Consider the following 57,340-nt stretch of genomic DNA (forward strand, 5'->3'; position numbering starts at 1 on the left):
GGTTCAGGGTTCAGGGTTCAGGGTTCAGGGTTCAGGGTTCAGGGTTCAGGGTTCAGGGTTCAGGGTTCAGGGTTCAGGGTTCAGGGTTCAGGGTTCAGGGTTCAGGGCCGGCGCGGCGCCTGACGCCTGGCGCCTGACGCCTATCGCCCCTCTTTTTCCGCCAACCAACGTGCCCGGAGCAGATTCCCGTGCCGCTGGGGCGACTCGATCTGGCGATAGACTTCGCGAGCATCCTCGGTCAGACCGAGCGCTTCCTCGGCCCGGGCCAGATTGTAGAGCGCTCCGGCACGCCAGGGGCTTTGCGCGTCGACGTCGAGCGTGCGCTTGGCAAGGTGGTCGGCCGCCGTCTTGTAGTTCTCTCGTTCGTAGGCGATCAAGCCCAGCCAGTAGCTGGCATCGTGCTTCGCCACGTGGGCCAACTGGATATAGCGGTTCGCCGTCTGTTGCCATTCTTCCGGCGCAACCTTGCCGCGCAAGCGTTCGCCCTCTTGCTGCGGAATCGCCGGCCCGTTGGCAATCTCGGACTCCGACGGGCGAGCGATCTGGTAATAATGCATCGCGCCCTCGTCGCCCGAAAAATGGCCCATCAAGTGGAGCACGCGCCCCTTCCATAAAGCCGGCACGATCTCGGCCTTCTTTTTGAGCGTTCGCGGGAATGGCACAACGAACGGCTCGAAATCAGCAGCCAAACGCTGAAGCCCTGTTTTGCCCAGCTTGGCCTGGCCGGCCAGCCGCTCGTAGGGCAAACTCCAAAGCTCCACGTCCTTCACGTGCTTGCACTTTTTCACACGTTCGGCGACTGCACTGGCGTCGACCGAAAGCACCATCTTTTGGTCGCCGGTCAACTCCGATTCCAACAGGGCCGCCCGCTGCGTCAGATAAATCGGCGAAGCCTCGATGAGGGCCAGCATGTTTTGCACGCCCGCCGCGTCCATCTCGTAGCGGTGGTCGTCGTCGAGATCGAGATGCCGCAGCAGCGCCTCGTCGGCCGCGACCTGGGCCAGCGTGGCGATGCCTTCGCCGTTCGGTCCCGGCACCGGCAGCCCCAAGCTTGGCTCAAACAGATACAGCTCGCCCTTGTCGAGCAGGGCGGGCACCCAGGGGCGAGGCGAGGCCTCTTCGGCGTCTGCCGCCGCGGGGCGCGACAACATCACCACGTCGAGCCCTTGCTGCCGGGCCATCAAGATGAACACCCACGCGCGGTCGATCGCCGGGCCGCGCCCTAATAGCAGCGTTTGCCAGGCCAGCCGGGTCGGCGTGGCCGACTGGCCTTCGTCGGACGATTCGAGTTGGATGTTGCGGACGATCCAATCGAACAGCCGCCGGGCACGTTCCAGGTCGTTCTGCGTCGTGCCGGCTGCCCAGTTGGAGGCGTCCCGCATCCACACCGCCTCGCGCAGATCGATGCCGTCAGCGCGTGCGAAGCCCATCGCGTCCAACTCTTGCAACTGCGGCAATTTCTTGAGCCGTTCAGGAAGACGCTCCAGCAGCGGCCCGCGGCGCCAATCGGCGAGCGGCGTTTGCAACGTCATCCACTGGTTCAACTGGCTCACCAAGGCCGGCGGCACGCCCGACTCCAACGCATGCCGCGCTGTTTCGTTCAGGTCGAAAAAGTCTTGAACGTCCGAATTGACGGCGTCGTATTGAGCGAGGCCGTTCAAGAGTCCGGAGATATAGGCCAGAATGTCGTTGGCCTGCTCGATCTTGGCTGTTTCTTCGCTGCCCGACGTCGGTGTGGGCAAGGGAGCTGCCGAATCGCAGCCCACAAAAACGGCCCAGGGTGCAAACCACAAGAGAAGTCTACGCACGCAAGTTCTCCACCGTCTCGCGCAATCGCACCAGACGGGCTAAAAGGTTTCCGAATTCATCCAAGGGAACCATGTTGGGGCCGTCGCTGGGCGACTTGTCGGGATCGGGGTGCGTCTCGAAAAACAGGCCGTCGACGCCGATCGCCGTGGCTGCCCGTGCCAGAGGCTCGACCATGGCGCGGTTCCCGCCCGTCGAGCTGCCCAGTCCGCCTGGCTCCTGTACGCTGTGAGTGGCGTCAAAGATCACCGGCACACCTAAACTTTGCATTTGGGGTATGGCCCGCATGTCGTTCACCAGCCGGCCGTAGCCGAAAAATGTCCCCCGTTCGCAGAGCAGAATATCGCGACAGCCGGCCGACTCCAGCTTGCTGACGACGTGCCGCATGTTCCAAGGGGCCATAAACTGGCCTTTTTTTACGTGTACCGGCTTGCCGGTGGCGGCTGCCGCCGCAAGCAAGTCGGTCTGCCTGGCGAGAAAGGCGGGAATTTGAAGCAGGTCGCAGACGTCGGCCACCGCGGCGGCCTGGTGCGATTCATGCACGTCGCTGGTCACCGGCAGGCCCGTGCGCTCTTTGGCGCGGGCGAGCACGGCCAGCCCGGCATCGAGGCCGAGGCCGCGAAAGGCCTCGCCGCTGGTCCGGTTGGCCTTGTCGAACGACGCCTTAAACACAAGCTGGATAGGCAGTTCCGACGCGATGGCCGCCAGTCGCTGGGCGATGGAACAGGTCAGTTCTTCCGTCTCGATGACGCACGGGCCGGCGATCACCAGCAGTCTCTGGCCGCGGCCGCAACGGTAGTCCCCGATTCGGGCAGGATTGTTTGGCACGGTTCGTTGTTCTCCTTGGGTCTGCCTTCCGTCATCGTATCCTCCGCGAGCATCTTGTTGGAGGATGGCCTTCCCAGGCCGTCCCGAAAAAACGTGGGCGCACCGCGAGGACGTCCCAAAGCGAGACAATCTCGCTTTGGGACGCCGATTGCCGTCATGGTCGATTGAAGCGAAACGCCACACCAGCTTGCGGCGGAATGGCACCAAAAAAATGCGCGAATCTCGGCCTCCTTTGAATCGTCTCTAAATGAAACATCGCTACTTAAAGCTTATCGCAGCAACCGGTTGCGAATTGAGATCATCAGCGAAACGCCAGCGATGCCCGCAGTGGCACAGGGCGTGCTAATTAGGAATCGTGCTTGCTGAGGCAAGCACTTAAATTCTGACTGGCCCGCGGGGCCTCTGACGACTACCGGCTGGACGGTTGACTTGCCCCTGACCGTCCCGCACAAGCCAATGCGTATGTGGCGCGTCAGAGGCCCCCGTTTTTTTGCGGACCTGTGTGCGCGGCGAGGTGTTTTTCCTCGGCTCGCCGCTTCTTATCACCGCTTACTCTAATGCGGCTCTACAATCGCGGCAAGTTTTTTGCGCGTCGTTTTCGCCCGACCCGCCATTTTCGGTGGCTGGGGCAGAAGCTGGCCGAGCGCGGTGCGGCAATCACCAAAACGCATTGTCGGCCAGCGATGCCTCGGTGGTGGCACCGCCGGGGCATCGCCGCGACCAGGTGTTACGGTCAAAAATGGCTCCTGCGGCGCGGCTCTGCCCCAGCCATCGCTTTGGGTCTCAACGGCCGGCGCGTGCAGTATAATCTCGTCAAATCGCGACAACTGTCACATACCCATAAGAGCCTGACATCGATGCCGACAACAAGCCGACGATCCATCGCCTTCTTCTCTGCCGCATTCACCTTACTGGCCCCTGCGCTCTCTGGGGCCGCCGACGACCGAGCGCCGCAAATCTTTCGGGCCGGCTTTGCCGAGCGCGACATCACGCCCGACATCGGCATGGAGCAGCCGGGCGGTTACGGCAAAGCGTTCCATCGCACGCTTCACGACCCGTGCAAGGCCCGCGCGGCCGTGTTTGACGACGGGCGGAAGCGGGTCGCCCTCGTCGGCATCGACGCCCTGCTCATCCGCCGTCCCTCCGTCGAGCGCTGCCGCCGGGCCATCCAGGAGCAATGCGGCATCGCGCGCCAGGCGGTGCTGATCAGTGCCTCGCATTCACCGACGTGACGCAGGTCGACAACCGCAGCCCGTACGCTCATCCGGCGGCGGAAGCCTGGGCGCAGCGCGTGGGCGGACGTGTGGGCGCCGAGGCGGCCAAGGTGCTGTTCTCGATGCCGCGCGGCAACCTGGTTCCGCTCGACTATCGCACCCGTACGTTGCACATCAAGCGGCGCCTGCCGGGTGCCGCCCGTGTGGCCCGCTCGCTGGAAACCGCCCAAAAGGATCGCAAGAGCGTCGATGCCACCGAGTGGACCTTCGCCAAGGAGATCGTGTTGCTCGACGCGCGGCTTAAGAAGGAGCCGGCGGCTGACGTCGAGGTGCAGGCGATTCAGGTCGGCCCGGCGGTGTTTGTCGCCAACCCGGCGGAGTACTTCTGCCAATACGGCCTCGACATCAAGTCGGGCAGTCCCTTCCCGTTCACCTTTCCCGTGGAGTTGGCCAACGATTGCGTGGGCTACGTGCCGACCGAAGAAGCGTTGGGGCCGCGCGGCGGCGGCTACGAGACGCGGCTCACCTACTACAGCAACCTCGAACTGACGGCCGGCCGCCAGATCGCCGACGCCGGCATCGCCCTGGCCCGCGAGCTGACTCCCGGTCCCGTGCCCGAACCGCCTCCCGCGCCGCCCTTCAAAGCTGGTCCGTGGAGCTATGGCAACGTCCCGCCGGAGCTGGAATGATAATCTGGCTCAGCAATCGGGCGGCTCCAGGGCGACGTCAAAGAACCAGTCGCCGACGCTGGCCGGCGGGATGCCCGTCATCGGGGCGCCACCGTTGTCTTTTCCGTCAGGGCCGACGCTGTAGAGCCGATAGCCTTCGTCATGCCGACGATAGATCAGCTCTTGACCGTTGAAGGGGTCGACCGGCGCCGCATCGAGATATTGCGGAGCCAACTCGTGCAGGGTCGCCGGATACCTGCCGTTGTGCAAACGATAGCGGCGCAGTGCCACGTGCGCCAGCAGCAGACGGGCGCTGCAAATTGTGCGGTTGCTTTGCCACTCGAATTTTTTTCGCTCCGCCGCCCAAGTATAGCCGAGCTGCGACAGCGCAAGGCGTTCGTTCCAGGAACGCGTCATCGCGTTGTAGCGTTCATGCCGCTGGACGACGTCATCGAAGGGCTCTCGCTTCGTGGGATGCACTGCCGCTAAGCCAACGGAAAGCTGCTGACAACCGCGTTCATCAAGCCGGCCCACGAGCAAGCGCAACCCCTCGAGCCCCGTCCCCTCGCAGGCGCGTCCGACCTCGTGATCGAGGTAGAATCCGTCGACCGCCATCGCTTGGCCCAGCCGGACCGCGTCGAGATCGCTCTCGATGGCTTGACCGAGCTGACCATCGGCGGCACACAACCGCCCTTGGGCGACAAACAGCCTCGTCAATTGCCGCAGAGTGCCGACCCGCTCGATTTGCTCGTCGGCATTGGGCCAGGGCGCGCTGCACGGGCGGCAAAGGCCAGTAAGGGCGAGTTCCAGCGCTGCCTTGTTGCTCGTCACGTAGTCGCGGAGCGGCTCACCCGCGAGCGTGTGGATATTCGATGGCTCGCGACCAAGAAGCGCCGCCGCGCGCATCAGATCGTCGTAGCCGTTGTCGGCCGGCGATTCCGGGCGCGAGAGGAACCGCGGCCAGAGGATCCAGGCATAAAGCACCGCGGTCGGCAGCATCATTGCCACAAGACTGATCGCGACGATTGCCCGAGGCCAGCGCGTTGTCGCCCTGCGCGCCAGCCAAAGCCAACCGGCCATCATCCAGGTGGGAGGCATTACAGCAACCGCCAACATCCGGACCCAGGGCCGCGCGCGTCCGGAGACCGCCCAATCGGCTAAAACCGTTAAGAATGCCAGTAGCAAGCCCGGCAGAGGGATCAGGTACCAGTCTGGGCGCACGTCGGCGGGCATCCGTATCGCAAGAGCAAAAACGACGCCGAGCATCAGTACCACGAGAAACAAATCGCCTAATGAAAAACGCGCGCGTCCGCGCGGAGAGCTCGCGCCGGCCGACGTCGGCGAGTCTGTGGACCTGAGCGCCGTCGGCCCCAGGCACCACAGCACGAAAAGCACCGCGAAGGTCTGCGTTAGGAACAGGAGCCAGAGCTGGTAATCGGGCACGAGCAACCAGACGCCGCACAGCAAGAACACGGCCACGGCCCGCGGGAACCAGTGTCCCGTCGTCGCGCGGCCGGCCCACACCGCGGCCAGGCCATACGCGCTGTAGGTGGATACAACGACGAGCCAGAAAATCAGCCCGAAACAATCACGGAACCAAGTCATGATGCGGTGCTCGACGAAACTGCTGAACCGGAAACGGCACTAAAAGTCGCCCTTGATCGCTTCGCCGCCCTGGCGCGTGTTCAGGCTGGCCCATACGGAGAAGGCGATGCCGTGGTAAATCTGGCTGGTATGTCCGTCGCCGAAAACGGCCATCACGACGCCCGGATGAAAGCTGTCGGGGCCGGGCCAGTTCGAGTTCGGGCTGTAGAGTGCGTTGTAGAGCGGTGCGATTCCGGCAATCGGCGAGGGACCGATCACTCCGCCGAATTCGAAGCCGGCGGGACCTTTGCCCGTCGCAACGCCGCACGGGCCGCCCTGCGCCGCCGTGTACATGCCGGCCGAGCAAGCCCCCGTACCTGTGACCGTTTCGGTAAATGCAATCATCGATGCCCTGAACACCATCGGCACAGGGGTGGTGCTGCCCGGCGCGGAGAGCAGGTTCGAGCGGTGCTTGCCGGTGCCGCCGACCGCCAATGCGGGCGGCGACCAGGCGGTTGTGCCCGGCCCCGGCAGCTTCCAGTCGGGCGGAAGCGGTTGGGGCGCATCGGCCTCAAACACCAGGTCCGCATTCAAGCTGGTGTTGTAGATGTTGCCGCCCGAAGCGGTCGGCGCCGCGACGCTGCAAGCGGTCACTTCCGCCACGCAAATCGTGTTCGACGTGCCGTCTTTGATCATCGCAAAGCTGGCCGGCTCGTTGAAGGTGAAGAACCCCTTCGTGCCACGCGGGGCCGTTGTTTCACCTTCGCAGGGTTTGTCGGCCTTCGGCACGGCGCTGTAAAAACCGATGCCGGTGCTGCCGGCGTAATTCGTCCACATGCACGAGCCCGGCAATTCGCTTGGCCCGGTGAACGCGCTGTCCGACGGGCAGCGGTAGGGCGGAGCCTGATGGGATTGGGTATAGCCGAAATACGACGGTGGATTCATTGGCGGGACCCCGCCGGTGCCATACTGCTGGCTCTGGTTCCAGATCGGCAGCCGCTTGTTGATGGCATTGTAAAACGGCGCTCACATGAACTGAGGCAAGATGGCCACCGTCCAGGGGTAGTGATAGGTAAGCTGCTCCGTATTGCCCGCAACGCCAAACGTCGGCTTGTCAGGGTGCTGCCCCCACAATGCGTCGTAAGGAAAGCTCTTGTGGATGTCGGCGTAGGTCTGCAGGCCGAGCCCGATTTGCTTGAGGTTGTTGTTGCACTGACTGCGCCGAGCTTCCTCGCGGGCGGCCTGAACCGCTGGGATCAGCAGCGCGATCAAGAACCCGATGATGCCGATCACGACCAGCAACTCGATGAGAGTGACGCCGCGGCACCGACCGTGCGGCGACAGCCGCCGGCCACAAACCGATTGTCTCGACAACCACCACATATCACAGTCTCCCGCGATCGGCCGCCAGTCTCAATCAGAGGGTGCTCCGATCTTGGCAGCAGTCGGTCGTTTTGCCGTTGTCGGCGTCGGCCTGGTCGGCGAAGGCCTCGCCCGATTTGTCTACCGCAACGCCAACCTTAAGCCTAAAACACTGGCCGCGATTCCGTCAAGCCGCGAACAGAACCTGCTGTGTCTTAAAGTGGTGTTGCTGCGGTGCGACGAGACGGAAACCCGAAGCGCCAGCCATACCGGCTACAACGTGTCGAAGGAGTTTGAGATTCTAGATGTTTTGCCAGGCGAGTGACCGCCAAAGAAGTCGAGACGAACGATGACTTTCGTAAGCGGTTCTGTTACTCTAGGATATCCGCCCAGGCAACCATCGCAGGCGGTTTCTCAGGAGAGCAGGAATGCCCGAACTCTTATGCCAGCGATCGCTGCATCAGCGACACGCCTTTTGCAATTATTTCGGCGCCGAGCGCGAAGGGCTGGTGGTCGCCAGCCGCCGCAACATGCTCAAGGCCGGCCTGGCCGGTGTGGCGGGCATGAGTCTCGGCGAAGTGCTGCGGACCGAGGCCGCCGCCGTGCAGGCCGGGCAAACCAGTCCGCGGGCCAAAAGCGTCATCCTGTTGTGGATGGCGGGCGGACCCAGCCACATCGACACCTGGGATCCCAAGCCGGACCGCCCCTATCAAAATCGCGGCCCGTTCTCGACCATTCAAACCAGGCTGCCCGGCGTGGCCATCTGCGAGCATCTGCCCAAGCAGGCCTCGATGCTCGACCAATTCACGGTCATCCGCTCGGTCGATGCCCGGCACAGCAATCACGAGCCGAATGCCGTGTTTCAGACCGGCAACAGCGCGGCCGCGCCGCGGATCAATCCCGAGGGAAAAGATTACCCGGCCATCGGCTCGATCGTCTCCAAGTTTTGCGGGGGGCCGGATCCGGTCGTGCCGCCCTACGTCGTGTTCATGAAGTCGAGGACGCACATTCCGTTCGCCGGATACTTGGGCAAGCGCTACGATCCCTTCGTGGCCGAGCAGGCGGCGCGGCTGCCGGTTTACGACAACGTCGGCGGCGACACCGGGCAGCAAACGGGCGCCGACCTGTTCGCGCTGCCCAGCGGTCTCAGCCAGGAGCGGCTGCACGACCGCCGGGCATTGCTGGCCGATTTCGATCGCCTGCGCCGCGATCTCGACTGCGACGGCTCGATGGAAGCGCTCGAAAGCTACCGCCGGCAGGCGCTGGAAATGGTCATCGGCCGCCGCGCACAGCAGGCGTTCGATATTTCGCAAGAGCCCGCCGCATTCCGCGACCGCTATGGCAAGCACCTCTGGTGCCAGCAGGCCTTGTTGGCCCGGCGGTTGGTCGAGGCGGGCGTGCGGTTCGTGACGATCGACCTGAGCTATCATCCCGCGTCGGGCACCTGGGACACGCACGGCGACAACATTCCTCCCTACGGCGGCATCAAGAAAGGGCTGGGGCCGCTGTTGCCCCTGTTCGACCACCTGCTGACGACGCTGGTGGGCGATCTCGGCGCGCGCGGCCTGCTCGACGACGTGCTGGTGATCGCCATGGGAGAGTTCGGCCGCACGCCGCAGATGGGCACGCAAGGCAGCACCGACGGCCGCAACCACTGGCCGGCCGTGATGTCGATGTGTCTGGCCGGCGGCGGCCTGCGGCACGGCCAGGTGATCGGCGGCACCGAGAGCGACGGCGGTTACATCCGCGAGCGGCCCGTGACGCCCGCCGACCTGGCCGCCACGATTTATCGCTATCTCGGTGTGTCGCTGGATGCCACCTATCTCGACAACCGCGGCCGGCCGCGCTACATCGTCGAGAACGACGGCCAGCCGATCGGTGAGCTGTTTTAGCCATGAAGAATCAACTCGCAAATTCGGAACTGGGAAAGGTATTACGTGCCGAGCCTGATTTTTCAGCAGCGTTCACCCGAAAGATCGAGGCGCTGAAAGGCAAGTTGTCGATCGACCTGCGGATGCCCGTTCAGCATGACGCGGACATGAATTACAGTTCTTCGCAGAAGCTCATCGTGAACTTCGATGCGAATGGGGAGGCGGTCCCGCCATCTTCGCCGGAATCGAAGTTTCGACTGTTTGTCTACGTGAGCTCGAAGGGCCCTTATTTCGGGACAAAGCTTTTCGCGCTTCGCGCGATTGGCGGCGACCATTTGGAATATGGCCTGCCGAGCCCAGGCGATTACTTGATTGAAGCAAAAGGCCAGGAGGGGCTTCCCGCAAAAATGTTGGACTCAATCTCGCAGATTAATCGTTGGATGCAGTTGCAGTCCTATCAGTTGATTGACGGCGAGGCAGCTTATGAACTCGCCGATGGGCATGACACTGAGCTGGACGGCCGTCCGGCGACGGTTTTCGATGTGCTGTTCAGTGAAATCGACTGAATCATCGTCGAGAAGCAGCTTCAGCCCATCGCAAGGTGTTTTTAGCGGTCGTCCATCTTGGACGTGACGAACCCGGTTGAGCGCGTATACCACGATCGCCCCTCGCGGACCCAGCGTTCCGAGAAGACCCGTCGCTGCCCGCGAGCGTCATCAAACACTGACTTGCCCAGAGCGAAATCACGATTCTCGTAAAGTATGTTCCGCTCGTGCAGATGAACGTCTAGGTCCAGATCAACCAGTGACAAGGAACCAACACGGTCGAGAAACTCAGCGACGGAGTTGGAGTACTGCAAAAGTGTCACTGACTCCGGCTTATGACGAACGCGCGGGTCAATCATTTCGTGACAGCGCGCGAATTGTCGTTCGTTCAGCAGCTTATAGAATTGCCGAATCCTTCGACGGAGCGAAGATTGCGTAGTTTGCTGTTTCGTTTTCATGGCCAAACTTGCGAAGACGATACGTGCGGATTGAACCACTCGCCGGTTTGCGGGTCGCGATCGGCGCTTACTTTGACTTTCGCGCCGTCCGGTGCTTCATACAAAAAATACCATCGTCCCCAGCCTGGGCGATTATTGGGTGGCGCCTTCGTCGGTCCATCGTAGTACGAATCTAATTCCGACCAGTTCCACGGCGCGTCGTCGAGTTCAAGGCCCGACGCGGGATCCGCGGGGTCGAGTCCGTCACGTGGATCGGGCCAAAGCTGCATGCGCGTGGATCAATGCCTCCCAATCCTCCCTAAACATTTTAACGTCCAACGTTATTGCCAGCGAGGTTGAAACGCGATGCTCATTTTCCTCGAACTTTGAGCACGGGGTCCGCTTTCAGCGGCAGCTTCACCGGTTTGCCGCTCTCGGCCGATTTGTAGATGCCCAGAATGATCTCCACGGCCCGGCGGCCTTCGCGGCCATCGATCGAGGGCGGGCGGTCCTTCTGCATCGCCTCGACGAAGTCGCGGAACTGCTTGGCGTGCGCCTGGTGCCCGATGGCGGCCGGATCGGCGGCGCCGCCGCCCGTGCTCTTGCGCTCGCTCATCGCGCGCAGGATGGCCGCGTCGCGGCGGTCGCCCTTGGCGAAGTCCCATTTTACGATGTCTTCTTCTTCGATCATGGCCGAGCCTTGCGAGCCGTGCAGCTCGGTCCGCTTGAGATAACCGGGCCAGGCGGCGGTGGTGGCCTCGATCGATCCCAAGGCGCCGTTTTCGAACCGCAAGCTGGCCACCGCCGTGTCTTCCACGGCGATCCGCTCGTGGGCCAAGGTCGCGGTGTGGGCGCAGATTTCGGCCACCGGACCCATCAGCCATTGCAGCAGGTCGACGCTATGGATGGCCTGATTCATCAAGGCGCCGCCGCCGTCGAGCTGCCAGGTGCCGCGCCAGGCGCCGCTGTCGTAGTAGGCCTGGCTGCGGAACCACTTCACATAGGCGTCGCCCAACGTCAAGCGTCCGAAACGCCCGGCCTCGACGGCCCGCTTCAGCTCCCGGCTGGAGTCGTGAAACCGCGAGGGAAAAATCGTGGCCAGCCGCACGCCGGCCTTGTCGCAGGCGGCGATAATCTGGTCGCAGCGTTTGAGCGTGATCTCCAGCGGCTTTTCGACGATCACGTGCTTGCCCGATCGGGCGGCGGCCACGGCCGGTTCCAAATGGGCCCCGCTGGCGGTAGCGATCGTTACGACATCGACCGCCGGATCCCGCAGCAGATCGCCAAGATCGTGATACGCACGGCAGCCTTGTTCGGCGGCGAACTTCACGGCTTTTTCCGGGGTGCGATTGTAGCAGGCGACGAGTTTGGCGCCGCGTACCTCGCCGATGGCCCTCGCGTGAAACCGGGCGATCATGCCACAACCGACCATGCCAAAACCGACTGCCATCTCGTACTCCGCGGGTTAATAAGGAACCGCGGATTATATCGCCACCGATGGCGGCCATACAGAGACGCGGCTGAGCCGACCCCCGCGCCCTCGGTTCTCACGGGCACTGTCAAAATGGCAGCGTGAGCGGGGCGATTGATCGTAGCCTGGCGTCGGCCGAATCAGACTGCGATTATCCTAAACCGTTACTCGATAGCGACTTGCGTATTAAATGCCATTCGTGGCGCGCCGCTTGCTTATCCACTCGCCACGAGCGCCTCGAATGCGCATAATTGGCAGCCAGGCCCGTCAACGTCGGTTGGGCCGAACGCCAGCCACAAAACCGTCCACTATTGAAAGATCTGGAGGCATCTTAGGCCATGGCAGTCGCGATGAAAGAAAAGAAGAGGGTCACGAGCAGCAAGGAATTCAAGCTTCAGCCGCTGGGCGATCGCGTGGTGCTGGAGCGCGAGGAATCGGAAACAACCACGGCGGGCGGCATTGTGTTGCCCGACACCGCCAAGAACAAGCCGGCCCGCGGTACTGTCGTTTCGGTGGGCGACGGCAAGCTTCGCGACGACGGCAAGCGCACGCCCCTGCAAGTGAAAGTGGGCGACCGCGTGCTGTTCAGCTCCTACGCCGGCGACGAGTTCAAGGTCGGCGATCGCGAGCTGCTGCTGATGCGCGAGGACGACATTCTGGCCGTGATCGAGTAAACGTCTGTAGGGAACGGACTCCGTGCCGTTCCGCGAATCGCAATCGGGGCGTCAAGCGGCAGGTCACGGAACGGCACGGAGTCCGTTCCCTACAGAAGCCGAAAACAACATTCAACCTTTTTGGAGAACCATCCCCCATGGCAAAGACCATTGCTTTTGACCAGGAAGCGCGCGAGGCGATTCGCCGCGGCGTTTCCAAGCTGGCCCGCGCGGTCAAGGTGACCCTCGGTCCCAAGGGCCGCAACGTCATCTTGCAGAAGAGCTTCGGCTCGCCCACCGTCACCAAGGACGGCGTCACCGTCGCCAAGGAAATCGACCTGGAAGACGTCTACGAGAACATGGGTGCCCGCATGGTCCGCGAGGTCGCCTCGAAGACCAGCGACGTGGCCGGCGACGGCACCACCACCGCCACCGTCTTGGCCGAAGCCATCTTCAACGAGGGCCTCAAGGCCGTCGTGGCCGGCGTCAATCCCTTGCAGATGAAGCAGGGCATCGAGAAAGCCGTCGAAGACATGACCGACAAGCTCAAGAAGACGTCGATCCAAATCAAGAGCAAGAAGGAGATGGCTCAGGTCGGCGCGGTGGCCAGCAACAACGACACCGAGATCGGCGACTTGTTGGCCGAGGCGATGGAAAAGGTCGGCAAAGACGGCGTGATCACGGTCGACGAAGGCAAGAGCCTCAAGACCGAGGTCGAGTGGGTCGAGGGCATGCAGTTCGACCGCGGCTACCTCTCGCCCTACTTCGTCACCGATCCGCAGAAGATGGAGTGCGTGCTCGAAGACGCCTACATCCTGGTGATGGAGAAGAAGATCGCCAACGTCAAAGAGATGTTGCCGGTGCTCGAAGCCGTGGTCAACGCGGGCAAGCCGCTGTTGATCGTGGCCGAAGACGTGGAGGGCGAGGCCCTGGCCACGCTCGTCATCAACAAGCTGCGCGGCACGTTCAAGTGCTGTGCGGTGAAGGCCCCCGGCTATGGCGACCGCCGCAAGGCGATGCTGGAAGACATCGCCATTCTCACCGGCGGCCAGGCGATCTTCGAGAGCCTGGGCCTCAAGCTCGAAAACCTGCCGATCACCGATCTGGGCCGCGCCAAGAAGGTGATGGTCGACAAGGACAACACGACGATCATCGAAGGCGCCGGCCGCTCCAGCGACATCAAGGCCCGTATCGACCAGATTCGCCGCGAGATTGAGACCTCGACCAGCGACTACGACAAGGAGAAGCTGAACGAGCGGTTGGCGAAGCTGGCGGGCGGCGTGGCCAAGGTGAACGTGGGCGCGGCCACCGAGAGCGAAATGAAGGAAAAGAAGGCCCGCGTCGAAGACGCCCTGCACGCCACGCGTGCGGCGGTGGAAGAGGGCATTTTGCCCGGCGGCGGCGTGGCCTTGCTGCGTGCGTCGGCCCAGTGCAAGCCCGAGGGTCTGAGCCACGATCAGGAAGTGGGCTACAACATCGTGAAGCGTGCCTGCCGGTCGCCGCTCACCTGGATCGCCAGCAATGCCGGGCAAGACGGCGGCATCGTGTGCGAAAAGGTGCTCGAAGGCAAAGGCAACTTCGGCTACAACGCGGCCAGCGATGTCTATGAAGACATGGTGAAGGCGGGCATCATCGACCCGACGAAGGTCACTCGGACGGCGCTGCAAAACGCGTCGAGCGTGGCGATCTTGCTGTTGACGAGCGATGCCTTGATCGCCGAGAAGCCGAAGGAAGGCAAGAAGGCCGGTCACGGCGGAGCGGAAGACATGTACTAAGCGGCGCTCATGTGTAGGGTGGGGCAAGCGAGCTTGCGAGCGCGGGCCCACCGTATTGGGCGTCGCATCAGTCAGATTACTATATTCGGCCCGCCGGTCTCCCGCTGAGACCGGCGGGTTTGTTTTTGCGCCTTGGCGAGCTCTTCTCACGGATCTGCGATTGCAAGTCCGCGACAGATCTTGCGAGCCAAGACGTTCGGAATTTCGATATGAAGAGGCACAGCTTCTTGATCGCTCGTGCAGTCTGGCCGTAAGCTTTTCGACGGCTCAATAAAGTGCGCATATCTTCTCCATTACATTGGAGAAGCAAAACGCGTTTTGCTTCCCAAAAGCCAACTTCCCGCGTACGTGTTTGAAACTCGATGAACTCGCCAGATTTGGAAAAACTGAGAGAGTTTTACGGCCGGTTCCTGGCGGCGGGACTTGTCGTGTTGCGGCAGGCGGTGGACGCGAACGACCTTGAGTGGGCGGCGAGGTGCCGTGCGCTTCATGCGAGTAGCAGCGTCTCGCGAATCGCCTCCGTGGGCACCCCGCGCAGGCCGTTCTCGCGGCGATCTTCTAAAATCAAGGCGCTCGCATCTCGCAGGCTTTCACGGCACTCTTCAAGTGTGCGACCTTGGCCATTGGCGCCGGGAACCTCCGGACAATAGCCAATATACCAGTCGTCGGTATACCAGTCGTCGGTTTGTTCGTAGACGGCGGTAAACTCGTTGCACATGGAAAAAAGCGTCTCGCGACGGGTGAAGGTCAGAGCGCCGCTCGCGTATCGGATGGGCAAAGATAAAAAGACGATGCGACCTCTCGCCCACGTTATTGTAGCAAGAACACGAACCATCGTGGCCATCTGCCATTCTGCTCTTGTGTGTCGCGGTCGAACCGCCTATTTTGCCGCGCCGTTCGTGCGCGGAAGCCCGCGCATCTTCACCGGTCGTTTGCCCTTGGCAGGATTTGGCCATGTACCGACTCGTGCGTCCATGCGTTTTCTTGCTGTTCATGTTTGCTCCCCAAGCCGCGGGCGATGCCGCCGAGCGGCCCGCGAAGTTGCCCGTTGGCAGCCAGGTGTTGGCGAAGCATCCCGGCGTGAAGTTCCGCATCAAGAACAACGATCAGGGCGAGATGCACGCCGGAGTGATCGAACGCGTGCAGAAAGTGCAGGGCGAATGGCTGTGGCTCGGGCGAGGCTGGGTTCCACGGCGCGACGTTGTCTCCCTCTGGGACGCCGTCGAGTACTTCACGGCGGAAATCGCGCGAAAACCGACGGCGTTCGCCTGCGTCGCCAGGGCCGCCGCAAAGGGCCGCGAAGGCGGTTTTGCATCGGAAATCGACAACGATATCGATCAGGCGCTCAAGTTCGATCCGGATTTTGCCGCGGCACATTACCTCCGCGGAGTGACGTTTCGCGAGCGGCAAGAATACGACTCTGCGATTGACGCCTTCGACGATGCCATCAGCTTTAATCCAACTCTAGCGGATGCGTACAACGACCGCGGTCGCGCCCGATACGACAAGGCGGCCGCATACAAAATACCTGGCCGCGCCTGGGATGACAGAAAGGATCTGGAGAAGGCGCTGTGGGACCTCAATCGAGCGATCCAACTCTGCCCGAGATTGGCGAAGGCGTACGCAAACCGCGCCACCATTTTCCTTGCCAAAGGCGAGAATGAACGCGCGCTCGCGGAAGCCCAGGAATCGCTCAAGCACGGTCCGGCCGCGTCGGCGGCGTACAGGCATATTGGCGCCTATTGGGTAGCCAAGGGCGATGACGAGCGCGCGATGGCGGCCTACAGCGAGGCCGTCCGCCTCAATCCCAAATGTGGGAAGGCGCGGTTCGAGCGTGGCAAGATCCATTCGCGACAGGGCGACCACGAAAAAGCCATTGCCGACCTGAGCCAAGCCGTCGAACTCCTGCCAAAAAATGCCGAGGCACTCGAAGCGCGTGGCTTTGCCTATTACCGCCTTGGCGCGACGGAAAAGTCGAACGCCGACCGCATCGCCGCGGCCCGTTTGCAGCGGGCCGCATCCGCGGCAACGCTTCCAAGCACCAACTGCGAGAAGAACAAGAAACCCGCGGAGAACGAGGCCGACGTCGATCCCTGGCGGCTCTACAACGCCCTACATCAGACGGCGCCAGGTGCAAACGACGCGACAACCGCCAAATCGAACCCCGCACAGGCCGAGGCTCCTCGAAGCCGCGCCAGCACGCTCGACGCTTCCGCTCGGCGTTGCGCCACATCGACCGATGAGCGATATTTGAACGGTGAGCGGGCTGTCGAGGCAGCCACCGAGGCCTGCGAGCTATCGAAATGGAAGCGTGCCGATTACATCGACACGCTGGCCGCGGCCTACGCCGAAACGGGCGACTTCGACGCGGCCGTCAAGTGGCAGACCAAGGCCATCGAACTGGCCATCGGCGCCGCGTTCAAGGCCGAAGCCGAACAACGGTTGCAATTGTATCGCGACCACCAGCCGTGCCGTGAGGATTCACAGGGCCGAGTGGCCCGCGGCAAGTCGGACGACGGCGAGCAACGTTAGCAGCTCCTTTTCGCGTTTTGAGCTTTGCGCCGCCTACCCCAAACCACTAAGATGGTTTGGTTATGCCCGACTTGCGCAAAGACCCGATTGTCGGCCGCTGGGTGATCGTGGCCAAAAGCCGCGCCAAGCGCCCGCACGATTTTGTGAGCACGCCGCAACTCGTACCGGGGTCGTTTTGCCCATTTTGCGCAGGCCACGAAGCTTATACGCCCAGAGAAATCCTGGCCTATCGCCCGGCCGGTTCGCAGGCCAATGGCGAAGGCTGGCGGGTGCGCGTGGTGCCCAACAAGTTCCCGGCCCTGGAGATCGAAGGCGATCTCAACAAACGGGGAGATGGAATCTACGACATGATGCGCGGCGTCGGCGCGCATGAGGTGATTATCGAATCGCCGCGGCACCTGCTGAGCAGCTCGGACCTGACCGAAGAGGAACTGCGTGAAGTCTTGTGGGTCTATCGCGACCGGCTGGTCGACCTGAAGAAAGATCCGCGGCTCGTCTACGGCATGATCTTCAAGAACGTGGGGGCCGCGGCCGGCGCCTCGCTGGAACACACGCACAGCCAGTTGATCGTGACGCCCATCGTGCCGATCGTCGTCATGGAAGAGATGAAGGGGTCGCAGGAGTTTTATCGCTACCGCGGCCGCTGCGTGTTTTGCGACATGGTGCAGCAAGAGCTGGCCGGCGAAAAGCGGACCGTGCTCGACACGCCCGGCTTTGTGGCCTTTTGCCCGTTCGCCAGCCGGTTTCCCTTCGAGACCTGGATTCTGCCCAAGGGCCACGCCAGCCACTACGAGAACATCCAAAAGCACGGCGTCGAAGAACTGGCCCGCGTGTTACGGCAGGTGATCGGCAACATCGAGCTGGCGTTGGACCGGCCGAGCTACAACTATATCTTGCACACCGCGCCGTTCGACAGCCCGGAACTAGGCCATTACCACTGGCACATCGAGATCATTCCACGGCTGACGAGGACGGCGGGCTTCGAATGGGGCAGCGGCTTTTACATCAACTCCGTGCCGCCCGAAGAGGCCGCGGCGTTTTTGCGCGACGTGGAAGTCGAGTCGCACGAGTTACGGAGCTTGCCGGTCAAGTAGACTGGCCGATTAAGTAAAGCAGTCAAGTTTTTGCGGACGATGATGAACTGACCACGGACCACTGACCACGAACAATTCCACATGTCGAACACGATCCGCTTTGTCCTGGCCCTGCACAATCACCAGCCGATCGGCAATTTTTCCGGCGTGATGGAGCAAGCCTATCAGGAGGCCTACTCGCCCTTCCTGGATGTCTTCGAGCGCTATCCCACGCTCAAGATCGGCCTGCATACCAGCGGCTCGTTGATGGAATGGATCGCCGCGAATCATCCCGAGTATCTGGAAAGGCTGGGCGAACTGGTGGCCTCGGGACGAGTGGAGATCATCGGCGGGGCGTTTTACGAGCCGATCCTGGCGATGATCCCCAGCCGCGACCGCATCGGGCAAATCCGCAGCTACACGCAGTGGCTCGAGCAGCGGCTGGAGACCAAGATCCGCGGAATATGGATTCCCGAACGGGTCTGGGAGCAGTCGTTTACCAGCGATCTGGCCGCCGCCGGCATTCAATATACGGTGCTCGACGACTTCCACTTCAAGAACGCCGGCCTCACGCAGGGCCACCTCGACGGCTACTACGTGACCGAGGACGACGGGCAGCTCATCGCCGTCTTTCCCGGCAGCGAGCGGCTGCGGTATCTGATTCCCTTCGCCTCGCCGCAAGAGACGATCGACCATCTGCAATGGATCGCCTCGCAGCGGCCCGGCGCCGTGGCCGTGTTTGGCGACGACGGCGAGAAGTTCGGCACCTGGCCCGAAACGCACACGCACGTCTACACCAACGGCTGGCTGACGCGGTTCTTCGACCTGCTGGTGGCCAACGAAAGCTGGATCAAGATCACGACGCTGGGCGAGGCCGTCGACAACGTGCCGCCCTTGGGCAAGATTTACCTGCCCGACAGCAGCTACCGCGAGATGACCGAGTGGGCGCTGCCCACGGAGCAGCTCGTCGAATACGAGCGGCTGAAGCACGAGATGGAGCACGACGCGCGCTGGCCGGCACTGACCCAGTTCGTCAAAGGCGGCTTCTGGCGGAACTTCAAGGTGAAGTATCCCGAAAGCGACGAGATGTATACCCGCATGCTGATGGTCAGCCGCAAGCTGGAGCAGGCCGTCGAGGCGGAGCACGATCCGGAGCTGGTCGGCTACGCTCGCACCGAGCTGTATCGCGGACAGTGCAACTGCAGCTACTGGCACGGGGCCTTCGGCGGCATCTATCTGCCGCACCTCCGCAACGCGGTCTATAATCATCTGATCGCGGCCGACAACCTGCTCGACCGGGCGGCCGACCGCGGCGAGAATTGGGTCGAGGCCACGGCCAGCGACTTCAATCTCGACGCCCGGCAAGAGGCGTTTCTGGCCAACGACAAGCTGGCCGCGCTGTTGTCGCCTTATCGCGGCGGCATGATGTACGAGCTCGACGTGCGGTCGATCTGCTTGAACCTGCTGGCGACGCTGGCCCGCAGGCCGGAAGCCTATCATCGCAAAGTGTTGGCCGGGGCTGCCGGCACGAACGGGCACGTGGCCAGCATTCACGACCGCGTGGTGTTCAAGCAGCCGGGCCTCGATCAGAGGCTGCAATACGACACTTTGCCGCGCAAAAGCCTGCTCGACCATTTTTTCGACAACGAGACATCGATCAACGCGCTGGTATCCGGGCACTCGGCCGAGCGCGGCGACTTTGTGCAAGGCACGTACGAGGCCCGCGTGCGTCGCAGTCCGCACCGCATCCAGGTGCAGATGTCGCGTCAGGGCATCGCCTGTGGGCGTGCGGTGAAAGTGACCAAGGGCGTCACGCTCTCGTCGGGTAGCTCGACCTTGGAAATCGCCTATTTGCTCGAAGGGTTGCCGCCGGGCCAGGCGATGCACTTCGGCATCGAGTTCAACTTCGCGGCCATGCCGTCCAATTGCGACGACCGCTATTTTCACGACGGCGAAGGCCGCCGGCTCGGTCATCTTGGCCGCCAGCTCGACTTGACCGGCGCGGGCGCGCTAGGGCTGGTAGACGAATGGCTGGGCATCGAGCTGGTGTGGCGTGCGAGCTGTCCGGCGTCGATCTGGACGTTCCCGATCGAGACGGTGAGCCAGTCGGAGGGCGGCTTCGAGTTGGTGCATCAATCGGTGGTCGTGCTGCCTCGCTGGTACATTCAGGCCGACGCCGACGGCCGCTGGAGCGTGACCATGAGCCTCTCGGTCGACACCTCGCGCGCCGAGAGCCGCATGGAAAAGCCGGCCGTGGCCGTGGCGCATTAGCCTTGAATTGCCCTGATTCGTTCCGCTGCCCAGGCTGCGGCGGCTGTGGACAGAGGCACGTCTGGCGGCTTCGAATAGTCGATGGCCACGGCGTAGGGCGACAGCTCGTAGATCGTGGAGAATGCTTGTTGCAGATCCAACGGAACGTCGGGGTCCGGCTCTCGCAGAGGTACGCGCACCGTCGGCAGACGATCGAACAGGGGAACCGGCCAAACTTCCGTTTCCGGCCGCCTGTTGGCGCGTGTCAAGAACACAAAATAGTCGGCAGCCGGCAACGGCTTCGTCATGGGAACTCGCTTCCCCTTGCGAAGCAAGTCGATCTCCAGCAGATGGGCCGTGCTCAGAAGAATTTTCTTGCGCTTCTCCAGGTATTCCTTGCGGCCGTCGCTGCGTTGATTCGTGGGCGAGAGGATCTCGATCAGCGTCACGAGCTCACGTCCGGATCGATCTCGTATCTCGACCCACGAATGCGGAACCCGCGAAGGCACCACGGTCGTCAGTTTGATCGGAGCCTCGGCCAGCGCGGCGCCGCCAATGGGCAATGGCGCCTGCCTCGCCTCAACCACGCCCACATCAGGGTAGACATCCGTTGCCTCGATCGAAACCTCCTCAGGAGTATCCGTTACCTGACGCTGGTTGGCAAAGGCGAGATAGCGCGGCAAGAGCCTGGGGGTCAACTGACGCGCAATTTCCACCGCCAACTGAATGTGGAACGTGGTCCACAATTCGCCTTCAAGATAGGGGTCCATGCCGGGAAATGGGCACGACATGTAATCCTCCGAGTGACCTAAGCCCGACCTTTTCAAAGCACGCCTCTTCTTATCATCCGCAAACATCGCGCAATACTCAAGTGCGACGCCCTTACGCCAGCGGCCGCTGGAACGGCGGCGATGAGCCTGTCGGTCGACACCTCTCGCGCCGAGAGCCGCATGGAGAAGCCCGCCATAGCCGTGGCACAGTCAGCTCATAGGGTGGGACCAGTGAGCTTTCGAGCGCCGGCCCACCACCTTTAAGGCATTGGGCGTTAGGTGTTAGGCACGCGTAGAACGTCGCGCCTAAAGCCTGACGCCTCTTCTCGGTGGGCCGGCGCTCGCAAGCTCGCTGGTCCCACCCTACGGATTCCTCTTCTGCGCCACGACGATGATCTGCCGGGCGAAGTCGATGCCGATCAGGCGGAACAGCCAGCCGAAAACGTAGCGCCGCAAGATCACCTGGTGCGGCGGATGATTGTAGATGCGGGCGATCCGGGTCACTTCCAGTCCCGCGGCTTCGAGCAGGCCGCCCAACTCGTCGTAGCACAGCGGCGTGCGGTGCGAGGCGTCGCGCAGATAGGCGGGCGGATAATAGGTGTTGGGCGTGCTCAGCACCAGGTGTCCAGCCGGCTTGAGCAGTTTCGCCAGTTGCCCGAGCCACTCGGGCAGCTCGTCGAAGGAAAGGTGCTCGGCGGTTTCCAGGGCGAAGATCAAATCGAACGAGCGATCGACGGCGTCGAGCGCGTGATAGTCGTGCCCGCCGCGCGGGTCGATGTCGAGCGAGCGATAGCGCACGCCGCGTCGTTTTTCGGCGAACATCTCGCCCATGCGGCGGTCGCCGGCGCCGACGTCGAGCACGTCGTTTTCATCGCGCACCACGTCGAGCAGCACGTCGCGCGCGCGGCGCACGAGCGGCAAATCGAACACGCGGCCGAAGCGCGCGGCGACGGCGCAACGAAATTTGTATTGCTCCGACCAAGAATTCTGCTTGCACATTGGCGCGAAATGCGTACTATATCTCAGTTATCGAGCATTGCTTCGACGTCGTTGGCGAAGTTGCTCGTCGATCCAACGATCGCGAGCCATTCTCTCCGCACGACGGCGAGGCAATCAAGATGAACGCGACCGATCATCCGATCGACCGAGGCACCGCGGGCCGGTTCGTTCGGCCCGCAAGTGAAGAAGCGACGGATGGTTGGGAGCAAACGTTTCCGTGGCGACGAACCTGTCGAGCTTCCGCCCCCAGCCCGGCAAGCGGCAAGGAAGTCGCCGTCACTCTCATTTGGAGGACGTACGGTGGCCAAGAAGAAAGCAGCCAAAAAGGCAGCTCCCAAGAAGAAGGCAGCTAAGAAGAAGACCGCGAAGAAGAAGTAGCGCGCCTTTTGAGGCTAGCCACGTCGCCAGGACGTCTGCCGCCGGCCGCATTCGCGCGTCCGAGAGCAGAAGGCCCCGGAACTCGCTCACGCGAGTTCTGCCCTCGTCCACGGCGTCACAGAAACGACGAGAGAGAAGCGCCCGGTCGGATTGGCCGGGCGTTTCTGTTTTCAAAGGGCATTCAAGTCGTACATGCGGTACTTCTTGTAGACCTTGGCCCCGCCCTTTTCCAGGCCCAGGCGGGCCAGGTCGTTGTCTTCCGAAATCCAGGAGAACTCGGCTTCGTCGAAGCCCAGCTCGATCCCCTTCGGCGAGAGCGCCTTCATCAGCACCAGGCCCAGGCCCCAACGCTGATATTCGGGCACGACGTTGATGCTCAGAATCCGCACGCGCGAAATGTCCTTCTTCTTGCTGAGCAGCCGGAACACGCCGAACGGAAACAGCCGCCCGCCGATCTCTTTGATGCGGGGGTTGTAGTCGGGCAGGCCGATGATCGCCCCCACCGGCACGCCCTCGACCTCGGCGATAACCGCCAGCTCGGGCACGATCAGGTGCTCCAGCGACGCCGCCAGCTTTCGCATTTCGCCCGGCGGCAAGGGCACAAAGCCCCAATTCACCGTCAGCGTGCGATTGTAAAGATCGACGAACGCCTCGACGTCGGCCTTGAACGTGCGGCGGGTCGTGTGGCGGATGACGGCGTTGCAACGGGCCTGGGCCTGGTCGGCCAGCGGGTTCAGCCGGGCGGCCACCGACGGCAGGTCGCCGCGCTCACCGAGATAGGCCAGCAGGTCGTGGCCCTTGGTGAAGCCATAGCTCTCGACAAGCTGCGGATAATAGGGCGGATTGTAGGTCATCATGAACGTCGGCGGACTGTCGAACCCTTCGATCAACAGCCCGCATTCGTAGTTCATCGAGGGGTTGGCCGGCCCGCGCAGCGACTCCATCCCGTGCTGCTTGAGCCAGCCGGCGGCGGCGGCGAACAGCGAGCGGGCCACGGCCGGGTCGTCCGTCGACTCGAAGAAACCGAAAAACCCGCGCCGCTCCTTATTGAAGTCGTTGTGTGCTCGGTTGATGATGGCGGCAATCCGGCCGCACACCCGGCCGTTGCGCCGCGCCAGGAACGTCTGGCAATCGGCGTGGTCATAGAAGGGATGCCGCTTGTATCCGAGCAGCTCCTTCTGGTTGCCCAACAGCGGCGGCATCCAGTTCGGGTCGTCGCGATACAGGTCGAAGGGAAACTGCACGAACTGGCGGCGCTCGCGCCAGCTCGTCACGGGAGTCACGGCCACGTCGGCCATCGTTCGTGCCGCACGAACGCTCTTGCTCAATCCAGTCGTCATGGGAACTCAATCCTCGTCAGGGGAAAGGCGGACTTTCAGTGTACGACCACCATCTTGGTTTCGGTCATTTCTTCGACGGCATACCTCGGCCCTTCTTTGCCGAAGCCGCTCTCTTTCAGCCCGCCGTAAGGCATCAGGTCGGCCCGCCATGCCGGACCCCAGTTAATATGGATATTGCCGGAATCGACCTCGCGTGCGAACCGCAGTGCCCAGTCGATGTTCTGCGTGAAAATGCCGGCGCTAAGACCGTAGCGAGAGTCGTTCGCCAAGGCAATGGCTTCCTCCAGCGAAGCGGTGCGGGTGACGGCCACGGCCGGGCCGAACAACTCGTCGCAGCTTATCCGCATTTCGGGCTTGACGTCCGCGACCAACGTCGGCTCGAACAGCGATCCGTGCCGCCGGCCGCCGGCCAGCAGCCTGGCGCCGCCGGCCACCGCCTCATCGACCCACTGGCCCACGCGCTCGGCGTCTTTTTCGCGAATCATCGGACCCATTTTCACCTCGGCGTCGAACGGATCGCCGGCCTTCAATGCGGCCACTTTGGGCCGTAGCGCGTCCAGCAGGTCACCGTAAACCTCGCCCATCGCGATCACGCGCTGCGTGCTGATGCAGGTTTGCCCAGCGTTGGCATAACCCGTCAACACCGCCAATTCAGCCACTTTCTCCAAGTCGGCGTCGGGCATGACGATGAGCGGGCTGTTCGAGCCAAGTTCCAGGGTCACTTTTTTCAGCCCCGCCGCCTGACATAGTTTTTCGCCCACCTCGCGGCTGCCGGTAAAGCTTACCTTACGCACACGGGGGTCGCGGACCAGGGCATCGCCCAACGTGCCGCCTGGACCGGTGACGCAGGCGATGGCCGCCGGCGGCAAGCCGGCTTCGAGCAAGATTTCGACCAGTTTCAAGGCCGAGAGCGGCGTATCGCTGGCCGGTTTGACCACCACGGCGTTTCCCGCCGCCAGGGCCGGGCCGACCTTGTGGCAGACCAAATTGAGAGGGAAGTTGAAGGGCGTGATGGCGGCCACCACGCCGCACGGCACGCGCAGCGTAAAGCCGAGCTTGCCCGCCCCGCCGGGGGCGCCGTCGAGCGGCACCATCTCGCCGCAGATCCGCTTCGCCTCTTCGGCCGAAAGCTGAATCGTTTCGGTCGCGCGCTGGACCTCGGTCTTTCCTTCGGCAAACGTCTTGCCGACTTCCAGACTAATGGTCCGGCCCAATTCGTCGGTGCGTTGGCGCATCAGCTCGGCGGCCCGACTGAGAATTTGAGAACGGTCGTAGCCGGCGGTCCGCCGCATCAGCGCCGCCCCCTCGACGGCGCCTTCGACGGCGCTGGCAATATCGCCCGCGTCGCCCTCGGGCACCGTATCGACCACGGAGCCATCGAACGGATTGCGGACCTCGATCTTTTCGGATTTATCGGCCCATTGGCCGCGGAGGAACATTTTCATGGCATACTTCAGCGATTTGAGAAGGCGTTAAGTTAAGCAGGCGTCAGGCGTCAGGCGTCAGGCAATTGCAAATTCGCAATTCGCAATTGCCTGAATCCTGGACCCCAAACCCTAATCCCCAAACCCTAATCCCCAAACCCTAATTGACCAAACCCCTTTGCCCAGCTATCGTTATAAAAAAGATACCAAGGATGAGCCTAGTTTAGTGTCAGGAAAGAACTTTTCGCAATCGCCCGTCGAGTCCCCAGCGGGGTTCCGGGCACTCGAATTATCACCCACCATGCTCGCTGCGCTCGATCGGGCGGGCTATCTCGAGCCGACGCCGATTCAGGCGGGCCTCATTCCGCGTGCGCTGGCCGGCGTCGATTTGCTTGGCCAGGCCCGTACGGGAACCGGAAAGACGGCCGCGTTCGCGATTCCGATTCTCGAAAAAGCCGAGCGACGCGGGCACAATCCGCAAGCCCTGGTGCTGGTGCCGACGCGAGAACTGGCGGTGCAAGTGCGAGACGAGTTCGTCAAGCTCGCCCACGGCCGCAAGACGCACGCCGTGGCCCTCTACGGCGGCACCCCCATCCGCGCACAGATCGAGAAGCTGCATCGCGGCGTCGACTGCATCATCGGCACGCCGGGCCGGGTGCTCGACCACATCGGGCGCGGCACGCTCACGCTCAGCGACCTGCAATTTGTCGTGCTCGACGAGGCCGACCGCATGCTCGACATCGGCTTTCGCCCCGACATCGAAAAAATCCTTCGCCGCTGTCCCAGCTCGCGGCAGACCATGTTGCTCAGCGCCACGGTGCCGCCGCCGGTGGCCCGCTTGGCGACGCGCTACATGCGCGACCCCGAGACGCTCAATTTCTCACCCACCGACGTGTCGGTCGAGACGATCGAGCAATTCTACTTCACGGTCATTCCGGAGAAGAAATTCGAACTGCTGGTCAAGCTGCTCAAGCGCGACAAGCCGCGGCAGACGATCGTTTTCTGCCGCACGAAGCGGGGCACCGAGAAGGTCTATCGCCATTTGCAAAAGAAGATTGACGGCGTCGACTGCATCCACGGCGATCTACAGCAAAGCGCGCGCGACCGGGCAATGGCCCGCTTCCGAGAGGGCCAAATCCGCTGCCTGGTGGCCACCGACGTGGTCGGCCGCGGCATCGACGTGACTGGCATCTCGCACATCATCAACTACGACATTCCCAGCTTCTGCGACGACTACGTCCACCGCGTGGGCCGCACCGGGCGAATGGGACGCGAGGGGATCGCCTATACCTTCGTGACGCCGGAAGAAGGCCCCGAATTGACGCGGATTGAAATGCGCATCGAAAAGCTGTTGACGCGGGGCGAGGTGGAAGGATTCGAGGCCGTGCCGCCGCGCACGGTGGCCGTGCCGGCCGTGGCGGTCGAGGCCGAGGACGGCACTGCCGCTCCGGCCGAAGCGAAACGGCCCGCGATGGCCGGCCGCGGCGGGCGTCCCCCGCGCCGCATCCGTCGGGCACTGTAAATTGGCACGTAGGGTGGGACCAGCGAGCTTGCGAGCGCCGGCCCGCCGTAAGCGATGTCGCTTACCTGGAGAGAGACCTCCAGCGCGCTGGAGGTCTCTCCCAGCGAAACCATGTGGGGGGTGATCACCAGCGCGCTGGTGATCCATTCCGGAGAACCATGTGGGGGGTGATCTCCAGCGCGCTGGAGATGAAAAGCGCCGTCGCCAATGGTGGGCCGGCGCTCGCAAGCTCGCTGGCCCCACCCTACAGCCTCAATATGAATCTCTGCCTAATTATTGGCACGGCGAACCGCAAGAAAGGCCAGGAACTGGCGGAACTTGTCGCGCCGCTCGGTGTGCGGGTGCGGACCTTGGCCGATTTTCCGCCGGCGGAAGTAGCGGAGACGGGCGATACCTTTGCCGCCAATGCGGCCATCAAGGCCACCGAGCATGCGAAGCGACTGGGCCAGTGGGTGTTGGCTGACGACAGCGGCTTGTGCGTCGACGCGCTTGGCGGCCGGCCGGGCGTGCATTCCGCGCGTTATGCCGGCCCTTCAGCGAGCGACGGCGACAACAACCGCCGCTTGCTCGAAGAACTGGCCGATGTGCCACTTGAGCGCCGCACGGCGCGTTACGTTTGCCATGCCACGCTGGCCGGTCCCGACGGCCAGGTCGGGGCCGAGGCCGAAGACGATTGTCATGGCCGCATTCTCTTGGCCCCCAGCGGAAGCGGTGGTTTCGGCTACGACCCGCTGTTTGAGATCGTCGAATATCATCGCACGTTCGGCGATCTCGGCCCGGAAGTGAAAGCGTGCCTCAGTCATCGTGCGCGTGCCATGCGCAAGCTGCTGCCGGCCATCCAGCGCCTGATCGTGTAGGGTGGGACCAGCGAGCAACTTCACGCGGCGCTAGTATCCATAGGGCGAGCGAAGCGCGCCGCCCATGTAGCCGCCGCCGCTGGTGGCGTAGTTGAAGCGGCCCGTGTTGGCGATCACGCGATCGGGGTCGCAATCAAACAACCCGTGCCCCGCCGTGCCGATTCGATAGTCGTAGGGAGTGATCATCAGCTTGTCGTGGAAGCGGTCGATCTGGCGCTGATAATCGCCGTCGTTCTTGGTCAGCGCTCCCTGAGAAGCGGAGCTGTTTCGCCAGCGCTCGACCGCGCGGCGACGCATGGCGTCGTCCTGAGACCCCGAATCGCTGTAACGGCCCGCGAATTGCTGCTGGCGCCATTCCTGATATTCATGGGCCTTCGGGCTGGGAATCGTCCATTGCTTGCCGTCCCAGAGCGCCCATTGGTTGTTCGGCAACCAGTACCACCACTTGTTGTTGAACTTCCGATAACGCGCGTTGTCGCGGGAGCCAGCCTGGCTGGACGCTCGGTTCGCCGCGGACTGAGCGGCCGCATTTGGCACGCTTTCGAGCGGCCCTGGCGATGCTTGGATCGGCGGAAGCAATTCGATGTGTTCCTGTGCTGTAGCCGCCCCCGAAAGACAAGCCGCCACCAGGGCCGAAATGCCGAATAAGCCCGGAACCCCCATGCGGAATTGGTGAATTCTCACGCTTACGCCCTCGGATCAAGTTTGGCCAACACGTGCGGGCTCGTTTGCGAACGGCGCGCCACGGCTGAACGACGCCGTTCGCGCCGTCATCTTCGATAATACCATTGCCATCGGTTTCTTCGCTACTCTCGCTTGAACCTTCCTACTTTCCTTAAGGAGAATCCCGCTTTGTTGACCGTGCTGATCGTTGACGACGACCGTAGCGTGCCGCACCTCTTCGAGCGCATCTTTGCCGGCACCCAAACGCGGGTCTGCACGGCACGCACGGCGGCCGAAGGCGTGCAGTTGTTGGCCGAGTGCCGTCCCGACGTGGTGGTTCTCGACATCATGCTCCCCGACCAATCGGGTCTCGACACCTATCAACAAATTCACCGGCACGATCCCAAGTTGCCCGTCATCTTCATCACGGCCGGAGGCAGCAGCGAAACGGCGATCGAGGCCATGAAGCTGGGCGCCTACGACTATCTGGTGAAGCCGCTCAACGTCATTGAGGTGCGCGATCTGGTGAACCGGGCACTCGACAACCGCCGGGCCATGCACGTGCCGGTGCAGTTGCCCGAAGGGCCGACCGCCGATGGTTCGGACGTGTTCATTGGCCGCTGCCCGGCGATGAACGACGTGTTCAAGCGGATCGGCCGCGTTGCCCCCCACAACGTGACGGTCTTGATCCGCGGCGAGACGGGCACGGGCAAAGAACTTGTGGCGAGGGCCATTTACCAGCACAGTCCGCGCGCACACGCGCGGTTTCTGGCCGTCAACATGTCGGCCATCCCAGACACCTTGCTGGAAAGCGAGTTGTTTGGCCACGAAAAAGGCTCGTTCACGGGCGCCGAAAACAGGCGGATCGGGCGCTTTGAGCAATCTTCCGGAGGCACGCTCTTTCTGGACGAAATCGGCGATCTTTCGCCGATGGTACAAAGCAAGCTCTTGCGATTGCTGCAGGAGCAGCGCTTCGAACGCCTTGGCGGCAGCGAAACGATCAAGACCGACGTCCGGGTGATCGCCGCCACGAACCGCGATTTGGAGAAGATGGTCGAGGAGGGCGATTTCAGGGCGGACCTCTATTATCGGCTGAACGGCTTCACCATTCAGCTTCCGCCGCTGCGCGAGAGGGGCGACGATTTGATTCTGCTCATTGGCCAGTTCTTCTCCCGCTTCGCTGCCGAGTTGGGCAAAGACGTGGCGGGCATCTCGCCCGAAGCGATGCAGATGCTGATGCGGTATCACTGGCCCGGCAACATTCGCGAGCTGCAAAGCGCCCTTCGCCAGGCGCTGTTGCACGCCAGCGGCCAGGTTTTGCTGCCGGAGTTCCTGCCCGAAGAGATCCGCACCGGCCGCAAAACACCGGCGTCGGCTCAGGCAGACGAAGGGCCCGGGTTCCGGCTGGAAGCGTTTATCGACGACGCCTTGGCCAACGGCGGCGAAGGCTTGCACGCGGCGTCGATCGCCGTCATGGAGCGTTACTTATTGGCGCGGGTGCTGGAAAAGACGGCCGGCAATCAATCGCAGGCGGCCAAAATACTCGGCATCACGCGGGGCAGCCTGCGCAACAAGATCCGCCAATATCGGATCGCGGTCGGCGCCGTCGTCAGTTCGGCCAACGGTGACAGCGACGATGAGGACGAAGGCGAATGAGCCGGCTTGCGGCCAGAGCGTGTGGGTTAAGCAAAACGTTGTAAGGTGGGGCAAGCGAGCTAGGTCTATCTGTTGACCGACGCAACCGCACGGCGAGGGGCGCCGGGCGAACGCCGCTTCGACCAGTTGATAACCCCGCCGGCAATCAGAATCTCGATCTGCCGGTCCGACAACTGGTGGCGCGCCTCGAAGCGGTCGTGCCTGGCCGCGTTCTCCACGGTCACGGTTTTGCCGGCCCGCAATTGCTCGGCGGGTTCGTCGATCGTGAGCACCGCCGCGTTGTTCAGCTCGTCGAACTGCGACTCGTCGCTGACGACCAGCGGTACAATGCCGAAATTGACGAGGTTCTGCCAGTGGATGCGAGCAAAACTCTTGGCCAGCACCAGCCGCAGTCCCAAGTAGCGAGGCGCCAGCGCCGCATGCTCGCGGCTTGAGCCTTGGCCATAGTTGTGCCCGCCGACAATCGCGTGATCGCCCCGCCGGCGAGCGCGCGAAACATACTCGCCGTCCACGGCGTAATAGACGAACTCGCTCAATTTCGGCACATTGCTGCGATAGGGCAACACCTTGCTGCCCGCCGGCAGGATGTCGTCGGTCGAAATGTTATCGCCGACCCGCAGCAGCACGGGCAGCTCCAGCAGCTCGGGCAGCCCGTCGAACTCCGGCAGCGGGGCGATGTTCTCGCCTTGGATCAACTCCACCCGGCGGGCTTCGTCCGGCTTCAGTGGCGGCAAGAACAATTCGCGATTGAGCGAAGGCTGTTCGGGTTCTACGATGCGCGGATACGGCATATCGAGCGTGCGCGGGTCGGTGATTTCGCCCGCCAGGGCCGAAGCCGCGGCGGTCTCGGGGCTGACCAGGCAGACCTGGTCGTCGCCCGTGCCCGACCGGCCGCGAAAGTTGCGGGGCACGGTGCGCAGGCTCAGCTTGCCGGTGGCCGGCGCTTGTCCCATGCCGATGCAGCCGTTGCAGCCCGCTTGGTGCAAGCGGGCGCCGGCGTGAATCAACGACAGCAGATGCCCGTCGCGCACGAGATTTTCCAGAATCTGCCGCGACGTGGGGTTGACGTCGAACGAGACGCGTTCATGCACTCGACGTCCTCGGACCATCTCGGCCGGCACGGCAAAATCGCGATAACCGGGATTCGCCGACGAGCCGAGGTACGCCTGATAGATCGGCCGCCCTGCGACCTCGCGGACGGGCACCACGTTGTCGGGGCTGGAAGGCAGGGCGATCAACGGTTCCAGCTTCGCCAGATCCATTTCTTCCTCCAGGTCGTAGCTCGCGCCGTCGTCGGCCGCCAGTTCGGTCCAATCGCTCTCGCGTCCCTGCGACCGCAAGAACCGCCTGATTTCGCCATCGGAGGGAAAGACGGTCGTCGTGGCGCCCAGCTCGGTGCCCATATTGGCGATCACGTGCCGGTCCATGGCCGACAGCGACGCCAGGCCGGGGCCGTGGTACTCGAGGATGCGGCCCACCGCGCCCTTGACCGTGTGGCGACGCAGCATCTCCAACACGACATCCTTGGCGCTCACCCAATCGGGCAGCTTGCCGGTCAGTCGCACGCCCCAAATTTCGGGCATCCGCACATAGAACGGCCGCCCGGCCATGGCCAGGGCCACCTCGACGCCGCCGGCGCCGATGGCCAGCATGCCGATCGAGCCGGCGGCCGGCGTATGGCTGTCGGAGCCGAGCAGGGTTTTGCCGGGCTTGCCGAACCGTTCTTGGTGCAGCGGGTGGCTCACTCCGTTGCCGGGCCGGCTGAACCAGAGGCCATGACGCCGAGCGGCGCTGTACAGAAACAGGTGGTCTTCGGGATTCTTGTGGTCCTCTTGCAGCAGGTTGTGGTCGACATACTGCACTGAAACCTCCGTCTGCACGCGATCGACATCGAGCGCCTCAAGCTCCAGCATGACTGTCGTGCCGGTAGCGTCTTGCGTGAGGGTTTGATCGATTCGCAAGGCGATTTCTTCGCCCGGCGACATTTCGCCTTCGAGCAAATGCGACGCGATCAGTTTCTGAGCGACGTTCGAACGCATGCCTTTCACCTCCCGGCTCTTTGTTCGCATTTTTCGTGCCCAGGTGGCGGATATCCATTCATGGTCGTAGCGCTGTAGCGCTGAAGGAAATCCGTGCAAATCGGTGCGAGCCGCGGTAAACTAACAAGGGCCAACCGACGCCTTTCGGCGATCGACATCAAGAGAACCTGACTCTGAGGCGGGTGATCGAGGACGACCGCGCCGTACACGAAGCCCCGGAGCTGTTTTGCTTTGGTTTGCTGGAAGAGTTCGATACCGCGACGGTTCTTTGGCTCACGAACGCTCGCCAAGTGACGCTCCGCGGCGGCGGTCCGCCAGCGCGCGCCGCGTTCGCTGATTTAGGCGAGCGGTTTCGCGCCGCGGGCAAATCGCTCTCGATGGAGGACTAAGCGCCGCGTCGGACACAGATCTCAACGATTTGCGCCGGCGGGCGCCGCGGGCCGCGGGTTCAACGAAATGCACCGCGGTGATGTAAGGAACGTTTCCGGCTTCGTGGCGAGATTCCGGTAGATTCGCAAATAGGCGCGGGCCATGCGCGCGGCGGTGAACCGCTTTTCGAAGACGGCCCGGCAACGCTCGCGCGACAACTCTCCCAAATGCTCGACGGCCCGTACCGCACCCTCCACATCCTCGACGATCAAGCCGCTGACTCCGTCGTCGATGATTTCGGGCACCGAACCTCGGCGCCAGGCAATCACCGGCAGGCCGCACGACATGGCTTCGATCATTACCAGCCCGAACGGCTCGGGCCAATCGACCGGAAAAAGCAGCGACTTGGCGTCTCCCAAGAAGCGCCCTTTGTCGCCTTCGCCGATCTCGCCGATGAACTCGATCAGCGGGTGGTCGAGCAGCGGGGCCACGCGGACTTGATAGTAGTCGCGATCGGCGCGGTCGACCTTGGCCGCGATTTTCAACGGCATTCCGGTCCGTTTGGCAACCTCGATGGCGCGCTCGACGCCCTTCTCCGGTGAAATGCGTCCCAGAAAGGCCAGGTAACCGCCCGCCCCGTTGCCCGGCGAGTGCAGTTCGGGAGGCAACCCGTGATACACCGTCCCCTGCCAATTGATCCAGCTCAACGGTTTGCGCTGGTGGTTTGAGATCGAGGTCACAGGCGTCCCGCGGAATTTGCGATAGAGCGGCGCCAACTCTGCCAGGTCGAGCCGGCCGTGCAGCGTGGTCACATGGCGGCACGACTGCCGTTGCGACACGGGAAAGTGCAGGTAATCGATGTGGAAGTGGATGACGTCGAACGAGTCGGCCCGTTCAAACACCTCTTCGATCATGGTGATATGGCGGGCCAGTGGGTCGGTGCATCGCGGATCGAGCCGCAGTGCCTGCTCGCAGCAAGGCACGAGTTCTGCCCGTGTCACCGAATCGCCGCTGGCAAAGAGCGTCACCCTATGCCCTTGGCGAACAAGCTCCTCCGTCAAATAAGAGACAACCCGCTCGGTGCCACCATACAAACGCGGCGGCACGCTTTCGTAAAGCGGGGCAACTTGCGCAATCCTCATCAGAGCGTCCTCCTAAGATCCGTTCCCGCGCGTCCATTTTTTGTGGACGATGGCACTTGACGTGCAACAGCAAGCCGTGCTTTTTTGCGTGAAGCGGTAGCAAACCGCGCTCCAAAATTGGTGCAACATTAGCAAGCCGCGATCCTAGAACTGACCAGAGCACTTTAGGGACGACCATGACGACCGGCGAATCGGTGCGTGAGGTTAACCATCAGGCCAGCGACGGCGAGGAAGGCCCTTTTTATATCGTGGCTCCATCGCCTGGGGCCGACGAACGGCGCCGCGTGCTGAAGCAGGGCGACACCTTTGCGGTGTTCGACCGGTTCGGCGATATCAAGCCCGGCGGGCACGGCGAAGAAGGACTGTACCATGAAGGTACGCGCCACCTCTCGGGCTTGGTGCTGGAATTGAACGGCGAACGCCCGCTCTTTTTGAGCTCGAACATCAAGGAAGACAACGCGCTGTTGGCCATCGACCTGACCAATCGCGACCTGCACGACGGTCATCATGTCGCGCTGCAGCGCGGCAGCGTCCACTTGTTGCGCATCAAGTTTCTCTGGCAAGGACGGGCCTACGAACGGCTTCGCCTCCGGAACTTTGGCCGCCAGCCGGCGAAGCTGTCGTTCGCCTGGCGATTTGCCGCCGATTATGCCGACATTTTCGAGGTCCGCGGCACGACGCGCCACCGACGGGGCGAAAGCGAACGAGCGCGCGTTGCCGACGACCACGTCGTGCTTGCCTATCGCGGGCTCGACGGCGTCGTGCGGCGCACATGTTTGCAATTCTCCCCCGCCCCCCATCGGCTGACTCGTGCCCAGGCGGTGTTCGAGGCCGATCTCGCTCCCGGCGCCGATCTGACCTATTATCTTACCGTTTCCTGCGAGCACGACCGCCAGGCCCGTAGTGTAGGCGTCCCCGCTTGCACAGCGGCAGGCGAGACGCCTGCACCACAAAGCGCGGCTGGCGAGGCGCGTGCGCCACAAGCACTGTCGTATGACGCCGCCATGCAACGCGCCGTCGGGACGTTGAAAGCGGCCCGGCAGCAAGCCTGTGAAGTGACCACGTCGAACGAGCGGTTCAACGATTGGCTCAACCGCAGCATCGCCGATCTGGACATGATGATTACCGAGACGCCGTGGGGCGAGTATCCCTACGCCGGCGTGCCCTGGTTCAGCACGCCTTTCGGCCGCGACGGAATCATCACGGCGCTGGAATACCTCTGGCTGGCCCCCAGCGTGGCCCGCGGGGTGCTCACCTACCTCGCCCAGACGCAGGCCAGCGAGGTCCACGATGAGCGCGATGCGGAACCGGGCAAGATCCTGCACGAAACCCGCGGCGGCGAAATGGCGGCGCTCGGCGAGGTGCCGTTCGCCCGGTACTACGGCAGCGTCGACTCCACGCCGCTGTTTGTGCTGCTGGCGGCGGCCTATTACCAGCGCACCGCCGACCGCGAGCTGATCGAGTCGCTCTGGCCGCACATCGAGCGGGCACTTGCCTGGATGCGTTTTTTCGGTGACGCCGACGGCGACGGCTTTATCGAGTATGCACGGCACTCGTCGCAAGGACTCGTGCAGCAGGGCTGGAAGGACTCGCACGATTCGGTGTTTCACGCCGATGGCTCGTTGGCCAAGGCGCCGATCGCGCTCTGCGAAGTTCAGGGCTACGCCTATGCCGCCCAGCGCGGCGCCGCCCGGCTGGCCGCCGCCTTGGGAAAAGAAACCGAGGCCGCCGAACTGGCCCGCCACACGGAGCAACTGCGGGAAAAGTTCGAGCAGGCCTTCTGGTGCGACGAGCTGGGCACGTACGCCATGGCGCTCGACGGCGACAAACAGCCCTGCCGCGTGCGCAGCTCGAACGCGGGGCATTGCCTCTACACGGGCATCGCCCACGCCGAACGCGCCCGACGCGTCGCCGCCGGCTTGTTGAGCGACGCGTCGTTTTCGGGCTGGGGCATCCGCACGATCGCAGCCGGCCAGCCGCGCTACAATCCGATGTCCTACCACAACGGCTCGGTGTGGCCCCACGACAACGCCTTGATCGCCAAGGGCCTGGCCCGTTTTGGACTGAAGCAGGACGCGTCGAGAATCCTGACCGGCCTGTTCGACGCCAGCTTGTTTGTCGATCTTTCTCGGTTGCCGGAGCTGTTTTGCGGCTTCCCACGGCGCCCGGACGAAGGACCGACGCTTTATCCGGTGGCCTGTTTGCCGCAATCGTGGGCGGCCGCCGCCGTGTTTTTGCTGTTGCAGGCATGCATGGGTCTGCGCATCTCGGCCCCCACGGCGCAAATCCAGTTTTTGGACCCGATGCTGCCGCGCTGGCTGGACGAGGTGCGGATCCGCAATTTGCAAGTCGGGCCCGCCACGGTCGACTTGCTGTTGCGACGCCACGCCGAAGACGTGGCCGTCAACGTGCTCTCGCGAAAGGGCGGCGCGGTGAGAGTGATGGTGGAAAAATAAAAGCCCGTGGGCCGGACGTGGCACACGGGCTTTGCGGATGGGTGCCCCAAGCGCGATTCGAATCAGCCGGTTTGCACGGCGATCCGAACAACGCCGCGGGCCCGGCGAGCTCGTGGAGTTCTCTGGATCCGATTGGCGCTCAAGTCTTTATGTTCAGGAAGCCTCGATCCAGGCCGCAAGACGCCGTTTCGATCGACTGCCGAATTGGCAGCCGCCTCAGCGGAACCCATGTGATTCGAACCTTAACGGCGGCGGTCTTCCGGTTGTTCTTAAATCCTTGCAGGATTTCCAGATTCGGACGACCGCCGCGGCGGAAGCGCGCATCGCGCTGCGGTGGCGCGCCAGTTGCAACGCGGCTCGCGCAGAAGCACCGAGATTGCACACGGCAACGCGGTCGGCGAACGCACAAGGCCGCGACCTCATTTCCCCCGCCGGTCCTTGGCCGCGTTAAACTTACGCCCGCGGGCGGACGACCCGACTGGCGTTGCCGTGGCCTCAAGAGGAGGACGAACCATGACGCCTATCCGCTGGACATTTCATGACTGCGACGAGTTGATCAAGGCCGAGGTCGAGGCCTATTGGAACAAGAAGGCCCCGCGCCTGGAACGTCTGCTGAAAACTTTTCCCGAAGGCCTGCGCGACTTGAGCGTTTCGGTTTATCACAACCGGCCGCGTGCCGTATTCGACGGCCGAGCGGTGCTCGAATTGCCCTCGCGCACGCTGGCGGCTGGCGCTAGCGAGAAAGACCTTCGCGCCCTGGTCGACCGACTGGCCGACGTGTTGGCGACGGAGATCAAGCGCCATCGCTCGCGCTTGCGGCACGACTGGGTCTATCGGCGAAAGAGCCGCCGCCGCGACGAGCTGACCGCCGCGGGCCCGATGCTGGAACAAGACCGTCGCGAACGCCGCCGCGAAGCGTTCTTCGAGTTGCTGATGCCCATCCTGCGGCCGCTCAAAGAGCACGCGCGGCGAGAAGTGCGGTTGTTGGAAAAACAAGGAACGATCGGGCGCGGCGAAGTCACGGCGGCCGACATCCTGAGCGAAGCCGTGCTGCGCGCCTGGGAAGAGTTCGATCAGCGTCCGTCCGGATGGCATCTCGATGTGTGGCTGATGGATGTCATGGACGATTGTCTCGACAAACTGCGCAGCGAACCGAAGAGGGTGCCGCTGAGCAACCGGTTACTGGCCGAGATGGCCGAGGAGCGCGACGGCGGCCGCTGGTCGGCATCGGCCGTGACGATGGAAGACTTGATGCCCGGCGAGGAGAGCAGCCTGGCTTGGGACGATCTTGGGCGGGCCGAGCAACAGGACCGCGTCGATCGGCTGCTGGGGACCATGCCGGGGCGCCGGCGCGACGCCTTCACGCAGTTCATTCTGGAGGGCTTCGACGCGGCGGAGATCGCCATGATTCAAGACCGGACCGAAGCGGAAGTGAAGGCCGACATCGAGGCGGCGCGCCAGGCGCTCAAAGAGCTGTTGCTGGGGCACGCCCCGAGCCAAGCTGACGGCCATGAGGCAGCGGCGGCGCGTGACGGGGCCGACGAGCCAAGCGGCAGGCCGGTTGAGGCTGCGGCAAATGGATAAGGAATAAAGGAGGGTGCCATGACGTGGCCGGATACACTTCGGCAATCGGGCGCAACCGCCGATGGGTCAAGGGCGGGGCAACGGGGCGAAGTGTCGAGGCGGACGCGCGGCGAACATGACGACCTGCTGGCGGCGATGCACCAACTCGAGGCGGCGCTGGCGTCGCCCGCTCCCGGACGAGCAGAGGCCTGGGCGAAGCGCGTCGGCCGCGACCTCCGGCTCATGCGCGAGCACTTGCGCTCACACGTCGCGTCGGCCGAAACCGCCGACGGGCTGTGCAGCGAGTTAAAGGCGGCGCGCCCGGAGATGACCCACCGAATCGAGCAGTTGCAAACGGAGCACGGGCATTTGCTCGACTCCGCCGCGGCGCTAGCGGATTCGCTTCACCCGACTGAGACGGCCGCGGCTTTTGCCGCCGTGCGCCAGCAAGCCGCGGAACTGTTGGAGCTGATCCGCGCGCACCACGCGAAGGAAGTCGACCTGATCTACGAGTGTTTCTGCACCGATATCGGGGTCGGCGATTAACGCCAACAGCAACAAGAAGAGGGAACGTACAAAACGAAAATATAACAATAACATTATGATGTTTGAAATATGGACAAGCTATCGCTCATCTTATCTTTGCTGGCCGTAATCCTTGGTTCCGTGGCCTACTGGCGAGCGGGCGGCGAGCAGGACGTAACGACGGCCGGCAAAGCCCTGCGGGACGAGTTGACCGCGCTCAAGGCCAAACAGGATGAGTTGCTCGATGATCTGGCGAGCGAGGTGCAAGCCACCTACGAGCGCGCACAAGAAGGAATGACCCATGCACGCCAGCGGCTGTCGTCGCTGCTCTTTCGGCCGTAGCGCCATTCGCTGGCCCGGGCCCCACGAAAGTGAGAACCACGCCACCAAGGCAGCAGGACCAGTTCTGTTCTTTTCATCCCCCTTGCAATTCTTCCCACGGGGCTAAAATAAGAGAGGGCATCCATCCCGCATCATCATTTCAGCGATGTCAACGTGGTAAGCAGCTACGGATATGAAGAAGGGCATTCCGGTATCGCCGGGAGTCGCCGTTGCTCCCGCCTACTGCATCGAGCCGGTGCTGGCCCGGTACACCCCGCCAACTGGATGAAACCGCCTCCGCGAGCGGATGACGGACGTCCGCGATGTCGTGGGCCGTATTCAGGCCCACTTGGAACCTTCCTGCGGCTCGAAGGGCCTCGACGTTGAGGAACCTGTCATTGTGGTGGCAGCGGAAATCCTTCCCTCTCAAGCGGCCCTTTTTGACCGGCTAATCGTGATGGGCATCCTCACAGAAACCGGCGGAGCCACCGGGCATGCGGGTATTCTCGCGCGGGCACGAGGGCGTTTTTACTGGCGGCATCCTCGCGTTCAGACCACCGCTGCACGATTATCGACGTCTGCCGTCTTGCGGCAACTCTCGGTGGAAGACGGTGGGATCAACGCAAAAGTAATTCGCCAGCTTGGCGATCTGTGGGCGGGTGAGTTGACGCTTGTCGCTCAAGACATCCGATATCGTGGCAGCCGCGATCTTGGTCGCCCGCGAGACCGCTATTTCCGTAACGCCTTTTGCCTCGATCAGGTGCCGCAGCATTTCGCCGTCCGACACGGGCTGCATCGGGTGTGCGGTCGATTCGTACTTCTCTACGAGATCGCTCAGCACGTCTAAGTACCCTTGCTCGCCGGGCGACAGGACCGGCTTGTCCAACAGCGAGTTGATCACGGCAATGGCCCGGTCCAACTCCTCGTCCGACTCAATCGGGAGCAGAGGAAACGCCTTGATAAGCCGGAAATAAACGTCCGGTTCCGAGCCGATGATGCTCATGCGCAGCCGCACCCTTCCTTCCAGTTTCCCTCGTCGTATTCGCGATGGGTCAAGATATGCCGAACATACACCTTTTGCCGGCTGGCCTCAAAATGGATGACTGTGATGAGGCGATACTTATTGCCGCCGATATTGAAAACCACGCACTTGCCAACCAGATCCGCATGGGGGAACGATTTGCGCACATCGGCGAAATTGAGCCATTGCGACTTCCTGGTGCGACGCACCCACGCGCGTAGAGGCGATTCCGCCTCGGTGTGGCGCCGCCAAAAGTCACGCAGCATTTTTTCGGAGATGATATGCATCCCAGCAAGATTATACCCCGCCGAAAGCGTTCATCGAAGGGCGATTGAGCTAGCCAGCTAACCATGCTATCGACTGCCGAATTGACAGCCGCCGCCACGAGACTGGAGCCCCAGCGAGCCGGGACTCTTTCGACGCGGGCATCGGCGCGCTGTTTGCAAAGGTGTCTTGCAGAAACCTTGGAGCGGACCTGTTTGGAGATGTGTTTCGTGGCCAAAAAGTCAAAGTCAAGGAATCGTGGCAAAGCGGCATCCGCCTGTTGAAAGGTTGCGAGGTCGACATCCTGGAGGACGGTTCGCTCGATCTGGACGACTCGATCCTCAAAGAACTCGACATCGTCATCTGTTCCGTCCACTCAAAATTCAACCTCTCGCGCGAGAAGCAGACGGAACGCATCATCCGGGCGATGGACGATCCGTATACGAACATCATCGGGCATGCCACGGGACGGCTGATCGGCCGCCGCGAGCCGTATCAGGTCGACGTCGAGCGGCTGATCGAGGCGGCCCGCGAGCGCGGCTGTTTTCTGGAGCTCAACGCCCAGCCAGACCGGCTCGACCTGGCCGACAACTATTGCAAGCTGGCCAAGGAGCGGGGCGTGAAGCTGGCGATCTCGACGGACGCTCACAGCCGCAACGACTTGATGTTCATGCGGTTCGGCGTGGCGCAGGCCCCGCCGCGGCTGGCTGGAGGCCGACGACGTGATCAACACCCGCGGCTGGCGCGGCCTGAAGAAGCTGCTCGAGCGGTAGGCCAGTGGTTAGTGGCGGAGCCGGTTACCGGCAAGAACATCGCTACGGCTTTCGGCTTCGACGCAGCGCCCGTTCTTACGGATTCGGGCTTTCCGAAATCTTTTTATGCGCCGGTGCCTTTTTTGCACGGCCCTTGAAACCGGTTTGTTCTTGGCGGGTCACCGAATCGACGAAAGGACAGATAGTGCGATGGCCAAAACGACTGCGGATATCTTGATCGAGCGGCTCATGGACTGGGGAGTCGATACCATCTTCGGAATCCCCGGCGACGGCATCAACGGCCTCATGGAAGCCTTGCGCAAAGTCAAAGACAAGGTCCGCTTCGTGCAAGTGCGCCACGAGGAAGCGGCCGCTTTCATGGCCTGCGCCTATGCGAAGTTCACCGGCCGACTGGGTGTTTGTTTGGCCACGTCCGGCCCCGGCGCCATCCACTTGCTCAACGGCCTTTACGATGCCAAGCTCGACAGCACGCCGGTGCTCGCGCTCACCGGCCAAACCTATCACGACCTTCTGGGCACTCGCTTCCAGCAAGAAGTCGACCTCTTGCAACTTTACAGCGGGGTGGCCTGCTTCAATCAACAAGTCATGGGGCCGGACCATGCGGAGTCGCTGATTGATGTGGCCTGCCGCAATGCCCTGTCGATGCGCGGCGTGGCGCATATCACGTGTTGCAACGACTACCAGGAGATGCCGCTCTCCAAGGGCCAGCAGTCCATGATGAAGGTCAAAGGCCACACTTCGGCCGCCTGGCATCCGCCCATCAGCGTTCCCCAGCACGACACGCTCGCGGCCGCCGCCGAAATCATCAACAGCGGCCAGAAGGTGGTGATCATGGTGGGACAAGGGGCGCTGGGCGCCGGCGATGAGGTGGAACAACTCGCGGAATCGTTGGCCGCGCCGGTGGTGAAAGCCTTGCTCGGCAAAGCGGTCGTCCCCGATGATTCTCCCTACACCACCGGCTATCTCGGGCTGATCGGCACGACGCCTTCCAACCAGGCGATGGAGAGTTGCGATACGCTGCTCTTGATCGGCACGAGTTTTCCCTACATGCAATTCTTGCCCAAGCCCGGACAGGCCAAGGCCGTGCAAATCGACCGCGACCCGACGCGGATCGGGCTGCGCTATCCGGTCAATGTCGGTCTGGTGGGCGACGCGCGCGCCACCTTGAGCGCGTTGATGCCCATGCTCAAGCCCAAGAACGACCGCTCGATGCTCGAACAGGCCCAAGCGGGAATGAAGGAGTGGCGAGAGTTGATGCTGAAGCGCTCCAGCCGCGACGACACTCCGCTCAAGCCCCAGGTCGTCGCCCGGCACGTGAGCGAGATGTTGGCCGACAACGCCATTGTGACCTGCGATTCGGGCACCGTCACCACTTGGGCCGCGCGCCACATAAACATGCGGCGGGGCATGAAGTTCTCGCTCTCGGGCACATTGGCCACCATGGCGCCGGGCCTGCCCTACGCCAACGCCGCCCAGATCGCCTTTCCCGATCGGCAGGTGGTGGCCTTCGTGGGCGACGGCGGCTTCACCATGCTCGGTTGCGAGTTCATCACCGCCGTCAAATACAAGTTGCCGATCAAGGTGGTCATCATCAAGAACAACGTACTAGGACAGATCAAATGGGAGCAGATGGTGTTCCTGGGCAACCCGGAATATGGCGTCGAGTTGGAGCCGATCGATTTCGTGAAATTCGCCGAGGCGTGCGGCGGCGTGGGCTACCGTTGCGAGCAGCCCGATGAAGTGCGGCCGGCCTTGGAAGCCGCTTTCGCCTCGAGAAGGCCGGCGCTGGTGGAAGCCACGGTCGATCCCTTCGAGCCTCCCATGCCGGCGGGCGCGACCGTCAAGCAGGCGGTGCATCTGGCCGAATCGTTGGCCCGCGGTGAACCGCACCGCGGCAAGATCGCCACCACGATCTTCCGCGACAAAGTGAGCGATTTGACCTAGTACGGAGAACGTTCATGCCTGAAACCAAAGCGGAACCGGCGGCCGTGCAAGATGTGATCGTCGATGTGATCGACGGCGTGCGACTCTATGGACGCCGCACGGCAAAAAGCACTTTGACACTCAACGCTTCGGACCGCGAGCGGGATGCCATCGAGCGGATCGCCGCCATGTTGCACCGCAAAGGCTATGCGGTGAAGCGTTCTACCTTCGTGCTCGATGCCAAGACGCATTACGACCTGCAAGCCACCTGGGTTGGCCAGGGGGACTGCCCGTATCACGTATCGGACTAGACTTGTCGAAACAGGCATAGGGTGAGATCGGCGAGCTTGCGAGCGCCGGCCCAGCGACCGTTGCGATTTGCAAGACTGGAATCCAGAATCACCGCGACGGCGGGCCGGCGCTCGCAAGCTCGCCGGCCCCACCCCACCACCGAATGAGGCATTCATGAGTGTTCAAACCGCCACCCCGCCCGAAGCGAAAGAAATTCAACGTCACGACTTCGACTCGCAGGTCGATGCCAGGTCGTTGGAGGCGCGGCTCAGGACGGCGGTGCGCGGCGAAGTGCGCTTCGACGACGGTTCGCGGGCACTCTACGCCACCGACGGCTCCAATTATCGGCAAGTGCCGATCGGCGTGGTCATTCCCCGCAGCGCGGACGACGTTGTGGCCACGGTGGCGCTGTGCCGCGAATACGGCGCGCCGATCCTCGGCCGCGGCGGCGGCACCAGCCTCACGGGCGGATGCTGCAACGTGGCCGTCGTACTCGACTTCTCCAAGTACATGAACCGCCTGATCGAGCTCAACCCCGCGGGCAAGTTCGCCCGCGTACAGCCGGGCATCGTGCTCGACAGCTTGCGAATGGCCGCCGAAAAGCACGAATTGACGTTCGCGCCCGATCCGTCGACGCACAATCACTGCTGCCTGGGCGGCATGATGGGCAACAACTCCTGCGGCATCCATTCGATTATGGGCGGCCGCACCGTCGACAACATCCAAGAGCTGGACATTCTAACCTACGACGGCCTGCGGATGCGCGTCGGCCCGACCAGCGACGAAGAATACGAGCGGATTGTCGCGGCGGGAGGACGAAAAGCCGACATCTATCGCCGGCTGCGCGATTTACGCGACCGTTACGGCGATCTGATTCGCCAGCGCTATCCAAACATTCCGCGGCGCGTGTCGGGCTACAGCCTTGATGAGTTGCTGCCGGAAAGCGGCTTTAACGTGGCCCGTTCGCTGATCGGCTCGGAGAGCACCTGCGTGCTATTCCTGGAAGCGACCTGCCGGTTGATCCACAGCCCGCCCAAACGCACGCTGGTGGTGGTCGGCTTTCCGGACGTCGCCACGGCCGGCGATCACGTGCCCGAGGTGCTGAAGCATGGCCCGTTGGGCTTGGAAGGGCTCGACGATCATCTGATCAACGACTTGCGGGCGAAATCGCTGGAGATGGATTTGCTGCCGTTGCTGCCCAAAGGCGACGGCTGGCTGCTGGTCGAGTTCGGCGGCGAGACGCAGGAAGAGTCCGACGCCAAAGCGGACGCGCTGGTGCGGCAACTCAGTGGCCGGCCGCACGTCAAAGATTGGAAGATTTACACGGACAAGAAAGAAGAGCGGCTGGTCTGGGAGATCCGCGAGTCGGGGCTGGGGGCCACGGCCCGCATTCCCAACAGGCCCGATAACTGGGAGGGTTGGGAAGATTCCGCCGTACCGCCTGAAAAAGTCGGCGACTATCTGCGCGATCTGAGGAAGCTGCTCGACAAGTATAATTATCAATGCGCCCTCTACGGGCATTTTGGCCAGGGCTGCGTTCACACGCGGATCAATTTCCAGTTCAAGACGGCCGAAGGCGTGGCCATCTACCGGCGCTTCATGTATGAAGCCGCCGACCTGGTGTTGAGTTATGGCGGTTCGCTTTCCGGCGAGCATGGCGACGGTCAGTCGCGAGCCGAGCTGTTGCCCAAGATGTACGGCACCGAACTGATCGAGGCCTTCCGCGAGTTCAAGTCGATCTGGGATCCTGATTGGAAGATGAATCCGGGCAAGAAGGTCGACGCCTACAAGATTAGCGAGAACTTGCGGCTCGGCCCGAACTATCATCCGCTGCAAGTTGAAACCCACTTTACGTTTCCCGACGATCACGGCAGTTTTGCCTATGCCACAGAGCGGTGCGTGAGCGTGGGCACGTGCCGGCGCGAGAAGGGCGGCACCATGTGCCCCAGCTATATGGTGACCAAGGAGGAAAAAGACTCCACGCGCGGCCGGGCGCACCTGCTGTTTGAAATGCTGCAAGGTGAGCCGCTCAAGAAGGTATGGAAAAACGAGGCCGTGCGAGACGCACTCGATCTCTGCCTGGCGTGCAAAGGGTGCAAAGGCGATTGCCCGATGCAGGTCGACATGGCCACCTACAAGGCCGAGTATTTGTCGCACTATTATGAGGGCCGCTTGCGTCCGCGGCACGCCTACGCGATGGGTTGGATTTATTGGTGGAGTCGGCTGGCGTCGCTGGCGCCGCCTTTGGTCAATTTTTTCAGCCAGACGCCCGGACTCAGCACGCTAACCAAGTGGCTCGGCGGTGTGTCGCCCCATCGGCAGATGCCGCCCTTTGCCAATCAGCCGTTCAAGCAATGGTTTTTCCAGCGGCCGCCGCGCAACGTCGGCGCGGAACGGGTCATTCTCTGGCCCGACACATTCAACAACTATTTCCACCCCGAGGTGGCCAAGGCGGCGGTGGAAGTGCTTGAAGACGTGGGCTGGCAGGTGGTCGTGCCCCGCGCGTCGCTCTGTTGCGGCCGCCCCTTGTATGACTATGGGATGCTCGACACCGCCAAACGGATGCTGCGGCAGATCCTCTTGACTTTGCAGGGCGAGATCCAGGCGGGTACGCCGCTCGTCGGCCTCGAACCAAGCTGCGTGGCCGTGTTTCGCGATGAACTGCGCAGCCTGTTCCCTATGGACGAAGACGCCAAGCGCTTGCAGCAGCAAACGTTCACGCTCGCCGAGTTCATCGAAAAATACGCGCCCGATCATCGCTTTCCGCTGTTGCGGCGCAAGGCGATCGTTCACGGCCACTGCCATCATAAGGCCGTGATGAAGTTGAAGGCGGAAGACCACGTGCTCACCAAACTGGGCTTGAACTACGAAGTCCCGCAGACGGGTTGCTGTGGCATGGCGGGGTCGTTCGGCTTTGAGAAGGAACACTACGACATTTCCATGCAAGTCGGCGAGCACGCGCTGTTGCCGGCGGTGCGGGGCGTCGAGAAAGACACGTTGGTCGTGGCCGATGGTTTTAGCTGCAAGCACCAGATCAGCGAAGGCACGGACCGGCGCGCATTGCACCTGGCGCAAGTATTGCAGATGGCGTTGCACGAGTCGCCCGCCGGTCCGCCCGCCGGTTATCCCGAGGCGCGGTATCCCGATGTGCGGCTCGACGGCCCCGAAAAGCGGCAAGCCGTCATCCGTTCGGCCATCGTCGCCGGCGTGGGCGTGTTGGCGGCGGCCGGCGCGCTATACGTAGTCAAAAAGGCGATCGAACGAAGAACTTAGGGTGAAAGGACAATGTTGAGGTCATCCAAACCAGAAGTCGTCGTCATCACCGGGGCTTCGGCCGGTGTGGGTCGGGCAACCGCGCGCGAGTTCGGCCGCCGCGGAGCGCACGTGGGGCTACTGGCCCGCGGACCCGACGCTTTGGAGGCCACGTGCCGCGAGATCGAGCAACTTGGCGGCAAAGCGCTGGGGGCGCCCACCGATGTGGCCTTCGACGACCAGGTGGAAGCCGCCGCCGAACAGGTGGAGCAGTGCTTCGGTCCGATCGACATCTGGATCAATTGCGCGATGACGTCGGTCTTTTCGCCCTTCGAGCAGATGACGCCCGACGAATTCAAACGGGTGATCGATGTCACCTTCATGGGCCAGGTCTACGGAACGATGGCGGCGCTGAAGCGGATGTCGCCGCGCAATCGCGGCACGATCGTGCAAGTCGGTTCGGCCCTGGTGTACCGCAGCATTCCGCTGCAATCGGCTTATTGCGCGGCGAAGGCGGCGGTGCGCGGTTTCACCGATTCACTGCGCACCGAATTGCTGCACCAGAAGAGCCGGGTACACCTGACGATGGTCCAATTGCCGGGCCTCAACACGCCGCAATTCGACTGGTCGAAAAGCCGCATGCCGCACCGTGCGCAACCGGTGCCGCCGATCTATCAACCGGAAGTCGCGGCCGACGCGATTGTATGGGCGGCGCATCACCGGCGGCGTGAAGTATGGGTCGGACGGCCGTCGCTCAAAGCGATCGTCGGGGCCAAAGTTGCGCCTGCCATCGGCGACTGGGTGCTAAGTCGCGAAGGTTATTCCGCCCAGCAGACCCCGGAGCCGGAAGACCCCGATCGGGAATATAACCTCTGGGAGCCGCTTCCTGGAGACCACGGCGCTCACGGCCGCTTCGACCGGCGCGCCACGAGCTTCAGCCCGCAGTGGTGGCTCGACAAGCACCGTGGACTGATCGCGTTGGCCGCCGGTACTGCGGGCGTCACCTGGGCGGTATTCTGCGCGGCGAAGGAACGCCGGCATTTGCCCCCAACAGCGGCGAAGCCGCGGGTTCCCTCTCCCGTCCGGAGAGGGCGAGGGTGAGGGCGCGTGGGACGTCTTGGGAGAACGGAACGTGTCAGGTCAACTCGCGCGAGTTCGTTGTGAGGCGCCGATTACGAGCGTCGAAGCCACCGCCTACGCAATTCCCACCGATCGTCCGGAGTCCGACGGCACGTATCAATGGGACAAAACGGTTCTCGTGCTTGTTGAAGCCCAGGCCGGCGGCGAACGGGGGCTGGGTTACACCTATGCCGATGCCTCGACGGCGACACTGATTCGCGACAAGCTGAACGGTATTGTCGCAGGCATCGACGCCTTTCGCGTGCCCGAAGCGTGGCACGCCATGGTTCACGCGATTCGCAACCTGGGCCGGCCGGGAATCGCAGCGATGGCCATTTCGGCCGTGGACAATGCCCTCTGGGACCTGAAAGCGCGGCTGCTCGGTCTTCCCTTGGTCTTGTTGCTGGGCGCGGCGCGCGACGCCGTTCCGGTTTATGGCAGCGGTGGGTTCACGTCGTACTCCGACGACGAGCTTCGCCGGCAGCTTGCCGGCTGGGTCGAGCTGGGCGTCCGGCAAGTAAAAATGAAGATCGGCCGCGACGCCGCCGCCGACCGCCGCCGCGTCACCGCTGCGCGGCAGGCAATCGGCGACGCGCCGGAACTGTATGTCGACGCCAACGGCGCCTACTCGCGCAAGCAGGCCCTTGCCCAGGCCGAAGCGTTCGTCGACGAGGGCGTGAGCTGGTTCGAAGAGCCGGTCTCGTCCGACGACCTCGAGGGACTGCGCCTCCTGCGCGGCCGTGCGCCGGCCGGTATGGACATTGCCGCAGGCGAATATGGTTACGACCTCGTCTATTTCCAGCGCATGCTTTCGGCGGGCGCCGTCGACGTGCTGCAGATCGACGCCACTCGGGCAGGCGGTATCACGGGCTTCCTCCAAGCCGCCGCGCTGGCGGCGGCGTTCCAGCTCGACGTTTCGGCCCATTGTGCGCCTTTGCTGCACGCCCATCCCTGTTGCGCCCTGTCCAATATTCGGCCCTTGGAGTACTTCCACGACCATGTCCGCATCGAACACTTGCTGTTTGACGGCGCGCTTTCACCGGCCGCCGGGCAGCTTTGTCCCGACCTGACGCGACCGGGAACGGGCGTGGAATTCAAGCATGCCGACGCCAAGAAGTTTGCGATCGGTGGTGTCCGGTAACGAACTAATGGCTCGACGTTTGCTACCGTTCCGAAAAGGAAAAAAACTGGATCACCCCCATGATAGGAGGCAAGATCGGATCTCTGAACCCTCCCGGCATGCTGCTTGCACTATGCAGATTTGCGAACTTGTGTGGAGCCGTTGCCGATTCAGCAAGCAGGAGATGTTTTCATGGCGAAGTACGGTGCCAAAGCGAAGAGCGAAGTGAAAAAGGCGGTCAGCAAGACGAAGAAGGGAACGCAACGCAGCGGCAAAAAAAGCAAGGCCAAAAGCCGCAAACAGGCGATCGCCATCGGCCTCTCGAAAGCCCGGAAAAAAGGCGGCAAAGTCGCGTCCAAGAAGTAGCCGGCGGAAGGAAACAACCGTGAAATCGAAACTGCTTCACCAGGAAGCGAATGAAAAGACATACGTGATTGTTTTCGACACGGGCGAAGAAGTGGCGAGTGGATTGCTCGATTTCGCCAAGCGGCAGCAAATCCACGCCGCCCGATTCACGGCCATCGGCGCGTTGCGCGAGCTGACGCTGGGTTACTTCGATTGGGAAAAAAAGGAATACGAGAAAATCCCGGTGCGAGAGCAGGTGGAAGTGTTGTCGCTGGCGGGTAACATCGTGTCGTCGCAAGACGGCCCCAAGCTGCACGCCCACATTGTCGTCGGCAAGCGCGACGGCACGGCCCACGGCGGACACTTGATCGAAGCCATCGTACGGCCGACGATGGAGGTCATGCTTGTGGAATCGACGCCCACCGTGGTCGAACGGCGGCACGACGAAACCACCGGACTGGCGCTCATCAAGCTCTAGGCATGCCACGGCCCGCTTTCAAACACCATCCGCCGAAGGCCACACGATCATCCTGGTCGACGACGGCTTGGCGACCGGTTCGACCATGCGGGCAGCGGCGGCGGCCGTGCGGCAACAGTCGCCGGCCCGCGTGGTGGTGGCGGCGCCCGTCGCCGCCGCTGAGACGTGCGAAGATCTCAATGGCAACATCGACGAATTCGTGTGTCTCTTGACGCGCATTTATGGCCGTTGGTATGTGGTGCGAAGACTTTTCGCAAACGTCCGACGACGAAGAACGGACCCTATTGGAGGCGTCGGAGCGGCTGCACTCGGTTTCTTCGAGTGGTCAAAAGAAGAGCCGGCCACGGCCGGTCTGCCGCTGGGATGCTTCGGCGCCAGCACGGGCGCCGCCGCCGCGCTGACTGCCGCGGCCCAGCGTCCCGATCGCGTCACCACCGTCGTTTCGCGAGGCGGACGGCCCGACCTGGCGGGCGAGGCGTTGGACCGGGTCCGCGCGGCCGTATTGCTGATCGTGGGAGGAAACGATTTTGGCGTGATCGAATTGAACGAAGCCGCCCAGCGGCGCTTACGTCAAGCCGCCGAAGCCCGGCTGGAAATCGTAGCATCTCTTCGAAGAGCCCGGCGCGCTGGAAGAAGTGGCCCGGCTGGCGGCCGACTGGTTTCAGCGGCACCTGAGACCCATTCTTGTTTGACACGCTTGCCCGCAGGCGGGAAAATGCGGGTGCCGGGCTCTCTTTCCACTTTGGTCGCTCATGACACTCCCTGCTTTTCTCGCGCCGCTGGCGGTTGTGGCCATCATGGCGCCGTCGTTGTTCGCTGTAGACAAAGAACAAGACAAGGCCTTCCGCGCCGTGCAGCGAAGCGCGCTGGCCCAGATGAAAAGCAAGAAAGAGGACGTTCGCTCCGCCGTTTTCGAAAAGCTGAAAGCGTTTCCCACCACCGAATGCGCCAAGCTGCTGGTGCAACAAGGGCTGATCAGTAAATTTGCCGACGTTCGCAAAGAAGCGTACTCCACGCTGGCTTCGTTTCACGACAGCGACGAGGTCTGCGGCTACCTGCTTTCCAGCGTCGAGAAAGAGATGACGCGCGGCACCGCGGGCGAGACGGCGTTCGCCCTGTTTGCGGTGCCCCTGAGCTCCGACGTGGCCGAGATCGAAAAGAAAGCCTTCGACCTGTTCGACAAGACGGCGGGCCAGCGCAAAGGCGGAATGTTGTTCGTGGTTGCGCTGATCGACCAACTCGGCGAGCTGGCTGGCGAGACCGGCGTCGCCGTGCTGGCCAAGATTTCCGAGCGGCCGCTGTTCGAAAAGCAGTTCGGCGTGCGGCGAGCGGTGGTGCAGGCGCTGGCCAAGATCGAAGAGAAGTCGGCCGTCGAAGCTCTGGTGGCGATTCTCGGCAAGGTACCGGGAGAAGTCCGCGGAGACATCGTTCAGCACCTGACGGCCATCAGCGGCGAGCAGTTCGGACTCGATCCGCCGGCCTGGAAAAAATGGTGGAAGGCGAACAAGGACAATTTCGAGTTTCCCGCCGGTGCGGCGCGCGTCGTCAATCGTGCCGAAGCCGTTCAGTCGAGGTCGATGTATTACGGCCTGCCGATCTATGCCGCCCGGCTGGTGTTTGTGATCGACACGTCCAAGAGCATGCGCGGCCTGCGGATTCAGGCCGCCAAACGCGAGCTGGCCAGCGCCATCAACACCTTGCCCGAAGGCGTCTACTTCGACGTGTTGGCCTTCGACCGCACCGTAAAACCTTGGCAGCCCGAGCTGGCCATCGCCTCGGCCGAAAACAAGAAAAAAGCGACGTATTGGGTGGGCGCCATCGCAGATACTCACCTGGGCGGGGGCACGGCTTCCTACGACGCTTTGGAGGCGGCTCTCGATTGCGACACCGAGTCGATCTATTTTCTTACCGACGGGGCGCCGGTGGGCGGCAAGGTGGTCGTTCCGGCCGAAATCGTGGAGGTCGTTTCGCGTTTGAATTTTACCCGCCGCATCACCATCAACGCGCTGGGCATCGGCGTGGGTCCGCAGTTCGTGACCAACCCCTTCTATGTGTTTCTTTCGACCCTGGCCGAGCGGAATTACGGCGAGTACAAGAGCGTCGATCATTAGTGCCGCTGCCGCCGGATGGGAACGAGCCGCAGCGTGGCCAGCACGACGACGGCAAAGAGAAGGTAGACGGTCGTAAAAACCCAGGGCGGAAGTTCGAAAAACAACACCGCATGGACCGCGCGGCCGACGAACGTTCCCTCGGAAGGAGCCTCGCCGGCCAACCGCCGAAGCTCGTTCTCCCAGAGCGTGAGCGGGCAAACGATGCCCGCCGCGGCCTCGCAGGCCACGATCGTAATCGCTGCCAGGTGCGTCCAGCGAAACCAGCGGTTTCGCACCCACGACCATCGCCGCCAGGCGCCCACCAGGATGGCAAACTGGCCGAGCACGATGAAGCCCATATAGAGCAGGTGAATTACGACCACGGCGTCAGCCAAGAGCGAATACCACATCGTGTTGTCGGGAATGGTTTCGCTACTCCCGAGATCCTTCCAGCACCTCGCGCCAGTAAGCCGGCATGGTTTCCCACGCCGATTGATAGGTCGCTTCGAGCGGCACAGGCACATAAACGTCGGGTGACAGAAAGAGCGGCATGTCGGCCAACTTGCCGCCGACGGCGACCGGCTCGACGAACGACTCCGGATACGTGCCGGCTGCGTAAGCCGCTAAGGCGAGGCGTTTGTCTGGCGGCAGTACAAATTCGTTGTCCAGAAACTCGTCCCAGATCGCCTTGTGAATCCCTTCCGGATCGCCTGGGCTGGGCGGAAACAGGTCGACCACGAGCATGTGAACCCCCGCACGCAGTATTTCAACGGCTTTCTCGACGAACTGCTCCAATTCGCGGCGGCTGCCTTTGTTGCCGGGCGAGACGACCTCCAACACGGCCACCACCCGGTGTCCGCTCACGTGCCGGACAACGATCACACTGGCTTTGGCCGCGTACAAATCGACCTCGGCCTTTTGCCGGAACTGCACCTGATGAGGTGCCTCGGCCAGCATAACGCCGCCTGTCGGCTCGGGTTTGGACGGCTCCTCGCCGGCCGGTCCTTGCAGCGTAAGCACGTCGGGCCAACGACCCCCGGCGACTTGCTCGACCAATGCGTAATAGTCTGGGGGCAGCCGGCCGTGGTTCAACGCGCGTTTTATCTCGGGCATCCACGTCTGATGGAAATCGTGGAAAATGCCCGCGTCAACGCGGGTCCAGTCGTGAATCGGCATGGTTGGCCTCGGCCTATGATTTTATCATCCGTGTAAGAAACGGGCGCGGCGGTGGTAGTCCTTATTATAGCGAGCCAAAAACTCCACCATGAGGAGAGTGCCGCTCGCCAAGGCGAGTGGGAGGCGAAAGCCGCCCAGTAAGGCGTAGGGTGGGACCAGCGAGCTTGCGAGCGCCGGCCCACCGATAGCGGCGTCGTTTGCGGTGGGCCGGCGCTCGCAAGCTCGCTGGTCCCACCCTACTTTCAATTCCGAAGATCGCAGACACAACCCACCCAAAGCCCATGTCAACCCACCTTCGCGTCCCATCACCCGACAGTGCCCCTCGTCCAGAATGCCGCCAAGGCGTATTATGGGGACTGATTCGGTCGAGGCGGGCCGCGGTCAACCGACCGCCGGCAAATCACACGTTCAGGTGGAAGCATGTCCGTGGACAACTCCCCGCTAACCCGCGCCAGCTTGCTGGTGCAGCTTCGCGACGGCTCGAACCACCGCGCCTGGCAAGAGTTCCTCGATCTCTACGGGCCGATGATCTACAGCTTCGCGCGCAGCCGCGGCCTGCAAGACGCCGACGCCGCCGACCTGATGCAAGAGGTGATGCGGTCCGTGATGAACGCCATCGGCCGCTTCGACTACGACCGGCAGCAGGGAACGTTTCGCGGCTGGCTGTTCACGATCACCCGCAACAAGGTCTTCAATTTTCTCTCCGCCCGACGCATCCGGCCGCAAGCGTCGGGCGACACGGCCACCAAGCGCCTGCTCGACAACCAGGCCGACCCGAACGACGACACCGATCAGTGGGAGTTGGAATATCAGCGGCGGCTGGCGGCGAGGGCGATGGACCGCGTCAAAGGCGAGTTTCAGGAAAAAACCTGGCAGGCGTTCTGGCTGACGGCGGTCGATGGCGTGGCCGCGGGCGAGGCCGCGAAACAAGTGGGGATTTCGCCCGGGGCGGTCTACGTCGCCAAGAGCCGCGTGCTCGCCCGGCTGAAGGAAGAGGTTGAGGCGATCGAAAGGCAGGAAGAGGCTTGATATGAGTACCGCGACGACATGTCCTGAACCCGACGAGCTGCGGCAGCTTCTCGACGGCACACTGGCCGAGCAACGACTGCACGAATGCACCGAGCATCTCGGCGCGTGCGAATGCTGTCAGGCGAAACTGGAGGATCTGGCTACCGAAGGGACGCGGCTGTCGCAAATCTGCAAGCGGCTTCAGCAGGCCGAGCCGGAGGCGACCTCGGCTTACTGGCCGGCCCTGAAGGCGCTGGGCGCCGCGTCGCCGGCCGTGGCCACGCCGCGCCCAGCGGTCCGCAGTCGCGAGCTGTCGCTCGACTTTCTGGCTCCCGCCGGCGACGCCGTCTATCTCGGCCGGCTGGGGCAGTTCGACGTGATGCGCGTCGTCGGCCGCGGGGGCATGGGCGTGGTGCTCGAAGCCTTCGACTCGCGGCTGCACCGCAACGTGGCCGTCAAAGTGCTCGATCCGGAGTTGGCCGGCGACGACATTGCCCGGCAGCGGTTCTGCCGCGAGGCCCGCGCGGCCGCGTCGATCACGCACGAGAACGTGGTGGCGGTCCACCAGGTCGAAAAGTCGGGCGAGGGCGGCCTGCCCTACATGGTCATGCAGCTCGTCAGCGGCGAATCGCTGGAAGGCCGCCTGCAGCGACAGTCGCCGTTGCCGATCGGCGAGGTCGTGCGGATCGGCATGCAGGCCGCGCACGGCCTGGAGGCGGCCCATGCGCAGGGGCTGATTCATCGCGACATCAAGCCGGGCAACATCTTGTTGGAATCGCCGCACGACCGCGTGAAGCTCACCGACTTCGGCCTGGCGCGGGCCACGCACGACGTCAAGCTGACCCAGTCGGGGTTTGTTTCCGGCACGCCCCTGTACATGTCGCCCGAACAGGTGATGGGGCAGGAGGCCGATCCGCGCTCCGACCTGTTCAGCCTGGGTGCGGTGCTGTACGAAATGTGCGCGGGCCGGCCGCCCTTCGCGGGCGATTCGGCGCTGCTGGTGCTGCGGCAGGTGGTGGAAGAGAAGCACCGCCCCTTGCAAGAGCTGAACCCCGCCGTACCAGGCTGGCTTTCGCACACGATCGATCGTTTGCTGGCCAAGAAGCCGGCCGACCGCATTCAGACCGCCGCGCACCTGGCGGAGCTGTTCGACTACGAGTGGGCGCTGATGAAGACCTCGTCGGAAGACGTGCCGACGGTCTGCCGCGAGGCCGCCAAGAAGCGCGCGACGCGCACGCGCTGGCTGGCCGGCGGCGTCGGCGCGGCCTTTCTCGCACTGGGGCTGTTGGGCGGCAAGTTCCTGGCGAAGAATCCCTCGTTGCCCGCCGCGGCCGTCTCGTCGGCCGAGCCGGTCCACGTGCTCAGCGCCAATCGCGGCACGGTCTGGTCGGTGGCGTTCGATCCGGCAAGCTCGTCGGTGGCCATGGCCGTCGAAGACGGACGGGTGCGGCTTTGGGATTTGCAAAGCGAGAGCGTCAAGGCGACGTTCGACGCGCACCGCGACCTGGTGTGGGCGACGCAATTCTCGCGCGGCGGCGAATGGTTCGCCACCGCCGGCGATGACGGCCTGGTCAAGCTCTGGAATCCGTCGCAGACCAATCCGATCCAGACGTTCGAGCACGCCAACGCGGTCCGCGGGCTGGCACTGGCGCACGACGACGGCCGTTTGTTTTCCGGCGACCGTCAAGGCGGGCTGCGCGCCTGGGCGATCGAGATCGGTAGCCCTGGCCCTCTCTCGGAGCGAGAGGCGACGTCGCAGCCCGTGCTCGAAGCACAGCAGCCCGGTGGCATCTATGCGGTTGCCATTTCGCCCGACGACGAAACCTTGGCCACGGCCGGCAGCGACAAAGCCATACGGCTTTGGAACGCGAAAACGCTGACGCAGAAGCTGCCTCTGGAAGGGCACACCGGGCCGGTCAACGGACTGTCGTTCAACCCCGACGGGCGGCGTTTGGCGTCGGCCGGCTGGGACAAGACCGTGCGCATCTGGGAGACCGGCAGCGGACAGCTCGTCAAATCATGGTCGGGGCACGACGGCGACATCTGGGCGGTCGTCTACTCGCCCGACGGCTCGAAGCTGGCGACCGGCGGGCACGACGGCGCGGTGAAGTTGTGGAACGCCGAGAGCGGCGAGCTGCTGGCGACCTATCTCGGCCACAAGCTGGCCATTCACACGCTGGCCTTCAATCGCGACGGCACGCTGCTCGCCTCCGGCGGCCGCGACGGCGCGGTGAGGATCTGGAGAGTCAAGTAGGCCGCCTGCGCTCTGCCCCAGCCACCGGCAGCACTACTTGGCGTCGTCTGCGGATTGCTCGCTTTCCTTTGCCGGCACGGGCTCGCTCGGCGCCGCGTGCTCGGCGCTGCCGTGCGCGCCTTCATGATGGACCGCTTCCAGCGAGGCGCCTTTCATCAGCTTCACGTCGGATTCACGGCCGATGTGCTCCTTGCGCTCCTCCGAATAGCGGCCGTGATAGCCGAACAGGCCGTTCATGCGGGCCCCGATGTCGGGCACCAGCGCCAGGCAGAGAAACACCGACATGATCGACGCCGGGATCGTCAACACGTATTTCCAGTTGGCCTCGTACTTCACGTGCATGAAGAACAAGATCACCAGCATCGCCTTGGTGCAGGAGACGGCGGTCATGAACATCCTGCCGACCGCCGGGGTATCGTGCCAGGGCCAGTAGCGGGAGTACGTGAAGAACGACATCGTCGTCAGCACGCACAGCGCGAGAAAGACGTAGATGTATTTGGCGATCCCGCCGTGATCGTCGTGCCCGGCGTGGTCGTGGTGCGTGGCTGCGTGTGACATAAGTTCAAAACAGGTACAACAGGGGAAACAAGAAAATCCAGACGAGATCGACAAAGTGCCAATAGAGGCCGATGTTTTCGATCGCCCCGGCCCAGGCGGCGTCGAGCAGCTTCGTGGCCAGAATGCCGAACACGATCAGCCCGATCAGCACGTGCAGGGCGTGAAAGCCGGTGAGCAGAAAGTAGGTGCTGGCCCACATGTTGCCGCCGGGAATCACCACCGGCATCTTCAGCCAGGAATGCTCTTCGTTCATGCCGCCGGCGTGCGGCGCGCTTTCGTCGACCGGCATCGGCATGATTTCGGCCGCCACCAAGGCCAGCTTGTGCTCGTCGGCCGAAATGGTCTCGTTTTGCAATCGTTCCAGCAAGGCGATGTCTTCGCTGTGCTTGGCCGCCTCGTCCGGGTCGGCCTTGATCTCGGTCAAGAGCGCGGTGGCGCGTGCCCGTACCGCCGAGCCGAAATAAATATCGGGCTTCTCATAGACGCGGCTGCGGGGATACCACGGGTAGATGCCGTGGGCGAACTTGGCGTTGTATTCGTACATCTTCACGCCCAAAAAGACGCCGCCTAATGCCAGCGTGACGACGATCCAAAACTTGGCGTTGGCGGCGTTGTTCGTTTTGGCCGCTTCCAGGGCCAACACCACGCTGACGCTGGAGCAGATCAACACGAAGGTGTTGAACGCGCCGATCGGCTCGCTGAGGTGGACTTCGTGCGTGGCCGGCCACACCGGCGCCCCGAAGCGGATGACGATGTACACGCCGATCAAGGCGGCGAAAAACATGATCTCGGTCGAGAGAAACAGCCACATGAAGAGCTTGCCATTGGAGATCGGCAGGCCCGGATGGTATTCGAGCTTGGGCGGATGACCGTAATGTCCGCCGGCGTGGAGGTCGTGCGTGGGGGCCGCGATTGCCATTGAATTGTCAGTTGTCCGTGGTCAGTAGCGAAAAGGTCCGGCGGTCAGCCACAGGAGCAGCGCCGGCAGGTAAATCAACGATGCCCGCAATAAGGCCCGCGCCGTCTGCTCGTTCATCCACAGCAGAAACGCCGCGGCGCAAGCAAGCTGCCCTAGGCTGAGCAGCAAGGCCCACACAAAATACGTCGGACCGGCGAAGCTGATCAAGGCCGGCAGCAGGCTGACGGGCACCAGGGCCAGGGCCGCCAGCACGGCCTGGGCGCCTGCCCGCAGGCCGCTGGGATCGACGACCGTCAACATCTTCAGTCCGGCGGCCGAGTATTGCCGGCGGTAAAGCCAGGCGATGGCCATGAAGTGCGGGAACTGCCAGAGAAAGACGATCGCGAACAGTGTGGCCGCGGTCAGGTTCAGCCGACCGCCGACCGCGGTCCAACCCATCAACACCGGCATGGCCCCGGCGACCGCGCCCACGGCGGTGTTGCTCGGCGAGCGCGACTTGAGCGGCGTATAGACGCCGACATAAAGGAACCAAGTCAAGGCGCCCAGCGCCGCGGTGAGCACGTTGACCAGGAGTGCCAGATAGGCCGCCCCGGCCAGGCTGGCGAGGGTGCCCAGCAGCAACACCTCGCGGCCGCTCAACCGCGCGGCCGGCAAAG

The 57,340-nt window shown here is 63.0% G+C and carries 50 protein-coding genes and 1 pseudogene (1 of these 51 cut by a window edge); 29 read left to right on the forward strand and 22 right to left on the reverse strand.

Going from position 1 to position 57,340, the window contains the following annotated elements; all coding sequences use genetic code 11:
* Nucleotides 1–140: 140 nt before the first annotated feature.
* Both VNH11_30530 and kdsA read right to left on the reverse strand, forming a co-directional pair.
* A complete protein-coding gene (locus VNH11_30530) occupies nt 141–1,808 on the reverse strand; it encodes a hypothetical protein (protein ID HVA50721.1) in 1,668 nt (555 codons plus the stop codon).
* Nucleotides 1,801–2,634: a 3-deoxy-8-phosphooctulonate synthase gene (kdsA, locus tag VNH11_30535; GenBank protein ID HVA50722.1), complete on the reverse strand. Its 834-nt coding sequence runs from the start codon at nt 2,632–2,634 to the stop codon at nt 1,801–1,803. The genes VNH11_30530 and kdsA overlap by 8 nt, the downstream gene beginning before the upstream one ends.
* Before the next feature lie 857 nt (nt 2,635–3,491).
* On the opposite strand from kdsA, the gene VNH11_30540 reads away from it, so the two are divergent.
* Together VNH11_30540 and VNH11_30545 are read left to right on the forward strand one after the other, a co-directional pair.
* Entirely contained in the window at nt 3,492–3,866 is a 375-nt protein-coding gene (locus VNH11_30540) for a hypothetical protein (GenBank protein ID HVA50723.1), read from the forward strand.
* Complete coding sequence (locus VNH11_30545; protein ID HVA50724.1) at nt 3,863–4,537, forward strand: hypothetical protein; 675 nt, start codon at nt 3,863–3,865, stop codon at nt 4,535–4,537. The genes VNH11_30540 and VNH11_30545 overlap by 4 nt, the downstream gene beginning before the upstream one ends.
* Before the next feature lie 9 nt (nt 4,538–4,546).
* Here VNH11_30545 and VNH11_30550 read toward each other — a convergent pair whose 3' ends face one another.
* The 3 genes and pseudogenes from VNH11_30550 to VNH11_30560 form a co-directional block, all read right to left on the reverse strand.
* Nucleotides 4,547–6,121 carry a hypothetical protein gene (locus VNH11_30550; GenBank protein HVA50725.1) on the reverse strand — a complete coding sequence of 525 codons (1,575 nt, stop codon included), beginning with the start codon at nt 6,119–6,121 and terminating at the stop codon, nt 4,547–4,549.
* Between the two features lie 39 nt (nt 6,122–6,160).
* Nucleotides 6,161–6,523 carry an H-X9-DG-CTERM domain-containing protein gene (locus tag VNH11_30555; protein ID HVA50726.1) on the reverse strand — a complete coding sequence of 121 codons (363 nt, stop codon included), beginning with the start codon at nt 6,521–6,523 and terminating at the stop codon, nt 6,161–6,163.
* A gap of 84 nt (nt 6,524–6,607) precedes the next feature.
* Nucleotides 6,608–7,483: pseudogene (locus VNH11_30560) on the reverse strand (DUF1559 domain-containing protein).
* 52 nt (nt 7,484–7,535) lie between these two features.
* Here VNH11_30560 and VNH11_30565 point away from each other — a divergent pair.
* The 3 genes from VNH11_30565 to VNH11_30575 all read left to right on the forward strand — a co-directional run bounded on the left by VNH11_30565 (nt 7,536) and on the right by VNH11_30575 (nt 9,899).
* Complete coding sequence (locus tag VNH11_30565) at nt 7,536–7,787, forward strand: hypothetical protein (GenBank protein HVA50727.1); 252 nt, start codon at nt 7,536–7,538, stop codon at nt 7,785–7,787.
* Between the two features lie 103 nt (nt 7,788–7,890).
* Nucleotides 7,891–9,354: a DUF1501 domain-containing protein gene (locus tag VNH11_30570; GenBank protein ID HVA50728.1), complete on the forward strand. Its 1,464-nt coding sequence runs from the start codon at nt 7,891–7,893 to the stop codon at nt 9,352–9,354.
* Between the two features lie 2 nt (nt 9,355–9,356).
* Nucleotides 9,357–9,899: a hypothetical protein gene (locus VNH11_30575; protein ID HVA50729.1), complete on the forward strand. Its 543-nt coding sequence runs from the start codon at nt 9,357–9,359 to the stop codon at nt 9,897–9,899.
* A gap of 786 nt (nt 9,900–10,685) precedes the next feature.
* Here VNH11_30575 and VNH11_30580 read toward each other — a convergent pair.
* Nucleotides 10,686–11,765: a Gfo/Idh/MocA family oxidoreductase gene (locus VNH11_30580; GenBank protein ID HVA50730.1), complete on the reverse strand. Its 1,080-nt coding sequence runs from the start codon at nt 11,763–11,765 to the stop codon at nt 10,686–10,688.
* Between the two features lie 359 nt (nt 11,766–12,124).
* On the opposite strand from VNH11_30580, the gene VNH11_30585 reads away from it, so the two are divergent.
* The gene (locus tag VNH11_30585; protein ID HVA50731.1) at nt 12,125–12,460 is read left to right on the forward strand and encodes a co-chaperone GroES; all 336 of its coding nucleotides are present in this window, start codon (nt 12,125–12,127) and stop codon (nt 12,458–12,460) included.
* Between the two features lie 137 nt (nt 12,461–12,597).
* Nucleotides 12,598–14,214, forward strand: coding sequence for a chaperonin GroEL (groL, locus tag VNH11_30590; GenBank protein ID HVA50732.1), 1,617 nt, complete (start codon nt 12,598–12,600; stop codon nt 14,212–14,214).
* Nucleotides 14,215–14,701: 487 nt separating this feature from the next.
* Here the strand turns inward: groL and VNH11_30595 are convergent, their stop codons facing one another.
* Nucleotides 14,702–15,058, reverse strand: coding sequence for a type II toxin-antitoxin system HicB family antitoxin (locus VNH11_30595; GenBank protein ID HVA50733.1), 357 nt, complete (start codon nt 15,056–15,058; stop codon nt 14,702–14,704).
* A gap of 110 nt (nt 15,059–15,168) precedes the next feature.
* On the opposite strand from VNH11_30595, the gene VNH11_30600 reads away from it, so the two are divergent.
* The 3 genes from VNH11_30600 to VNH11_30610 all read left to right on the forward strand — a co-directional run bounded on the left by VNH11_30600 (nt 15,169) and on the right by VNH11_30610 (nt 20,090).
* On the forward strand, nt 15,169–16,746 hold the full coding sequence (locus tag VNH11_30600; GenBank protein ID HVA50734.1) for a tetratricopeptide repeat protein: 1,578 nt from the start codon (nt 15,169–15,171) through the stop codon (nt 16,744–16,746).
* A 62-nt stretch (nt 16,747–16,808) separates the two neighbouring features.
* Complete coding sequence (galT, locus tag VNH11_30605; protein HVA50735.1) at nt 16,809–17,840, forward strand: galactose-1-phosphate uridylyltransferase; 1,032 nt, start codon at nt 16,809–16,811, stop codon at nt 17,838–17,840.
* A gap of 81 nt (nt 17,841–17,921) precedes the next feature.
* The gene (locus VNH11_30610) at nt 17,922–20,090 is read left to right on the forward strand and encodes an alpha-amylase/4-alpha-glucanotransferase domain-containing protein (GenBank protein ID HVA50736.1); all 2,169 of its coding nucleotides are present in this window, start codon (nt 17,922–17,924) and stop codon (nt 20,088–20,090) included.
* Here VNH11_30610 and VNH11_30615 read toward each other — a convergent pair.
* The 4 genes from VNH11_30615 to VNH11_30630 all read right to left on the reverse strand — a co-directional run bounded on the left by VNH11_30615 (nt 20,087) and on the right by VNH11_30630 (nt 25,001).
* Nucleotides 20,087–20,860: a DUF4058 family protein gene (locus VNH11_30615; protein HVA50737.1), complete on the reverse strand. Its 774-nt coding sequence runs from the start codon at nt 20,858–20,860 to the stop codon at nt 20,087–20,089. The genes VNH11_30610 and VNH11_30615 overlap by 4 nt on opposite strands.
* 342 nt (nt 20,861–21,202) lie before the next feature.
* Complete coding sequence (locus VNH11_30620) at nt 21,203–21,838, reverse strand: methyltransferase domain-containing protein (GenBank protein ID HVA50738.1); 636 nt, start codon at nt 21,836–21,838, stop codon at nt 21,203–21,205.
* Nucleotides 21,839–22,386: 548 nt separating this feature from the next.
* A complete protein-coding gene (locus tag VNH11_30625) occupies nt 22,387–23,556 on the reverse strand; it encodes a GNAT family N-acetyltransferase (GenBank protein HVA50739.1) in 1,170 nt (389 codons plus the stop codon).
* A gap of 35 nt (nt 23,557–23,591) precedes the next feature.
* Entirely contained in the window at nt 23,592–25,001 is a 1,410-nt protein-coding gene (locus VNH11_30630; protein HVA50740.1) for an aldehyde dehydrogenase family protein, read from the reverse strand.
* A gap of 280 nt (nt 25,002–25,281) precedes the next feature.
* Between VNH11_30630 and VNH11_30635 the strand changes: the two genes are divergently transcribed.
* Nucleotides 25,282–26,502 carry a DEAD/DEAH box helicase gene (locus tag VNH11_30635; GenBank protein HVA50741.1) on the forward strand — a complete coding sequence of 407 codons (1,221 nt, stop codon included), beginning with the start codon at nt 25,282–25,284 and terminating at the stop codon, nt 26,500–26,502.
* Between the two features lie 158 nt (nt 26,503–26,660).
* Nucleotides 26,661–27,359 carry a non-canonical purine NTP pyrophosphatase gene (locus VNH11_30640; protein ID HVA50742.1) on the forward strand — a complete coding sequence of 233 codons (699 nt, stop codon included), beginning with the start codon at nt 26,661–26,663 and terminating at the stop codon, nt 27,357–27,359.
* A 30-nt stretch (nt 27,360–27,389) separates the two neighbouring features.
* Here the strand turns inward: VNH11_30640 and VNH11_30645 are convergent, their stop codons facing one another.
* A complete protein-coding gene (locus VNH11_30645) occupies nt 27,390–28,043 on the reverse strand; it encodes a hypothetical protein (GenBank protein HVA50743.1) in 654 nt (217 codons plus the stop codon).
* A 177-nt stretch (nt 28,044–28,220) separates the two neighbouring features.
* Between VNH11_30645 and VNH11_30650 the strand changes: the two genes are divergently transcribed.
* The gene (locus VNH11_30650) at nt 28,221–29,678 is read left to right on the forward strand and encodes a sigma-54 dependent transcriptional regulator (protein ID HVA50744.1); all 1,458 of its coding nucleotides are present in this window, start codon (nt 28,221–28,223) and stop codon (nt 29,676–29,678) included.
* A 65-nt stretch (nt 29,679–29,743) separates the two neighbouring features.
* Here VNH11_30650 and VNH11_30655 read toward each other — a convergent pair whose 3' ends face one another.
* Nucleotides 29,744–31,717, reverse strand: a complete 1,974-nt coding sequence (locus VNH11_30655; protein HVA50745.1) for an aconitate hydratase — start codon at nt 31,715–31,717, stop codon at nt 29,744–29,746.
* A gap of 182 nt (nt 31,718–31,899) precedes the next feature.
* On the opposite strand from VNH11_30655, the gene VNH11_30660 reads away from it, so the two are divergent.
* Nucleotides 31,900–32,106 carry a hypothetical protein gene (locus VNH11_30660; protein ID HVA50746.1) on the forward strand — a complete coding sequence of 69 codons (207 nt, stop codon included), beginning with the start codon at nt 31,900–31,902 and terminating at the stop codon, nt 32,104–32,106.
* A 21-nt stretch (nt 32,107–32,127) separates the two neighbouring features.
* On the opposite strand, the gene VNH11_30665 is transcribed toward VNH11_30660, so the two are convergent.
* Nucleotides 32,128–33,228 carry a glycosyltransferase family 4 protein gene (locus VNH11_30665; protein HVA50747.1) on the reverse strand — a complete coding sequence of 367 codons (1,101 nt, stop codon included), beginning with the start codon at nt 33,226–33,228 and terminating at the stop codon, nt 32,128–32,130.
* Between the two features lie 176 nt (nt 33,229–33,404).
* Here VNH11_30665 and VNH11_30670 point away from each other — a divergent pair, with 176 nt between their 5' ends.
* From VNH11_30670 to VNH11_30685, 4 genes are all read left to right on the forward strand, one after another.
* The gene (locus VNH11_30670; GenBank protein ID HVA50748.1) at nt 33,405–35,684 is read left to right on the forward strand and encodes an amylo-alpha-1,6-glucosidase; all 2,280 of its coding nucleotides are present in this window, start codon (nt 33,405–33,407) and stop codon (nt 35,682–35,684) included.
* 513 nt (nt 35,685–36,197) lie between these two features.
* Nucleotides 36,198–37,268, forward strand: coding sequence for a sigma factor-like helix-turn-helix DNA-binding protein (locus VNH11_30675; protein ID HVA50749.1), 1,071 nt, complete (start codon nt 36,198–36,200; stop codon nt 37,266–37,268).
* A gap of 18 nt (nt 37,269–37,286) precedes the next feature.
* Nucleotides 37,287–37,793, forward strand: a complete 507-nt coding sequence (locus VNH11_30680; GenBank protein HVA50750.1) for a hypothetical protein — start codon at nt 37,287–37,289, stop codon at nt 37,791–37,793.
* A 69-nt stretch (nt 37,794–37,862) separates the two neighbouring features.
* Complete coding sequence (locus VNH11_30685; GenBank protein HVA50751.1) at nt 37,863–38,114, forward strand: hypothetical protein; 252 nt, start codon at nt 37,863–37,865, stop codon at nt 38,112–38,114.
* 547 nt (nt 38,115–38,661) lie between these two features.
* On the opposite strand, the gene VNH11_30690 is transcribed toward VNH11_30685, so the two are convergent.
* Both VNH11_30690 and VNH11_30695 read right to left on the reverse strand, forming a co-directional pair.
* A complete protein-coding gene (locus VNH11_30690; GenBank protein HVA50752.1) occupies nt 38,662–39,096 on the reverse strand; it encodes a helix-turn-helix domain-containing protein in 435 nt (144 codons plus the stop codon).
* A complete protein-coding gene (locus tag VNH11_30695; GenBank protein ID HVA50753.1) occupies nt 39,093–39,380 on the reverse strand; it encodes a type II toxin-antitoxin system HigB family toxin in 288 nt (95 codons plus the stop codon). Before VNH11_30695 ends, VNH11_30690 begins: the two co-directional genes overlap by 4 nt.
* Nucleotides 39,381–39,601: 221 nt before the next feature.
* Between VNH11_30695 and VNH11_30700 the strand changes: the two genes are divergently transcribed.
* The 8 genes from VNH11_30700 (at nt 39,602) to VNH11_30735 (ending at nt 48,679) form a co-directional block, all read left to right on the forward strand.
* The gene (locus VNH11_30700) at nt 39,602–40,288 is read left to right on the forward strand and encodes a PHP domain-containing protein (GenBank protein ID HVA50754.1); all 687 of its coding nucleotides are present in this window, start codon (nt 39,602–39,604) and stop codon (nt 40,286–40,288) included.
* A gap of 52 nt (nt 40,289–40,340) precedes the next feature.
* Nucleotides 40,341–42,095 (forward strand): thiamine pyrophosphate-dependent enzyme, encoded by a 1,755-nt coding sequence (locus VNH11_30705; GenBank protein HVA50755.1) that lies wholly within the window; start codon nt 40,341–40,343, stop codon nt 42,093–42,095.
* 14 nt (nt 42,096–42,109) lie between these two features.
* The gene (locus VNH11_30710) at nt 42,110–42,385 is read left to right on the forward strand and encodes a hypothetical protein (protein ID HVA50756.1); all 276 of its coding nucleotides are present in this window, start codon (nt 42,110–42,112) and stop codon (nt 42,383–42,385) included.
* Nucleotides 42,386–42,539: 154 nt separating this feature from the next.
* Nucleotides 42,540–45,638 (forward strand): FAD-linked oxidase C-terminal domain-containing protein, encoded by a 3,099-nt coding sequence (locus VNH11_30715; protein ID HVA50757.1) that lies wholly within the window; start codon nt 42,540–42,542, stop codon nt 45,636–45,638.
* Nucleotides 45,639–45,650: 12 nt separating this feature from the next.
* A complete protein-coding gene (locus VNH11_30720) occupies nt 45,651–46,718 on the forward strand; it encodes an SDR family oxidoreductase (GenBank protein HVA50758.1) in 1,068 nt (355 codons plus the stop codon).
* A 31-nt stretch (nt 46,719–46,749) separates the two neighbouring features.
* Nucleotides 46,750–47,877 carry an enolase C-terminal domain-like protein gene (locus tag VNH11_30725; protein ID HVA50759.1) on the forward strand — a complete coding sequence of 376 codons (1,128 nt, stop codon included), beginning with the start codon at nt 46,750–46,752 and terminating at the stop codon, nt 47,875–47,877.
* Nucleotides 47,878–48,048: 171 nt separating this feature from the next.
* The gene (locus VNH11_30730; protein ID HVA50760.1) at nt 48,049–48,222 is read left to right on the forward strand and encodes a DUF6496 domain-containing protein; all 174 of its coding nucleotides are present in this window, start codon (nt 48,049–48,051) and stop codon (nt 48,220–48,222) included.
* 19 nt (nt 48,223–48,241) lie between these two features.
* Nucleotides 48,242–48,679 (forward strand): PPC domain-containing DNA-binding protein, encoded by a 438-nt coding sequence (locus tag VNH11_30735; protein ID HVA50761.1) that lies wholly within the window; start codon nt 48,242–48,244, stop codon nt 48,677–48,679.
* Nucleotides 48,680–48,697: 18 nt separating this feature from the next.
* Here VNH11_30735 and VNH11_30740 read toward each other — a convergent pair whose 3' ends face one another.
* Nucleotides 48,698–48,868 carry a hypothetical protein gene (locus VNH11_30740; protein ID HVA50762.1) on the reverse strand — a complete coding sequence of 57 codons (171 nt, stop codon included), beginning with the start codon at nt 48,866–48,868 and terminating at the stop codon, nt 48,698–48,700.
* A gap of 563 nt (nt 48,869–49,431) precedes the next feature.
* Here VNH11_30740 and VNH11_30745 point away from each other — a divergent pair.
* On the forward strand, nt 49,432–50,790 hold the full coding sequence (locus tag VNH11_30745; protein HVA50763.1) for a VWA domain-containing protein: 1,359 nt from the start codon (nt 49,432–49,434) through the stop codon (nt 50,788–50,790).
* Here VNH11_30745 and VNH11_30750 read toward each other — a convergent pair.
* A complete protein-coding gene (locus VNH11_30750) occupies nt 50,787–51,179 on the reverse strand; it encodes a DUF2784 domain-containing protein (GenBank protein ID HVA50764.1) in 393 nt (130 codons plus the stop codon). The two genes, VNH11_30745 and VNH11_30750, sit on opposite strands and share 4 nt — an antisense overlap.
* Nucleotides 51,180–51,201: 22 nt before the next feature.
* Nucleotides 51,202–51,945: a DUF4058 family protein gene (locus tag VNH11_30755; GenBank protein ID HVA50765.1), complete on the reverse strand. Its 744-nt coding sequence runs from the start codon at nt 51,943–51,945 to the stop codon at nt 51,202–51,204.
* 420 nt (nt 51,946–52,365) lie between these two features.
* Between VNH11_30755 and VNH11_30760 the strand changes: the two genes are divergently transcribed.
* The gene (locus VNH11_30760; protein ID HVA50766.1) at nt 52,366–52,974 is read left to right on the forward strand and encodes a sigma-70 family RNA polymerase sigma factor; all 609 of its coding nucleotides are present in this window, start codon (nt 52,366–52,368) and stop codon (nt 52,972–52,974) included.
* A gap of 1 nt (nt 52,975) precedes the next feature.
* Nucleotides 52,976–55,207, forward strand: a complete 2,232-nt coding sequence (locus VNH11_30765; GenBank protein HVA50767.1) for a serine/threonine-protein kinase — start codon at nt 52,976–52,978, stop codon at nt 55,205–55,207.
* A 33-nt stretch (nt 55,208–55,240) separates the two neighbouring features.
* Here the strand turns inward: VNH11_30765 and VNH11_30770 are convergent, their stop codons facing one another.
* The 3 genes in view from VNH11_30770 to cyoE are tightly spaced (at most 21 nt apart) and all read right to left on the reverse strand, a layout consistent with a single transcriptional unit that may run on beyond the window.
* Nucleotides 55,241–55,765 carry a cytochrome C oxidase subunit IV family protein gene (locus VNH11_30770; GenBank protein HVA50768.1) on the reverse strand — a complete coding sequence of 175 codons (525 nt, stop codon included), beginning with the start codon at nt 55,763–55,765 and terminating at the stop codon, nt 55,241–55,243.
* 4 nt (nt 55,766–55,769) lie between these two features.
* Entirely contained in the window at nt 55,770–56,684 is a 915-nt protein-coding gene (locus VNH11_30775) for a heme-copper oxidase subunit III (protein HVA50769.1), read from the reverse strand.
* A 21-nt stretch (nt 56,685–56,705) separates the two neighbouring features.
* Nucleotides 56,706–57,340, reverse strand: the 3' portion of a protein-coding gene (gene cyoE / locus VNH11_30780) for a heme o synthase (GenBank protein ID HVA50770.1). Its footprint extends 271 nt past the window's final position; only the last 635 of its 906 coding nucleotides appear in the window; the start codon falls outside the window, past its right edge; its stop codon occupies nt 56,706–56,708.

The sequence above is a fragment of the Pirellulales bacterium genome (assembly GCA_035533075.1).
Taxonomy (GTDB): Bacteria; Planctomycetota; Planctomycetia; order Pirellulales; family JAICIG01; genus DASSFG01.

What these genes read in the sequence shown, in the direction of transcription:
- VNH11_30540 (HVA50723.1), top strand. Translation starts at nt 3,492, where the DNA reads ATGCCGACAACAAGCCGACGATCCATCGCCTTCTTCTCTGCCGCATTC.
- VNH11_30550 (HVA50725.1), bottom strand. Translation starts at nt 6,121, where the DNA reads ATGACTTGGTTCCGTGATTGTTTCGGGCTGATTTTCTGGCTCGTCGTT.
- VNH11_30555 (HVA50726.1), bottom strand. Translation starts at nt 6,523, where the DNA reads ATGGTGTTCAGGGCATCGATGATTGCATTTACCGAAACGGTCACAGGT.
- VNH11_30570 (HVA50728.1), top strand. Translation starts at nt 7,891, where the DNA reads ATGCCCGAACTCTTATGCCAGCGATCGCTGCATCAGCGACACGCCTTT.
- VNH11_30575 (HVA50729.1), top strand. Translation starts at nt 9,357, where the DNA reads ATGAAGAATCAACTCGCAAATTCGGAACTGGGAAAGGTATTACGTGCC.
- VNH11_30580 (HVA50730.1), bottom strand. Translation starts at nt 11,765, where the DNA reads ATGGCAGTCGGTTTTGGCATGGTCGGTTGTGGCATGATCGCCCGGTTT.
- VNH11_30585 (HVA50731.1), top strand. Translation starts at nt 12,125, where the DNA reads ATGGCAGTCGCGATGAAAGAAAAGAAGAGGGTCACGAGCAGCAAGGAA.
- groL (HVA50732.1), top strand. Translation starts at nt 12,598, where the DNA reads ATGGCAAAGACCATTGCTTTTGACCAGGAAGCGCGCGAGGCGATTCGC.
- VNH11_30595 (HVA50733.1), bottom strand. Translation starts at nt 15,058, where the DNA reads ATGGCCACGATGGTTCGTGTTCTTGCTACAATAACGTGGGCGAGAGGT.
- VNH11_30600 (HVA50734.1), top strand. Translation starts at nt 15,169, where the DNA reads ATGTACCGACTCGTGCGTCCATGCGTTTTCTTGCTGTTCATGTTTGCT.
- galT (HVA50735.1), top strand. Translation starts at nt 16,809, where the DNA reads ATGCCCGACTTGCGCAAAGACCCGATTGTCGGCCGCTGGGTGATCGTG.
- VNH11_30610 (HVA50736.1), top strand. Translation starts at nt 17,922, where the DNA reads ATGTCGAACACGATCCGCTTTGTCCTGGCCCTGCACAATCACCAGCCG.
- VNH11_30615 (HVA50737.1), bottom strand. Translation starts at nt 20,860, where the DNA reads ATGTCGTGCCCATTTCCCGGCATGGACCCCTATCTTGAAGGCGAATTG.
- VNH11_30620 (HVA50738.1), bottom strand. Translation starts at nt 21,838, where the DNA reads ATGTGCAAGCAGAATTCTTGGTCGGAGCAATACAAATTTCGTTGCGCC.
- VNH11_30625 (HVA50739.1), bottom strand. Translation starts at nt 23,556, where the DNA reads ATGACGACTGGATTGAGCAAGAGCGTTCGTGCGGCACGAACGATGGCC.
- VNH11_30630 (HVA50740.1), bottom strand. Translation starts at nt 25,001, where the DNA reads ATGAAAATGTTCCTCCGCGGCCAATGGGCCGATAAATCCGAAAAGATC.
- VNH11_30635 (HVA50741.1), top strand. Translation starts at nt 25,282, where the DNA reads ATGCTCGCTGCGCTCGATCGGGCGGGCTATCTCGAGCCGACGCCGATT.
- VNH11_30640 (HVA50742.1), top strand. Translation starts at nt 26,661, where the DNA reads ATGTGGGGGGTGATCTCCAGCGCGCTGGAGATGAAAAGCGCCGTCGCC.
- VNH11_30655 (HVA50745.1), bottom strand. Translation starts at nt 31,717, where the DNA reads ATGCGTTCGAACGTCGCTCAGAAACTGATCGCGTCGCATTTGCTCGAA.
- VNH11_30665 (HVA50747.1), bottom strand. Translation starts at nt 33,228, where the DNA reads ATGAGGATTGCGCAAGTTGCCCCGCTTTACGAAAGCGTGCCGCCGCGT.
- VNH11_30670 (HVA50748.1), top strand. Translation starts at nt 33,405, where the DNA reads ATGACGACCGGCGAATCGGTGCGTGAGGTTAACCATCAGGCCAGCGAC.
- VNH11_30675 (HVA50749.1), top strand. Translation starts at nt 36,198, where the DNA reads ATGACGCCTATCCGCTGGACATTTCATGACTGCGACGAGTTGATCAAG.
- VNH11_30680 (HVA50750.1), top strand. Translation starts at nt 37,287, where the DNA reads ATGACGTGGCCGGATACACTTCGGCAATCGGGCGCAACCGCCGATGGG.
- VNH11_30685 (HVA50751.1), top strand. Translation starts at nt 37,863, where the DNA reads ATGGACAAGCTATCGCTCATCTTATCTTTGCTGGCCGTAATCCTTGGT.
- VNH11_30690 (HVA50752.1), bottom strand. Translation starts at nt 39,096, where the DNA reads ATGAGCATCATCGGCTCGGAACCGGACGTTTATTTCCGGCTTATCAAG.
- VNH11_30695 (HVA50753.1), bottom strand. Translation starts at nt 39,380, where the DNA reads ATGCTGCGTGACTTTTGGCGGCGCCACACCGAGGCGGAATCGCCTCTA.
- VNH11_30705 (HVA50755.1), top strand. Translation starts at nt 40,341, where the DNA reads ATGGCCAAAACGACTGCGGATATCTTGATCGAGCGGCTCATGGACTGG.
- VNH11_30710 (HVA50756.1), top strand. Translation starts at nt 42,110, where the DNA reads ATGCCTGAAACCAAAGCGGAACCGGCGGCCGTGCAAGATGTGATCGTC.
- VNH11_30715 (HVA50757.1), top strand. Translation starts at nt 42,540, where the DNA reads ATGAGTGTTCAAACCGCCACCCCGCCCGAAGCGAAAGAAATTCAACGT.
- VNH11_30720 (HVA50758.1), top strand. Translation starts at nt 45,651, where the DNA reads ATGTTGAGGTCATCCAAACCAGAAGTCGTCGTCATCACCGGGGCTTCG.
- VNH11_30730 (HVA50760.1), top strand. Translation starts at nt 48,049, where the DNA reads ATGGCGAAGTACGGTGCCAAAGCGAAGAGCGAAGTGAAAAAGGCGGTC.
- VNH11_30740 (HVA50762.1), bottom strand. Translation starts at nt 48,868, where the DNA reads ATGTTGCCATTGAGATCTTCGCACGTCTCAGCGGCGGCGACGGGCGCC.
- VNH11_30745 (HVA50763.1), top strand. Translation starts at nt 49,432, where the DNA reads ATGACACTCCCTGCTTTTCTCGCGCCGCTGGCGGTTGTGGCCATCATG.
- VNH11_30750 (HVA50764.1), bottom strand. Translation starts at nt 51,179, where the DNA reads ATGTGGTATTCGCTCTTGGCTGACGCCGTGGTCGTAATTCACCTGCTC.
- VNH11_30755 (HVA50765.1), bottom strand. Translation starts at nt 51,945, where the DNA reads ATGCCGATTCACGACTGGACCCGCGTTGACGCGGGCATTTTCCACGAT.
- VNH11_30760 (HVA50766.1), top strand. Translation starts at nt 52,366, where the DNA reads ATGTCCGTGGACAACTCCCCGCTAACCCGCGCCAGCTTGCTGGTGCAG.
- VNH11_30765 (HVA50767.1), top strand. Translation starts at nt 52,976, where the DNA reads ATGAGTACCGCGACGACATGTCCTGAACCCGACGAGCTGCGGCAGCTT.
- VNH11_30770 (HVA50768.1), bottom strand. Translation starts at nt 55,765, where the DNA reads ATGTCACACGCAGCCACGCACCACGACCACGCCGGGCACGACGATCAC.
- VNH11_30775 (HVA50769.1), bottom strand. Translation starts at nt 56,684, where the DNA reads ATGGCAATCGCGGCCCCCACGCACGACCTCCACGCCGGCGGACATTAC.